The 57,671-nt window shown below is 63.3% G+C and carries 52 protein-coding genes and 2 tRNA genes (1 of these 54 running past the window's edge); 28 read left to right on the top strand and 26 right to left on the bottom strand.

Translation table 11 applies throughout. The features are described 5' to 3' along the window. Nucleotides 1-159, bottom strand: partial view of a DOMON-like domain-containing protein gene (locus tag GGQ88_RS11320; protein ID WP_183613304.1) — the beginning only. Its footprint begins 384 nt before the window's first position; only the first 159 of its 543 coding nucleotides appear in the window; it begins with the start codon at nt 157-159; its stop codon lies beyond the left edge, outside the window. 71 nt (nt 160-230) lie between these two features. On the opposite strand from GGQ88_RS11320, the gene tyrS reads away from it, so the two are divergent. From tyrS to GGQ88_RS11295, 5 genes are all read left to right on the top strand, one after another. Next, the gene (gene tyrS, locus GGQ88_RS11315) at nt 231-1,460 is read left to right on the top strand and encodes a tyrosine--tRNA ligase (RefSeq protein ID WP_183613302.1); all 1,230 of its coding nucleotides are present in this window, start codon (nt 231-233) and stop codon (nt 1,458-1,460) included. Nucleotides 1,461-1,588: 128 nt separating this feature from the next. Then, nucleotides 1,589-1,918 carry a PilZ domain-containing protein gene (locus GGQ88_RS11310; protein ID WP_183613300.1) on the top strand — a complete coding sequence of 110 codons (330 nt, stop codon included), beginning with the start codon at nt 1,589-1,591 and terminating at the stop codon, nt 1,916-1,918. A gap of 151 nt (nt 1,919-2,069) precedes the next feature. After that, on the top strand, nt 2,070-3,314 hold the full coding sequence (locus GGQ88_RS11305; protein WP_343057197.1) for an MFS transporter: 1,245 nt from the start codon (nt 2,070-2,072) through the stop codon (nt 3,312-3,314). 32 nt (nt 3,315-3,346) lie between these two features. Then, entirely contained in the window at nt 3,347-4,264 is a 918-nt protein-coding gene (gene cysK, locus GGQ88_RS11300; RefSeq protein ID WP_183613298.1) for a cysteine synthase A, read from the top strand. 5 nt (nt 4,265-4,269) lie between these two features. Continuing rightward, nucleotides 4,270-4,974, top strand: coding sequence for a dienelactone hydrolase family protein (locus GGQ88_RS11295; protein ID WP_183613726.1), 705 nt, complete (start codon nt 4,270-4,272; stop codon nt 4,972-4,974). A 142-nt stretch (nt 4,975-5,116) separates the two neighbouring features. Here GGQ88_RS11295 and GGQ88_RS11290 read toward each other — a convergent pair whose 3' ends face one another. The 4 genes from GGQ88_RS11290 to GGQ88_RS11275 form a co-directional block, all read right to left on the bottom strand. Next, nucleotides 5,117-6,919 carry an acyl-CoA dehydrogenase C-terminal domain-containing protein gene (locus tag GGQ88_RS11290; protein ID WP_183613297.1) on the bottom strand — a complete coding sequence of 601 codons (1,803 nt, stop codon included), beginning with the start codon at nt 6,917-6,919 and terminating at the stop codon, nt 5,117-5,119. A gap of 5 nt (nt 6,920-6,924) precedes the next feature. After that, nucleotides 6,925-7,395 carry a MerR family transcriptional regulator gene (locus tag GGQ88_RS11285; protein WP_183613296.1) on the bottom strand — a complete coding sequence of 157 codons (471 nt, stop codon included), beginning with the start codon at nt 7,393-7,395 and terminating at the stop codon, nt 6,925-6,927. A 31-nt stretch (nt 7,396-7,426) separates the two neighbouring features. After that, on the bottom strand, nt 7,427-7,810 hold the full coding sequence (gene hisI / locus GGQ88_RS11280) for a phosphoribosyl-AMP cyclohydrolase (protein WP_183613295.1): 384 nt from the start codon (nt 7,808-7,810) through the stop codon (nt 7,427-7,429). 294 nt (nt 7,811-8,104) lie between these two features. After that, nucleotides 8,105-8,863 carry a double zinc ribbon domain-containing protein gene (locus GGQ88_RS11275; protein WP_183613293.1) on the bottom strand — a complete coding sequence of 253 codons (759 nt, stop codon included), beginning with the start codon at nt 8,861-8,863 and terminating at the stop codon, nt 8,105-8,107. Between the two features lie 64 nt (nt 8,864-8,927). On the opposite strand from GGQ88_RS11275, the gene GGQ88_RS11270 reads away from it, so the two are divergent. Next, nucleotides 8,928-9,713 carry a methyltransferase domain-containing protein gene (locus GGQ88_RS11270; protein ID WP_183613290.1) on the top strand — a complete coding sequence of 262 codons (786 nt, stop codon included), beginning with the start codon at nt 8,928-8,930 and terminating at the stop codon, nt 9,711-9,713. 155 nt (nt 9,714-9,868) lie between these two features. On the opposite strand, the gene ppdK is transcribed toward GGQ88_RS11270, so the two are convergent. The 3 genes from ppdK to GGQ88_RS11255 form a co-directional block, all read right to left on the bottom strand. Beyond that, on the bottom strand, nt 9,869-12,532 hold the full coding sequence (ppdK, locus tag GGQ88_RS11265; RefSeq protein ID WP_183613288.1) for a pyruvate, phosphate dikinase: 2,664 nt from the start codon (nt 12,530-12,532) through the stop codon (nt 9,869-9,871). 63 nt (nt 12,533-12,595) lie between these two features. Further along, on the bottom strand, nt 12,596-15,187 hold the full coding sequence (gene glyS, locus GGQ88_RS11260) for a glycine--tRNA ligase subunit beta (RefSeq protein WP_183613286.1): 2,592 nt from the start codon (nt 15,185-15,187) through the stop codon (nt 12,596-12,598). Beyond that, nucleotides 15,184-16,089 carry a glycine--tRNA ligase subunit alpha gene (locus GGQ88_RS11255; RefSeq protein ID WP_183613284.1) on the bottom strand — a complete coding sequence of 302 codons (906 nt, stop codon included), beginning with the start codon at nt 16,087-16,089 and terminating at the stop codon, nt 15,184-15,186. The genes glyS and GGQ88_RS11255 overlap by 4 nt, the downstream gene beginning before the upstream one ends. A 126-nt stretch (nt 16,090-16,215) precedes the next feature. Between GGQ88_RS11255 and GGQ88_RS11250 the strand changes: the two genes are divergently transcribed. The 6 genes from GGQ88_RS11250 to GGQ88_RS11225 all read left to right on the top strand — a co-directional run bounded on the left by GGQ88_RS11250 (nt 16,216) and on the right by GGQ88_RS11225 (nt 20,902). Further along, entirely contained in the window at nt 16,216-17,115 is a 900-nt protein-coding gene (locus tag GGQ88_RS11250) for a TraB/GumN family protein (RefSeq protein ID WP_183613282.1), read from the top strand. Further along, the gene (locus GGQ88_RS11245; RefSeq protein WP_343057180.1) at nt 17,112-18,002 is read left to right on the top strand and encodes a TraB/GumN family protein; all 891 of its coding nucleotides are present in this window, start codon (nt 17,112-17,114) and stop codon (nt 18,000-18,002) included. Before GGQ88_RS11250 ends, GGQ88_RS11245 begins: the two co-directional genes overlap by 4 nt. Before the next feature lie 167 nt (nt 18,003-18,169). After that, entirely contained in the window at nt 18,170-18,598 is a 429-nt protein-coding gene (locus tag GGQ88_RS11240; protein ID WP_183613280.1) for a hypothetical protein, read from the top strand. Nucleotides 18,599-18,731: 133 nt separating this feature from the next. Then, nucleotides 18,732-19,346 carry a 50S ribosomal protein L25/general stress protein Ctc gene (locus GGQ88_RS11235; protein WP_183613278.1) on the top strand — a complete coding sequence of 205 codons (615 nt, stop codon included), beginning with the start codon at nt 18,732-18,734 and terminating at the stop codon, nt 19,344-19,346. Between the two features lie 130 nt (nt 19,347-19,476). Beyond that, nucleotides 19,477-20,046, top strand: coding sequence for an aminoacyl-tRNA hydrolase (pth, locus tag GGQ88_RS11230; RefSeq protein WP_183613277.1), 570 nt, complete (start codon nt 19,477-19,479; stop codon nt 20,044-20,046). A gap of 169 nt (nt 20,047-20,215) precedes the next feature. Then, nucleotides 20,216-20,902: a cistern family PEP-CTERM protein gene (locus tag GGQ88_RS11225; RefSeq protein WP_246385903.1), complete on the top strand. Its 687-nt coding sequence runs from the start codon at nt 20,216-20,218 to the stop codon at nt 20,900-20,902. Here the strand turns inward: GGQ88_RS11225 and GGQ88_RS11220 are convergent, their stop codons facing one another. Next, on the bottom strand, nt 20,903-22,432 hold the full coding sequence (locus tag GGQ88_RS11220; protein ID WP_183613273.1) for a tetratricopeptide repeat protein: 1,530 nt from the start codon (nt 22,430-22,432) through the stop codon (nt 20,903-20,905). It abuts the gene before it with no gap. A 265-nt stretch (nt 22,433-22,697) separates the two neighbouring features. Between GGQ88_RS11220 and GGQ88_RS11215 the strand changes: the two genes are divergently transcribed. Continuing rightward, entirely contained in the window at nt 22,698-23,060 is a 363-nt protein-coding gene (locus GGQ88_RS11215; RefSeq protein ID WP_183613271.1) for a PEP-CTERM sorting domain-containing protein, read from the top strand. 16 nt (nt 23,061-23,076) lie between these two features. On the opposite strand, the gene GGQ88_RS11210 is transcribed toward GGQ88_RS11215, so the two are convergent. Continuing rightward, complete coding sequence (locus GGQ88_RS11210; protein WP_183613269.1) at nt 23,077-24,600, bottom strand: tetratricopeptide repeat protein; 1,524 nt, start codon at nt 24,598-24,600, stop codon at nt 23,077-23,079. Nucleotides 24,601-24,735: 135 nt separating this feature from the next. Between GGQ88_RS11210 and ychF the strand changes: the two genes are divergently transcribed. Beyond that, nucleotides 24,736-25,836 (top strand): redox-regulated ATPase YchF, encoded by a 1,101-nt coding sequence (gene ychF / locus GGQ88_RS11205; RefSeq protein ID WP_183613267.1) that lies wholly within the window; start codon nt 24,736-24,738, stop codon nt 25,834-25,836. 82 nt (nt 25,837-25,918) lie between these two features. Further along, nucleotides 25,919-26,728: a DUF1206 domain-containing protein gene (locus GGQ88_RS11200; RefSeq protein ID WP_183613266.1), complete on the top strand. Its 810-nt coding sequence runs from the start codon at nt 25,919-25,921 to the stop codon at nt 26,726-26,728. Between the two features lie 6 nt (nt 26,729-26,734). Here GGQ88_RS11200 and GGQ88_RS11195 read toward each other — a convergent pair whose 3' ends face one another. Then, nucleotides 26,735-27,217 (bottom strand): hypothetical protein, encoded by a 483-nt coding sequence (locus GGQ88_RS11195; RefSeq protein ID WP_183613264.1) that lies wholly within the window; start codon nt 27,215-27,217, stop codon nt 26,735-26,737. Then, entirely contained in the window at nt 27,217-29,004 is a 1,788-nt protein-coding gene (mutL, locus tag GGQ88_RS11190; RefSeq protein ID WP_183613262.1) for a DNA mismatch repair endonuclease MutL, read from the bottom strand. Before mutL ends, GGQ88_RS11195 begins: the two co-directional genes overlap by 1 nt. Nucleotides 29,005-29,195: 191 nt before the next feature. On the opposite strand from mutL, the gene GGQ88_RS11185 reads away from it, so the two are divergent. From GGQ88_RS11185 to GGQ88_RS11155, 7 genes are all read left to right on the top strand, one after another. Continuing rightward, on the top strand, nt 29,196-30,242 hold the full coding sequence (locus GGQ88_RS11185) for a rod shape-determining protein (protein WP_183613260.1): 1,047 nt from the start codon (nt 29,196-29,198) through the stop codon (nt 30,240-30,242). A 63-nt stretch (nt 30,243-30,305) separates the two neighbouring features. Beyond that, nucleotides 30,306-31,211, top strand: a complete 906-nt coding sequence (gene mreC / locus GGQ88_RS11180) for a rod shape-determining protein MreC (RefSeq protein WP_183613259.1) — start codon at nt 30,306-30,308, stop codon at nt 31,209-31,211. Continuing rightward, nucleotides 31,208-31,762, top strand: a complete 555-nt coding sequence (locus GGQ88_RS11175; RefSeq protein ID WP_343057179.1) for a rod shape-determining protein MreD — start codon at nt 31,208-31,210, stop codon at nt 31,760-31,762. The genes mreC and GGQ88_RS11175 overlap by 4 nt, the downstream gene beginning before the upstream one ends. Before the next feature lie 2 nt (nt 31,763-31,764). Continuing rightward, the gene (mrdA, locus tag GGQ88_RS11170; RefSeq protein WP_183613258.1) at nt 31,765-33,846 is read left to right on the top strand and encodes a penicillin-binding protein 2; all 2,082 of its coding nucleotides are present in this window, start codon (nt 31,765-31,767) and stop codon (nt 33,844-33,846) included. Beyond that, nucleotides 33,846-34,961 carry a rod shape-determining protein RodA gene (gene rodA / locus GGQ88_RS11165; protein WP_183613257.1) on the top strand — a complete coding sequence of 372 codons (1,116 nt, stop codon included), beginning with the start codon at nt 33,846-33,848 and terminating at the stop codon, nt 34,959-34,961. The genes mrdA and rodA overlap by 1 nt, the downstream gene beginning before the upstream one ends. 94 nt (nt 34,962-35,055) lie before the next feature. Further along, nucleotides 35,056-35,131 (top strand) — tRNA-Lys (locus GGQ88_RS11160). Nucleotides 35,132-35,597: 466 nt separating this feature from the next. Next, a protein-coding gene (locus GGQ88_RS11155; RefSeq protein WP_183613256.1) for an IS3 family transposase occupies nt 35,598-36,739 on the top strand; the annotation gives its coding sequence in 2 pieces (ribosomal slippage) (nt 35,598-35,841 and nt 35,841-36,739; 1,143 coding nt in all). Between the two features lie 108 nt (nt 36,740-36,847). Here the strand turns inward: GGQ88_RS11155 and rnk are convergent. The 6 genes from rnk to GGQ88_RS11125 form a co-directional block, all read right to left on the bottom strand. Next, nucleotides 36,848-37,279, bottom strand: coding sequence for a nucleoside diphosphate kinase regulator (gene rnk, locus GGQ88_RS11150; protein WP_221214637.1), 432 nt, complete (start codon nt 37,277-37,279; stop codon nt 36,848-36,850). 210 nt (nt 37,280-37,489) lie between these two features. Next, nucleotides 37,490-38,494, bottom strand: coding sequence for a rod shape-determining protein (locus tag GGQ88_RS11145; protein WP_183613255.1), 1,005 nt, complete (start codon nt 38,492-38,494; stop codon nt 37,490-37,492). Nucleotides 38,495-38,995: 501 nt separating this feature from the next. Next, the gene (locus tag GGQ88_RS11140; RefSeq protein ID WP_183613253.1) at nt 38,996-39,823 is read right to left on the bottom strand and encodes a 2OG-Fe(II) oxygenase; all 828 of its coding nucleotides are present in this window, start codon (nt 39,821-39,823) and stop codon (nt 38,996-38,998) included. A gap of 67 nt (nt 39,824-39,890) precedes the next feature. Beyond that, a complete protein-coding gene (locus GGQ88_RS11135; RefSeq protein ID WP_183613251.1) occupies nt 39,891-42,173 on the bottom strand; it encodes an autotransporter domain-containing protein in 2,283 nt (760 codons plus the stop codon). A 186-nt stretch (nt 42,174-42,359) separates the two neighbouring features. Beyond that, nucleotides 42,360-43,013: a response regulator transcription factor gene (locus GGQ88_RS11130; RefSeq protein ID WP_160772061.1), complete on the bottom strand. Its 654-nt coding sequence runs from the start codon at nt 43,011-43,013 to the stop codon at nt 42,360-42,362. Next, nucleotides 43,010-45,157, bottom strand: coding sequence for a sensor histidine kinase (locus tag GGQ88_RS11125; RefSeq protein WP_183613249.1), 2,148 nt, complete (start codon nt 45,155-45,157; stop codon nt 43,010-43,012). The genes GGQ88_RS11130 and GGQ88_RS11125 overlap by 4 nt, the downstream gene beginning before the upstream one ends. A gap of 175 nt (nt 45,158-45,332) precedes the next feature. Here GGQ88_RS11125 and GGQ88_RS11120 point away from each other — a divergent pair, with 175 nt between their 5' ends. The 6 genes from GGQ88_RS11120 (at nt 45,333) to yegS (ending at nt 49,474) form a co-directional block, all read left to right on the top strand. Next, nucleotides 45,333-45,779 carry a hypothetical protein gene (locus GGQ88_RS11120; protein WP_183613248.1) on the top strand — a complete coding sequence of 149 codons (447 nt, stop codon included), beginning with the start codon at nt 45,333-45,335 and terminating at the stop codon, nt 45,777-45,779. 326 nt (nt 45,780-46,105) lie between these two features. After that, nucleotides 46,106-46,173: transfer RNA gene (locus tag GGQ88_RS11115), tRNA-Ser, on the top strand. A 476-nt stretch (nt 46,174-46,649) separates the two neighbouring features. Then, nucleotides 46,650-46,991, top strand: coding sequence for a trimeric intracellular cation channel family protein (locus GGQ88_RS11110; RefSeq protein WP_246385899.1), 342 nt, complete (start codon nt 46,650-46,652; stop codon nt 46,989-46,991). Between the two features lie 526 nt (nt 46,992-47,517). Then, nucleotides 47,518-48,081, top strand: a complete 564-nt coding sequence (locus GGQ88_RS11105; RefSeq protein WP_183613247.1) for an HdeD family acid-resistance protein — start codon at nt 47,518-47,520, stop codon at nt 48,079-48,081. A 2-nt stretch (nt 48,082-48,083) separates the two neighbouring features. Next, a complete protein-coding gene (locus GGQ88_RS11100; RefSeq protein WP_253204242.1) occupies nt 48,084-48,509 on the top strand; it encodes a DUF2147 domain-containing protein in 426 nt (141 codons plus the stop codon). Between the two features lie 8 nt (nt 48,510-48,517). After that, nucleotides 48,518-49,474 carry a lipid kinase YegS gene (gene yegS, locus GGQ88_RS11095; RefSeq protein WP_183613246.1) on the top strand — a complete coding sequence of 319 codons (957 nt, stop codon included), beginning with the start codon at nt 48,518-48,520 and terminating at the stop codon, nt 49,472-49,474. A gap of 149 nt (nt 49,475-49,623) precedes the next feature. Here the strand turns inward: yegS and GGQ88_RS11090 are convergent, their stop codons facing one another. The 8 genes from GGQ88_RS11090 to GGQ88_RS11055 form a co-directional block, all read right to left on the bottom strand. Further along, nucleotides 49,624-50,994 carry an efflux transporter outer membrane subunit gene (locus GGQ88_RS11090; protein ID WP_183613245.1) on the bottom strand — a complete coding sequence of 457 codons (1,371 nt, stop codon included), beginning with the start codon at nt 50,992-50,994 and terminating at the stop codon, nt 49,624-49,626. Beyond that, a complete protein-coding gene (locus GGQ88_RS11085) occupies nt 50,994-52,139 on the bottom strand; it encodes an HlyD family secretion protein (protein ID WP_183613244.1) in 1,146 nt (381 codons plus the stop codon). The genes GGQ88_RS11090 and GGQ88_RS11085 overlap by 1 nt, the downstream gene beginning before the upstream one ends. Then, complete coding sequence (locus GGQ88_RS11080; RefSeq protein ID WP_183613243.1) at nt 52,136-53,821, bottom strand: MFS transporter; 1,686 nt, start codon at nt 53,819-53,821, stop codon at nt 52,136-52,138. Before GGQ88_RS11080 ends, GGQ88_RS11085 begins: the two co-directional genes overlap by 4 nt. Further along, entirely contained in the window at nt 53,814-54,449 is a 636-nt protein-coding gene (locus GGQ88_RS11075; protein ID WP_183613242.1) for a TetR/AcrR family transcriptional regulator, read from the bottom strand. Before GGQ88_RS11075 ends, GGQ88_RS11080 begins: the two co-directional genes overlap by 8 nt. A 171-nt stretch (nt 54,450-54,620) precedes the next feature. Continuing rightward, complete coding sequence (locus GGQ88_RS11070; RefSeq protein ID WP_183613241.1) at nt 54,621-55,253, bottom strand: glutathione S-transferase family protein; 633 nt, start codon at nt 55,251-55,253, stop codon at nt 54,621-54,623. 40 nt (nt 55,254-55,293) lie between these two features. Further along, nucleotides 55,294-55,785 carry a MarR family winged helix-turn-helix transcriptional regulator gene (locus GGQ88_RS11065; RefSeq protein ID WP_183613240.1) on the bottom strand — a complete coding sequence of 164 codons (492 nt, stop codon included), beginning with the start codon at nt 55,783-55,785 and terminating at the stop codon, nt 55,294-55,296. A 10-nt stretch (nt 55,786-55,795) separates the two neighbouring features. After that, nucleotides 55,796-56,221, bottom strand: coding sequence for an organic hydroperoxide resistance protein (locus GGQ88_RS11060; RefSeq protein ID WP_183613239.1), 426 nt, complete (start codon nt 56,219-56,221; stop codon nt 55,796-55,798). A 318-nt stretch (nt 56,222-56,539) separates the two neighbouring features. Further along, nucleotides 56,540-57,556, bottom strand: a complete 1,017-nt coding sequence (locus GGQ88_RS11055) for an IS110 family RNA-guided transposase (RefSeq protein WP_221214645.1) — start codon at nt 57,554-57,556, stop codon at nt 56,540-56,542. Nucleotides 57,557-57,671 lie beyond the last annotated feature (115 nt).

Here is a 57,671-nt window from a genome sequence, read left to right as displayed (position 1 = left end):
CCCCTTGCCCGCAAATGGCGGCACGAAGAGTTGGCCCGCGCCTTCCACCCGCCAGCGCAAGGTCAGCCAGCGCGCGTCGAGCGCCAGCACCCGCGCCTGCACCGAAGTCACCGCCAGCGGAGGGTGGGCGGGGTGCGCCAAAAGCTCATACGTTTCCAAGCGCAAGACTCCGTGCTAGGCGCGCGTTCCCGGTATTGGGGCGCGATCACGTGCCCGACAAAGGTGGCCAGATGACCGCGTACACTTCTTCGCTGCTCCGTTTGCTATCCGAGCGTGGCTATGTCCATCAGATGACGGACGCGAGCGCGCTTGATGCGCTGGCGAGCAAGCAGATCGTGCCCGGCTATATCGGCTTCGATCCCACCGCGCCATCGCTTCACGTCGGCTCGATGGTCCAGATCATGCTCCTGCGCCGTCTCCAGCAGGCGGGCCACAAGCCGATCGTGCTGATGGGCGGCGGCACTGGCAAGATCGGCGATCCCAGCTTTAAGGACGAAGCGCGCAAGCTGCTGACTGATGATGTCATCGCGTCCAACGTCGCCTCGATCAAGACCGTGTTCGAGCGCTTCCTGACCTTCGGCGATGGCCCGACCGACGCGGTCATGCTCGACAATGCCGAATGGCTCGACAAGCTGGAGTACATTCCCTTCCTGCGCGAAGTCGGCCAGCACTTCTCGGTCAACCGCATGCTCAGCTTCGATTCGGTCAAGCAGCGGCTCGATCGCGAACAGTCGCTGTCGTTCCTCGAATTCAACTACATGATCCTCCAGGCTTACGACTTCCGCGAACTGTCGCAGCGCTACGGTTGCCGCTTGCAGATGGGCGGCTCGGACCAGTGGGGCAATATCGTCAACGGCATCGAACTCGCCCGCCGCATGGACGGCGCGGAAGTGTTCGGCGTCACCACTCCGTTGCTCACCACCGCCGACGGCGCGAAGATGGGCAAGACCATGAACGGTGCCGTGTGGCTCAACGAAGACGCCCTGCCCGCGTGGGATTTCTGGCAGTACTGGCGCAACGCCGACGATCGCGACGTGGGCAAGTTCCTGCGCCTGTTCACCGATCTTCCGCTCGAAGAAATCGCCCGCCTCGAATCGCTCGAGGGCAGCGAAATCAATGCCGCCAAGATTGTCCTCGCCAACGAAGTGACCCGGCTGGTCCGTGGTGACGATGCCGCAAAGGCCGCCGAATCGACCGCCTCTGCCACCTTCGCCGGTGCCGGTCTGGGCCAGGATCTGCCGACTTTCGCGACTGCCGATGATTCGATCGGGTTGGTCGATGCGCTGGTCGGCCTCGGGTTTGCGACGAGCCGCGGCGAAGCCAAACGGCTCGTCACCGGAGGCGGCGCGCGCGTCGACGGCGTCGCGATCACCGATGAGGCCCACCGCGTCTCCTTGTCAGAAAGCGAAATTCGCATTTCCGCGGGCAAGAAGAAACACGGCATTCTGCGCCGCGCCTGAACAGGTTTGTGAAAAGCTAACGGCAAACGATTGCCGCCTCCGGCACAGATTTGCCTGCAGTTTACGAAATCTTCGCCAATTCGGACCTATAACCTTTGGTATAGACACTCGCATGCCAAGGACGAACGATGCGCGGCGGAGCACAGCTTTCAGTCACCGACCTCCGTCGTTCGAACCGGCACGCGGTCAGCATGCCCGTCATTGCCGAGCATCGTGCGCGCGGTGATATCCTGCTGCAATTGTCAAACGTATCGACGACCGGCTTCATGGCGCACGGCGTCGATGGGCTCGGGCGCGGCGATCGCGTGACTATCCGCCTGCCGCATGTCGGCCGGATCGAAGCGTTCCTGGTGTGGACGGATGGCGATCGGGCGGGTTTCCAGTTCGAACGCATCGTCCGACTCGACGATTTCACCAAGCTGATCAAGGCGCTCCAACCTACTGGGAAGCCGCGCTGAAGCCTTCGTCACAACCACGCAGGTTCGACAACTGAAAATCGCGAACCCCGCCAACTTTTGCTTTGTTGGCAAATAACGCCGCGGCTGGCATTGCCCTCGCGTGATAACGCCACCACCCCCGTCTGAACCCATCCCCACATCTCCGCTAGGCATCCCCGACTACAGGCGGTTCTGGGTGGCGCGGGTCCTTTCGGTGCTCGCGACATCGGGCATGGTCGTGATCCTGGGCTATCAGCTCTATGATCTGGCGCGCAGCGAATATGGCATGTCCATCGCACAGGCCGCGTTCCAGCTTGGCCTGCTCGGTCTCGCACAGTTTCTGCCGCTGTTCCTGCTGACCCCGGTCGCCGGAGTCGTCGCCGACCGTTTCGATCGCCGCAATGTCGCGGGGCTGTCGATCTGCATCGACCTGACCGTCGCTCTGGCACTAGCCATCACCACGCAGGCAGGAGCGCTGACCCTGCCGCTGCTGTTCGGACTTGCCGCCCTGCACGGCACTGCGCGCGTGTTCATCGGCCCGGCGCTTTCCTCGATCGCTCCCAACATCGTGCCGGCCGCACTGATGCCGAAAGCCATCGCGATCAACTCGATGGCTTGGCAGATCGGATCGGTCGGTGGTCCCGCCATGGCGGGCCTGCTGTTCTCGGGGCACCCAGCGCTGCCCTACTGGACAGCGACCGTTCTCCTCGCGCTGGCCGCGGTCGGTATATTCGGTATCCGCCGCCTCCCGCCTCCCGCAGGCAATCGCGACACCCATCCGCTCCGCCAGATCACCCAAGGCCTGTCGTTTGTGTGGAACGACCGCTTCCTGCTCGGCTGCGTTTCGCTCGATCTGTTCGCCGTCCTGCTCGGCGGTGCGACGGCGCTGTTGCCGGTCTTCGCGCGCGACATCCTGCAGGTCAATGGCCATCCCGTCGGCGCGGACGGCCTCGGCATCATGCGCGCCATGCCCGGTCTTGGTGCGGCACTGGTGGCATTGACGCTCTCGCGCCGACCGATCGTCGACAACGTCGGCAACAAGATGCTGCTCAGTGTCGCGGTCTACGGCGCGTTCACGGTCGCATTCGGTCTGTCGGCCAACTACTTCCTCTCGCTCCTGATGCTCGTCGGCATCGGCGCGAGCGATATGGTCTCGGTCTTCATCCGCAACACGCTGGTCCAGTTGCACACGCCCGACAACGTGCGCGGCCGCGTCTCCTCGATCTCGGGACTTGCCATATCGGCCTCGAACGAACTGGGCGAAATGCAGTCCGGCGTGGCCGCAGCCCTGCTCGGAGCGGTCGGCGCCGTGATCGTCGGGGGCGTCGGCGCGATCGCGATTACCGCCGCCTGGTTCGTCCTTTTCCCGGAACTTAAGAACGCGCGAACCTTTGCAGCGCGGTACAGATCGTCCTAACGTCTCCCCACTCACCTAAGGAGCCAAGCGAAATGAGAGCGGATTCCATCCTCGCCACGATCGGCAACACCCCGCACGTTCGCCTGTCCCGCCTGTTTCCCGACCACGAGGTATGGGTGAAGTGCGAGCGCGCCAATCCGGGCGGCTCGATCAAGGACAGGATCGGCCTCGCCATGATCGAGGCCGCCGAAGCCGACGGCAGCCTGAAAGCGGGCGGCACGATCATCGAACCGACTTCTGGGAACACCGGCATCGGCCTTGCGATGGCCGCCGCGGTCAAGGGCTACAAGCTCATCCTCGTCATGCCCGAATCGATGTCGCTCGAACGCCGCCGCCTGATGCTAGCCTATGGCGCGACGTTCGATCTCACCCCCCGTGAAAAGGGCATGAAGGGTGCGATCGAGCGCGCCAAGGAACTGATCGAGCAGACCGAGAACTCGTGGATGCCGCAGCAGTTCGACAATCCCGCCAACGTCGATATCCACGTCCGCACCACCTCGCACGAAATCCTCAAGGACTTCGCCAGCGAGCCGATCGACGTGCTTATCACCGGAGTCGGCACCGGCGGGCACCTTACCGGGTGCGCCGAGGAACTGAAGCGCCACTGGCCCGCGATGAAGGCCTTTGCTGTCGAACCGACGCTGTCTCCGGTCATCTCCGGCGGCCAGCCCGCGCCGCACCCGATCCAGGGTATCGGCGCAGGCTTCATCCCCGGCAACCTCCACACCCAGTCGATCGACGGCGCGATCCAGGTCGATCCCGCCGACGCCAAGGAATGGGCGCGGCAGTGCGCGTCGAAGGAAGGCATGCTCGTCGGCATCTCATCGGGCGCAACGCTCGCCGCCATTGCGCAGAAATTGCCGAGCCTGCCCGCCGGCAGCCGCGTGCTCGGCTTCAACTACGATACCGGCGAACGCTACCTGTCGGTGCCGGACTTCCTGCCCGAGTGACCGCCATGGAAGTCGAGCAGATCGATTATGCGGACGGCGAAGTCGGCCTGACCGGCTTCCTCGTCCGCCCCCAGAGCATTCCGCGCGCCGCCGTCCTCATCCTGCCGACAATCGCCAACGGTAACGCGGCGATGATCCGGCGCGCACAGATGCTGGCCGCCGAAGGCTACGTTGCGATGGTCGCGGACTTCTATGGCGTCCAGGTCCGCGATTTCGACCACGCCCGCGAATTGGCAGGACCACTGCGGTCCACGCCTGAAACCTATCGCCAGCGCCTGCGCTCAGGCCTCGCCGCGCTCACCGCTCACGAATCCACCCAAGGCCTGTCCGTCGCCGCCATCGGCTACTGCATGGGAGGGCAAGCGGCGATCGAACTCGCACGCGACGGCGCAGACATCGTACTTGCGGCCAGCTTCCACGGCCTGCTCGATACGTCGGCACCGGCAACCCCCGGCACGGTCAAGGCGCGCATCCTCGTCTGCCACGGCGACGCCGACCCGATGGTGTCGCGCAAGCAAGTTCTCGCGTTCTGGGAGGAAATGGACGCCGCCGCCGCCAACTGGCATTTCCACAGTTACAGCGGTGTCAAACACGGCTTTACCGATCCCGCCAGCGATGCCCGCGGCATGCCCGCCATCGGCTACAACGCCAGTGCCGACCGGCAAAGCTGGGCCGCGCTCATGGAACTGCTGGACGAAGTACTCGGCTGACGGACCGGAAGAGCGTTAAATCCCACCCTCTCGGCGTCCCCGCAAAGGCGGGGACCTCAGGCCTCTACTCTCAACAGCGCATCTAACCTCCTGAGGCCCCCGCCTTCGCGGGGGCGCAGCAAGAAACTACCCGCTCGCCAGATCAGTTGATCGCCAGTTGCTCGGCCGAAAGCGCCATGATCGTCTCCGATCCCGCCTCGACCTGACGGCGCAGAGCGCCCGCTTCGGTCGTGTAGCGCGTCGCCCAATGCCGCGCGCAGGCCAGCTTGGCCTCATAGAACGGCTTGTCCTCCGCTCCGCCCGCAATCGCCGCCGCCGATACCTTCGCCATCCGCAGCCACATCAGGCCGAGCGAAACGATACCGGTCAGCGTCATGTAGGCATAAGCGCCCGCACCCAGGTTGTTTGGATTGGCCATCGCGTTCTGCATGAACCACATCGTCGCGGCCTTCATATCTCCGGTAGCGCGCGACAGCCGCTCGGCTACCAGGCTGACCGTCTCGTCCGCAGACTCCTCCGCACACTCGCTATCGACCAGCGCGAACAGCCGTTGCACCGCGCGGCCACCGTTCTGCGCCAGCTTGCGCCCGACAAGATCCATCGCCTGCACACCGTTGGTGCCTTCATAGATCATCGCGATCCGCGCATCGCGCACAAACTGGTCCATCCCATTCTCGGTGATGTAGCCGTGGCCACCCCAGATCTGCTGCATGTCGGTGGCCACCTTGTAGCCCATGTCGGTGCCGTAGCCCTTGATCACCGGCGTCAGCAGGCTGATCAGGTCGTCGGCTTCCTGCCGGTCATCCTCGGTCGCGCCCTTGTGCGTCAGGTCGACCTGTAGCGCGCCCCACAGGCACAGCGCGCGCATGCCCTCGACGAAGGTCTTGCCGTCCATCAGCATCCGCCGAACGTCGGGGTGGACGATGATCGGATCGGCGCGCTCCTGCGGCTCGGCCGGGCCAGTCAGTGCACGGCCTTGGCGGCGATCGAGCGCATAAGCCAACCCGTTCTGATAGGCGACTTCGGCTTGCGCCAGCCCTTGCATGCCCACGCCAAGGCGCGCCGCGTTCATCATGATGAACATCGCGGCCAGCCCCTTGTTCTCCTCGCCGACGATCCAGCCCTTGGCGCCATCGTAGTTCATCACGCAGGTGGCATTGCCGTGGATGCCCATCTTCTCTTCGATCGAGCCGACGGTCACCGCATTGCGCTCGCCCAGCGAGCCGTCCGCATTGACGATGAACTTGGGCACGATGAACAGGGAGATGCCCTTGCTCGATTCGGGCGCACCCGGCGTCTTGGCCAGGACGAGGTGGACGATATTCTCGGTCAGGTCGTGGTCGCCGGCCGAGATGAAGATCTTCGTGCCGGTGATCGCATACGATCCATCGGTTGCCGGCACCGCGCGCGTCCGGATCATGCCCAGATCGGTGCCGCAATGCGGCTCGGTCAGGTTCATCGTACCCAGCCATTGCCCACTCACCATCTTGGGCAGGTACATCGCCCGCTGCTCGGGCGAACCCTTCTCGCGGATCGCCGAGATGGCGCCGTTGGCAAGCCCGGGATACATCGCAAACGCCTGGTTCGCGGTCGCCAGATTGCACTCCATGATGAAGCCCATCACGTGCGGCAGGCCCTGTCCGCCAAACTGCTCGGGCGCAGACAGCGTGCCCCAGCCACCTTCGACATACTGGCGATAGGCATCCTTGAAGCCCGCTGGTGTGGTCACGCTGCCATCGGCGTGGCGCGTGCAGCCTTCCTTGTCACCCGAGAGGTTGAGCGGCGCGACGACTTCGGTCACGAAGCGTCCGGCCTCCTCGATGATCGCGTCGGTCATGTCCTGGCTTGCGCTCTCGAATCCGGGCAGATTGCCGTAGGATTCAAGGCGCAGCAGTTCGTTGACGACAAAGCGCGTGTCACGCGTCGGTGCGGTGTAGACGGGCATCGTGGTTATCCCTTGCTGTGCGCGTCAGGATCGCGGCCCTCGGACCGCTCCTGCTTGATGACGAGATCGACGAAGCTGGTCAGTTCGTCGATGGTTGCGGTGATGTCGGCCTTCTGCCGGCGCAAGTTCTCGATCCGCTCGCGACACTTGGCGATCGTGACGCGGCGTTGCTCGGCGCGTCCGTCGTCAATATCGTACAAGTCGATCATGTCGCGGATTTCGCCAAGGCTGAACCCGACGTTCTTGGCGCGCATGATCCACGCGAGCCGCGCGCGGTCGCGGCGCGAATAGATGCGCGACAGTCCCACGCGGGTCGGCGCGATCAGCCCCTCATCCTCGTAGAACCTTAACGCGCGCGCGGTGACGCCGAACTCGCCCGAAAGATCCGAGATGGTGAACTGCTCGCGGCGCAGCGCATCGGGTTGATCGAGATGGCCGGTATGGTCGCGAGTCGACTGGGCAGCTTGCTGTGACATGCAGACACGCTACCTACCCTTTACGTAAGCGTCAATCGTCTATGCGCTTGAGCGTTCCATCGGATGAAAGCGCCCGGTAAAAGCAGCTCGTCGCCAGCGTATGGCACGCAGGCCCTGCCGGTTCCACGCGCAGCTCCAGCGCGTCCTGATCGCAATCGACCCGGATCTCGACGATCTTGAGCACATGGCCCGAACTCTCGCCCTTCATCCACAGCCGCTTGCGCGAGCGCGAATGAAAATGCGCAAAGCCGGACTCACGCGTCTTTGCGATCGCCTCGGCATCCATGTGCGCCAGCATCAGCAGCGCCCCGGTACGGTGATCGACGGCAACCGCAGTAATCAATCCATTCGCATCGAACTTGGGGAGAAATTCGGTGCCCTGCTCGCGGCGGGCGACATCTTCGACGCTGGACAAGTGGGTTCACCCTGGTTGCCACCACAGCATGTGGCGGTTTGTTGCAAGATAACCACAACAGCGCGCAAAATCCATGAAACAAGCACTACGGCCTTCCGCAAAAGCAATGAATCAACGATTAGGACTTTGCGGTTTGAGGGAATCGCAAACTGAACAGCCGCGCAGGGTGACCATCGGGACATTGAGGGAATAAGGCGGGACGGTCAGGGGGCCGTCGGTATCGCGGAATACGCGAACCCCGCAGACATTCGTCACGAGGACGCCCGGTGCCCATGGCTCCGGGCGTTTCCGTTGTCAGGTGGGATTGCGCACAGTCTCCAGCGCCTCGTCCATCACCCTTGCGAAGCACGCGATCCGCACCTGCGCTGCGCCAGCCTTGCGAAGCGCAACCATACAGGCATCGGTGGTCGCGCCGCTGGTCATCACATCGTCCACCAGCAGCACGTTGGCCTTCGCAAACAGCGCGGCCCGACCCCGGTGCGGTGCAATGGCACCCGCCAGCGCCCGAGCCCGCGCGAGACGGCCCAACCCGCCCAGCGGCGGCGTCGCCTTGTGGCGAACCAGCCCATCAACGATTAGCCGCTGCCCCGTCGCCCGCGCCAGTTCGCCCGCCAGCAGTGCCGACTGGTTGTATCCGCGCGTCATCAATCGCCAACGGTGCAGTGGCACCGGCACCACCAGCCACTCACCCTCGAGCACCGGCAGCCGAGGCACCATCATCCGCGCCATCATCGGCGCCAGCCCGATCTTGCGGCCATGCTTGAATTTCAGCACCAGCGCCCGCGACACATCGTTATACAGCGTTGCTGCCGCAATCCCTGCATGGCGCGGCGGCTGCGCCATGCAGGGCGCGCAGATCAGCTCCGCGCCCTCGCCGAACCCCTCGCCCATCGGCCGCTGACACAGGCTGCAGCATGTCCCCGACGGTACCGCCAGCTTGCCCCAGCATGCGATGCACAAGCCCCCATGTTCCGCAATCGGCGCACCGCACAACGGACAGCGCGGCGGGAACACGAAGTCGATAACCGGGGGCAGGATGTCGAACCGAGCCATCCCCCAGGTTGTTCGCCCCACGCCCGCACTTGGCAAGAGCCGCCCGGAGCGCCATTGGCGGAAAATGGCCAGTGCACCCCCGACTATTTTCGCTCCACATCGGCGCAATGCCCTCCGCCGCCGCGCGGCGCGCTTGCAGCGACTGCCCGACGCGGCAAGCTACATTGCGCAGGACATGGCCGAGGACGTCGCCGACCGCCTCTCGTTCCTGCGCCACGCCCCCAAACGCGCGCTAGTGATCGGCGATCCGACCGGCGCCGTCGCCGTCGCCCAAGGCCTCATCGCGGGCGGAGCCACGGTCGACCACCGCGATCCCGCCGACGCCTTTGACGAGGAAGCGCCGATCGAAGGCCTGCCCTTCGATTTCATCGCCAGCCTGGGCACGCTCGACACCGTCAACGACCTTCCCGGCGCGCTGGTCCACTTGCGCCGTGCGCTCTCCGATGGCGGGCTGATGCTCGCCAGCTTCATGGCCGCAGGCTCGCTGCCAATGCTCCGCGCGATCATGCAGGAAGCCGACGCCGACCGACCCGCGCCGCGCATCCACCCGCAAGTCGATGTGCGCGCGGGCGGCCAGTTGCTCCAGCGCAGTGGCTTTGCCGACCCGGTCGTCGACAGCCACCACCTCGACGTCCGCTTCAGTTCGCTCGACCGTCTGATCGCAGACTTGCGCGCTCAGGGCTTGGGCAACTGCCTCGCCCGCACCGGCCCGCCGCTGAACAAAGCCGCCCTAGCCCGCGCGCACGCCGCCTTCACCGCCCGCGCCGACGCCGACGGCAAAGTCACCGAACGCTTCGAAATCCTCACGCTAAGCGGCTGGGCCAAGCCGCTGCGCCCCCCGAAGTTCTAGCAACCACAATACGCCGCTCCCCCGCGAAGGCGGGGGCCTCAGGCCTTTACGCAATACGCCCGAGATTCCCGCTTGCCTGCGCGGGGAATCAGCGACATTTTGGCGGTAAGCTAACCCGCGCCCCCGCGAAGGCGGGGGCCTCAGGCCTCGGCGTGCTACCCCAATGACGCCTGCGCCGCTGCCAAACGTGCAATCGGCACGCGATAGGGACTGGCCGAAACGTAATCCAACCCAGTCTTCTCGCAGAACGCAATTGACGCCGGATCGCCGCCATGCTCGCCGCAGATGCCCAGCTTCAGGCCCGGACGTGTCTTACGCCCGCGCTCTGCCGCCATCTCCACAAGTTGCCCGACGCCCTCGATATCGAGGCTGACGAACGGGTCGCGTGGATAGATGCCCTGCTCCACATAAGGGTTGAGGAACCGCGCCGCATCGTCCCTCGAAACGCCCAGAGTTGTCTGCGTCAAGTCATTGGTACCGAACGAGAAGAACGTCGCCTCCTCGGCGATCTCGCCCGCCATCAGCGCCGCACGCGGCAGCTCGATCATCGTGCCGACAAGATACTCCAGCGTCCGACCCTTCTCGGCAAACACCTCGAGCGCCACGCGGTCGACCAGCGCGCGCAGGATTTCCAGCTCCTTCCGCGTCGCCACCAGCGGGATCATCACTTCGGGGATCGGCGCATCGCCCGATTTGTCGGCAACATCGCATGCCGCCTCGAAGATCGCGCGTGCCTGCATCTCGTAGATTTCGGGGAAGGTGATCCCCAACCGGCACCCGCGATGGCCCAGCATCGGGTTGAATTCGTGCAATTCGCCCGCGCGCCGCTTGAGATGCTCGACGCCCAGACCAGTCACTTCGGCCAGATCGGCAAACTCCGCATCACCATGCGGCAGGAACTCATGCAACGGCGGGTCGAGCAGGCGAATGGTGACCGGCAGGCCCGCCATCACCTCGAAGATCGACTGGAAGTCGCTGCGCTGTTCGGGCAGCAGCTTGGCCAGCGCCGTGCGGCGTCCGGCCTCGTCGTCGGCAAGGATCATCTGGCGCACCGCGCTGATCCGGCCTGCATCGAAGAACATGTGCTCGGTCCGGCACAGCCCCACGCCCTCCGCCCCGAACTGACGCGCGACCTGACAGTCGAGCGGTGTTTCGGCGTTCGCGCGCACCTTCATCCGGCGGTGCTTGTCCGCCCAGACCATCAGCGTGCCGAAATCGCCGACCAGCTCGGGCTCGACCGTGTCGACCTTGCCCGCCATCACTTCGCCGTTCGAACCGTCGAGGGTGATCACGTCGCCCTCGCGGATTTCGCGGTCACCCATCCGCGCGACCTTGGCCTTCATGTCGATCGACAGGCCCGAAGCGCCCGAGACGCAAGGACGGCCCATGCCACGCGCGACTACCGCCGCGTGGGACGTCATGCCGCCACGCGCGGTCAGGATGCCCTTGGCCGCGTGCATGCCATGAATATCCTCAGGCGATGTTTCCACGCGCACCAGGATCACCGCATCGCCGCGTTCGGCCAGCATCTGCGCGGTATCGGCGTCGAACACCACCGCGCCCGAAGCCGCACCCGGAGACGCGGGCAAGCCCTTGGTCAGCACATCGCGCTTGGCCTTGGGGTCGAGCGTCGGGTGCAGCAACTGGTCCAACGCCATCGGATCGATCCGGCGGATCGCGGTCGCCTCGTCGATCAGGCCCTCAGCCACCATGTCCACTGCCATCTTGAGCGCGGCCTTGGCGGTGCGCTTGCCCGAACGGGTCTGCAGCATCCACAGCTTGCCCTGCTCGACCGTGAACTCGATGTCCTGCATGTCGGCATAGTGCTTTTCGAGCAGTTCGAACACGTGCGCCAGCTCGCCATAGGCACCGGGCATCGATTCTTCCATCGACAGCGGCTTTGCCCCTGCCCGCTCACGCGCGGCCAGCGTCAGGTACTGCGGCGTGCGGATGCCCGCGACCACGTCCTCACCCTGCGCATTGACCAGCCACTCGCCGTAATAGGCCTTCTCGCCCGTCGCCGGATCGCGCGTGAACGCAACGCCGGTGGCCGAGGTATCGCCCATGTTGCCGAAGACCATCGCCTGCACGTTGACCGCGGTGCCCCAGTCGGCAGGAATGTCGTTCAACCGGCGATAGACCTTGGCACGGTCCGATTCCCATGAATCGAACACAGCGCCGATCGCGCCCCACAGCTGTTCGTGCACGTCCTGCGGGAATGGGCGACCAAGCTGCTCCTGAACGATCGCCTTGTATTCACCGACCAGCGCCTGCCAATGTTCAGCACCAAGCTCAACATCGCTGAAGAAGCCGTTGTCTTCCTTGACGATTTCCAGCGCATCTTCGAACCGGTGATGGTCCAGCCCCAGCACCACGTCCGAATACATCTGCACGAACCGGCGATAGCTGTCCCAAGCAAAGCGCGGATCGCCCGAGCCTGCCGCCAGCCCTTCGACCGTCTGGTCGTTGAGCCCAAGGTTGAGCACGGTGTCCATCATCCCGGGCATCGAAACCCGCGCGCCCGAACGCACCGAAACCAGCAGCGGATTGACCGCATCGCCGAACACGCGGCCCGTCGCCGCTTCCACGTGCGCGACGCCAGCGGCAACGCTCGCGCGCAAGGCGTCGTCGAACGTCTTGGCGTTGGCATTGTAATACGTGCACACTTCGGTCGAGATGGTGAAGCCCGGAGGAACCGGCAGACCGATCCCCGCCATCTCGGCAAGGTTCGAGCCCTTGCCGCCCGCGATCGTCTTGTCCTTCGCCCGAGGATCGGAAGACACGGCACCGCCGCCAAAGTGGAATACGTATGCGCTCATGCTCGAACGAAGCTCCCTGACTTTGTAATTTTGCGTGGGTCAGACCCGGATTCGAGCCGCCCTTTAGCCTTCGATGCGCGAAAAGTCCGCAACTTTGTGCACCGCAGCACGGAATCGGTCAAGCAAAGCAAGTCGGCTCGCACGCTTGTTCGCATCTGCATCATTCACCGTAACGGATTCGAAGAAGGCGTCGATAGGAGCGCGCAAGGTCGCGAGGGCTGCCATCGCGGCAGTGAAGTCCTCGGCCTCGACCGCGCGCTCGGCCTGCGGTTCTGCCGCCTTCAACGCGTCGATCAAGGCCTGCTCGGCAGGCTCACGATCATAGTTCTTGTCCGGCCGCGCGAACGCACCGGCGACACCCCGGAATTCAGGATCATCCACCAGCACCAGCGGATCTTCCTCACCCGTCGGAGGCACCACACCCTCGCCCTGCGATCCCGCATTGGCCGACCAGCTCTCCTTCTTGAGGATATTCGCCGCACGCTTGTACCCCGCGAGCAGGTTGGTCCCGTCCTCGGTGGTGACGAAAGCCTGCAGCGCATGAACGCGCGCGAGCAGCCGAACGAGATCGTCCTCACCCCCGAGTGCGAACACGGCGTCTATGAGATCGTGCCGGACACCAGCTTCGCGCTGCTGGACTTTGAGGCGGTCGGCGAAGAAAACCAAGAGAGATGAGAGCGCCGCTTCCGGATTCGAGGTCCTGAATAGCGCAACTGACCTTACACTAAAGTCATACGCGTGTGGCGTTTCATCATCGTCTGTGTTGCCCTCAAATTCTTCTGCGCCCATTACAACCTCCATAGCGTTTGGAGATTGCCTGACTGCGGCGAAGACCTCGTTAGGCCACCACACCTGTTTGTAAAAACTGGCGGACACCATGTCATGTCGATCGACGTGACCCTGAAGCATTCGTTCACCAGCGGGAGACAGGATTAAGAAGTAATAGTATCGGCGGAAAGCCACCTCATAGTATGACTCAATTGCCGTTTCAAATACGGCCCTCAACGCAACTCTCAAGCCATTTGCCTGAATTAACGACACAACACCGAGTGCTGCACGTCGCAAGGCAAAAGGATCGCGCGATCCGCTTGGCGGTTGGTTGATAAGGAAAAATCCGACAAGCGTATCCAGCTTATCCGCCAGCGCCACAGCCACCGTCACCGGCGCAGTCGGCACATCATCGCCCTGTCCGACCGGCTTGTAGTGATCGCGGATCGCGTCAGCCACGGCATCCGGCAGGCCTTCGGCCCGCGCATAATACCCGCCCATAAGGCCTTGAAGTTCAGGGAATTCCCCGACCATCTCGGTCACCAGATCCGCCTTGCACAACCGCGCGGCGAGTTCGGCCTGATCGGCTAACTTCTCCCTCTCCCCTTCAGGGGAGAGGGCCGGGGTGTGGGGCTGACTGGGCGCAGCGCTTGCCGCCCCCACACCCAACCCTCTCCCCTGAAGGGGAGAGGGCTTTATGATCCCCTCCTCAACCAGCCACCGCGCCAGCTTGGCTACGCGCTCGACCTTGTCGGCAACCGAACCCAGCTTCTCGTGGAACGTGATCCGCGCCAGCTTCTCGGCATGAACCGACAGCGGCTTCTTCTTGTCCTGCTCCCAGAAAAACCGCGCATCCGAAAGCCGCGCCGCCAGAACCTTGCGGTTGCCATCGACAATCGCCGCGCCCCCATCAGTCGCCTCGATATTGGCCGTACACACGAACGCATTCGCCAATTCCCCCCTCCCGCTTGCGGGAGGGGTCGGGGGTGGGCTTGCTGGGTCAGAGGCCGATAACAGGCCCTCCCCTAAGCGGGAGGGGTATTCGCACACGAAATACTTCTGGTTCACCCGCGCGGTCAGCTGGATCACCTCGGGCGGCACATCCAGAAACGCCTCATCGAAGCGGCCCAGCAATGGCGCAGGCCATTCGGTCAGACCGGCGTTCTCGATCACCAGCCCCTCGTCCTCGACCAGCACCAGCCCGGCGTCTGCCGCCGCCGCCTTGGCCTTCTCACGGATCATCGCCTCACGCTCGGCATGGTCCACGATCACGTGGCACGCGCGTAGCTTCTCGGCATAATCGTGCGCGCCGCCGATGGTGATTTCACCCGGGCAATGGAAACGGTGTCCGCGCGTGGCATAGCCAGAGGCGACGCCGCCGATCTCGCACGCGACCAGATCCTCGCCCAGAATCGCGACGATGCCCGAAAGCGGCCGCACCCAGCGCAAACTCTCGGTAGAAATAGAGTCCGCGCCCCAACGCTGGCTCTTGGGCCAGGGGAACGCGCGGATGATCGCCGGGATCGCCTCGGCCAAAACGTCGCGCGTCTCGCGACCCGGCTTTTCGGTCACCGCAAACCACACGCCATCGCGCTCGGTCAACTGATCCTTCGAAAGCCCGGTCTTGCGCAGGAAGCCCTCAAGCGCCTGCTCGGGGGCAGAAGTCCGAGGCCCCTTGGTCTCCTCGGACACAGCCTCTGTCGCCAGCGGCAAGTCCCGCGCGATCAGCGCCAACCGCCGCGGCGTCGAGAACACCGTCACCGCGCCCGCCTTCAGGCCCGCAGCGGCCAGTTCCTTGACGAACAGCTTCTCCAGATCGGCCCGCGCGCCAGCCTGCATCCGCGCCGGGATTTCCTCGCAGCGAAGCTCCAGCAGAAAATCGCTCACTTGCTCCACTCCGGATATTTCGCAGCCCAGGCGTCGGCATTTCGCGCCATATACGCCTCGCAACTCCCCCGCGCGAGATCGCGCACCCGGCCCATGTAGCTGGCGCGCTCCTGCACAGAAATCACGCCGCGTGCCTGCAGCAGGTTGAACAGATGGCTCGCCTCGATTGCCTGCTCATAGGCGGCAATCGGCACGTCGGCCTCAAGCGAGCGTTGGCACTCGGCCTCGGCGCGACGGAAACCTTCGAACAGGCTGTCGGTATCGGCCACCTCGAAGTTCCACTTCGACATCTGCTTCTCGTTTTCGAGAAACACATCGCCGTAAGTCACGCCGTGATTGTTGAACGCCAGATCATAGACGTTGTCGACGCCCTGAATATACATCGCCAGACGTTCGAGCCCGTACGTCAGCTCGCCCGCCACAGGCTTGCAATCGAAGCCGCCCATCTGCTGGAAGTAGGTGAACTGGGTCACTTCCATCCCGTCGCACCACACTTCCCAGCCAAGGCCCCACGCGCCCAGCGTCGGCGATTCCCAGTCGTCCTCGACGAAGCGGATGTCATGCACCAGCGGATCGACACCGATCATGCCCAGCGACTGCAGGTACAGCTCCTGCAGGTTCTCCGGGCTAGGCTTCAGGATCACCTGATACTGGTAATAGTGCTGCAGCCGATTGGGGTTCTCGCCATAGCGCCCGTCTGTCGGACGGCGGCACGGCTGGACGAACGCCGCATTCCACGGCTCTGGCCCCAGCGCCCGCAGTGTCGTCGCGGTGTGGAACGTGCCTGCCCCCATGCGCATGTCATAAGGCTGGAGGATCAGGCAGCCCTGCTCTCCCCAGAATGCGTGAAGGCGCAGGATCATGTCCTGCAGGGAAAGCGGCTTGAGTTTTGTATCGGCCATGATCGCGCGGCTTTGGCCGATAGACCGCGCCAAATCAACCTTTACGCTGTGGAGCCGCGCTTCTGCTCAAGCCACATTGCATTCCGAAAACGGTTCGTTCATCCCGGCCGCGTTAAGGACTTGCCGATGACCCTCCGATCGACTTTTGCCGCCGCGATCCTGCTCGCTACCGTCGCTCTGACCGGCGTGGCCCACGCGCAAATAGCGCCAGCCCCCGCTCCTGCGCGCCAGATGAAGCCCGCGCTGTGGAAAGTCTCGGATGCAGACACCACGATCTATCTGTTCGGCACGATCCACGCGCTGCCCAAGAACCTCAAATGGCTGGACGGCCCGGTCGAGGCAGCACTGGCAGGATCGGACGAACTGGTCACCGAAATCGCCGACGCAAGCGCTACACAACAGCAGCAAGCCATTGCCACGCTCGGACTTCTCCAAGGCGAAACGCTGCGCTCGCTGATGAGCGACGACAACCGCGCGGCCTATGAGGCCCTGCTCACCCGGCTCAAAATTCCCCCCGAAGCCTTCGACCGCTTCGAACCATGGCTTGCCGGGCTTACGATCGGCATGACGCCCTACGCGATGGCGGGCTATGGCAAGGACGACGGGGCGGAAAGCGTTTTACGCAAGGCTTCGCTGACCAAGGGTGCGCGGCAAGGTGCGCTCGAAACGCTCGATTACCAACTCGGCCTGTTCGACAGTCTTCCACGCGACGCGCAGCTCGAATTTCTCGACATGGCGGTCCGCGATTTCGACAAGTCGTTCAAGCTGATCGACACGATGACGCAGCTCTGGGGGGCGGGTGATTCCGACGGCCTGGCCAAGCTGCTCAATGACGAGATGGACGATCCAGAACTCGCCGATACGCTGCTCTACAACCGCAATCGCACATGGGCGGGCTGGATCCGCAAGCGGCTCGACCAGCCCGGTCGGGTCTTCATCGCGGTCGGTGCGGGCCATCTGGCAGGCATCAAGAGCGTGCAGGACATGCTCGCCAGACAAGGCGTGACGGCGGTCCGCATCCAGTGAAGCTGCTCCTGCGCCTCCTGCTCGCGGCATCGCTCGGCTTCCTCGTCACCTGCATGGGCAAGAACGAGGCGCCCAAGCCCGAAGCCCGCGTCGCGCTGTGGCAGATCATGGACAAAGGCGGCACGGTTCGCGGCTGGATGTTCGGCACCGTCCACGCGCTGCCCCCGGGCACGCAATGGCAGCGGCCCGCAATCACCGACGCTCTTGCCAAATCCGACCGCCTCGTCCTCGAAATCGCCGAACCGCTCGACCAGACGGTTGCAGGTGAGGCACTTGCAAGGCTCGCCGGAACCGCCGGCCTGCCGCCCCCCTCTCAACGGCTCCCCGCCGCCTATCGCGAGAAACTGGCCGCAGTGTACCGCAAGCTGGGCCTGACCGACGCCGATTTTCAGGATACCGAAAGCTGGGCCGTCGCCCTGCAACTGGCGGCCATTGCCGGGCAAAAAGCCGGGGCTGACCCACGCAGCGGCGTCGAACCCCGCTTGCGCGAACTCGCTGGAACCAAGCCCATTGCAGGCTTCGAGACAATCGACAGCCAGTTCGGCATCTTCGACGCTCTCCCCGAACGCGAACAGCAGGTCCTCCTCAAGGAAGTCACCGCCGAAGCCGCGACCGATACCGACGAGGAAGCCGACATGGTCGCGCTCTGGCTGCGCGGCGACGACCTGGGCATCGCCGCCGAAGCGAGCAGCGGCTTCCTCGCCGACTCCGGCCTCCACGAAGCCCTCCTCACCCAACGCAATCGCGCTTGGGCCGACCAGTTGGACTCAATGCTGAAGTCAGGAGCCAGGCCATTTGTGGCAGTGGGTGCGGCGCATCTTGCCGGTTCCGACAGCCTGCAACGCCTGATGCTGGCGCGTGGGTGGGCGATCAAGCGGGTGCCGTGAGGGCACGAATTCTTTTCACCAGATTTGATAGCGTCGTTGAGCAGGAAATCACCACGATTTTGTGGAATGTATATTTTTTGCAAATTTCATTATTGAAAATATAGAAAACTCCTGTATCCACCTCGCGACGGCATGGCGCTGAGCGCCTAGCAGCAGGAGTAACTGGTATGGGGCGGATCAATCCCGAAGTGGCCTATCGTCCGTCCTCGACGGGCTTTAACGTGGCTGCAATATGTGACTGCCTGTACGCAATCAAAGGGTACGTAGCCACAAAAGAAGCGCAGCAGCTGGCGGAAGTATTGCTGAACCCGGTACCTCCAACGACGTCAATTTCCGCCGGGTGTTCTGACTGGCGGAGACGAACTGGAGTCAAAACAAGCAAGCCGCCCGTTCGTGAGCAAAATGGCATAACAATGCCTCGACCCGGAAAATGCTTGGACGTCTGGTTGGCGGCTGATGAACTGCGCCGCGAGATGGGCAATAATTACAAGGCGATTAGCTCGCGCATCCAATTAGAGTCCGTGCAACGCGGTTTCAACGTGGGCAACGTTCGTACAGAAATGTCCCGGTGGAAACGCTTTCATAGTCTAGCATAGTCACGGTGGTGTGAATGAGCTTCCCCATTGCATTTCGCGCCAAACTCGCTAAGGGCCGCCGCTTCCCTGTCATGGTCATCCCTGGAGGCGTGACGGAGGAAGTGTGTAACACATGCATGTAAGGTACTGACATATGAGCGAAACGCTTAACCTGTCGGCCGAGACGCGCGATCGGGCTGGCAAGGGAGCCTCCCGTGCACTGCGTCGCGAAGGCCGCACTCCCGCCGTGATCTACGGCGGCAACGAAGAACCCATCGCGATCCATCTTGAGGAAAAGGCCCTCGCCAAGGTGCTCGGCACCGGCCACTTCTTCAACTCGATCGTCGAGCTCACCGTGGGCGGCAAGACCGTCCGCACCCTGCCCAAGGACGTCGCTTTCCACCCGGTCAGCGATCGCCCGCTTCACGCCGATTTCCTGCGCGTCACCAAGGGTGACGTCGTCCACGTGAACGTGCCCGTCGTGTTCATCAACGAAGAGAAGTCGCCCGGCCTCAAGAAGGGCGGCGTGCTTAACGTCGTTCGTCACGAGCTGGAACTGATCTGCGCACCGGACGCGATCCCCGAAGACGTGACCGTCGACGTGTCGGGCTTCGAAGTGGGCGATTCGATCCACTTCAGCGTGGTCACCCTGGCCAAGGGCGTGACCCCTGCGATCACCGACCGCGACTTTACCATTGCGACGATCGTGGCTCCTTCGGCGCTCAAGAGCGGCGAAGCCGAGGCCGAAGCCGAAGCCGGCGAAGCCTGATCCAAATCCCGCCGCCTGCTCACGCGGGTGGCAGCAACAAGAGCACCCCTTCCGCACCAAGCGGGAGGGGTTCTTTTTTTGTCGCACGCGATCTGCCATTGGCACAGCAACACTTTATCAGGAGCCCGTGATGCAACTCTGGGTTGGCCTGGGCAATCCCGGCCCGCAATACGCGCTGCACCGCCACAACGTCGGCTTCATGGCGCTCGACACCATTGCCGAGGTCCACAACTTCGGCCCTGTGCAGAAGAAGTTCCAGGGCTGGCTGCAGGAAGGGCGCATCGGTCCTGAAAAGGTCCTGCTGCTCAAGCCCGCCACCTTCATGAACGAGAGCGGCCGCGCCGTGGGCGATGCCATGCGCTTCTACAAGCTCGGAATGGAGGACCTCACCGTGTTCCACGACGAACTCGATCTGGCCCCGTTCAAGGTCAAGGTGAAGCAGGGCGGCGGCACGGCAGGTCACAACGGCTTGCGTTCGATCGACCAGCACTTGGGCGCAGAGTTCCGCCGCGTCCGCCTTGGCATTGGCCACCCCGGCCACAAGGACCGCGTGACCGGTTACGTCTTGGGCAACTTCGCCAAGGCCGAACAGGATGACCTGATCGAAATGCTCGGCGCCATCGCTGCGGAGGCCGATTGGCTGGCACGCGGAGATGGCGTGCGATTCATGAACGACATCGCCGTTCGCCAGCAGCCTTGATAAAACGCACAACGATCAACATTAAAATTGTCGGAATGCTTTACGAACAAATGTTCGTTAATCATATGAAGTGGCGGTAATCCGCCATTGGCACAGGTTTTGCTCTGTATCGCGTCAACCATTTGCATACAGGGGACCACGTATGAAAACGCCGAAATTCTTGGCTGGTATGACAGCTTGTGCCGCCCTCGCCTTCGCTTCGCCTGCATGGGCTGAACCCATCACGCTGGGATCGGGCGACATCGGCTCCAGCTTTTCGCTGAACTATAACGGCTTTTCTGACGGCACCACGATCGACGGTTTGACCGGGTCGAGCACGTTCACCCTGACGGGCGTGTCGGGCAACAATTATTCCTTCGATTACAGCGTTTCGAACACCAGCTCTGCGCCGGTTACCGGTTCGCGCATCTCGAGCTTCGCGTTCAACACCGACCCGAACATCACCGCTGCCAGCAGCACGGGCGCGTTTGCCTACACCACGCTGTCGTCGAACTATCCCAACGGGATCGGAACCGTCGACGTCTGCTTCAAGGATGCATCGACCGGAAGCTGCGCCGGCGGCGGCAGCGGCGGACTGGACCTTGGCCAGACCGGCACGGGTTCGTTCACCCTCAGCTTCGCATCGCCCGTCAGCGCGTTGACCTTGAGCGATTTCTACGTTCGCTACCAGTCGATCGCCGGCGTACCGGGCATCAGTTCGGCTAGCGGGTCGGGTACGATGACCTCGACCGGCGGCGGCTCCACCGGTGGCACGCCTGTGCCGGAACCCGGCATGCTCGGCCTGTTGGGCGCCGGCCTGCTCGGCTTGGCGATGGCACGTCGTCGCAGCGCACCAATTCGCGAGCTCGCCGCCTGATTAGCCATTGGAACGGGGGGGCGCCTGCGCCCCCTCGGCGGCCTTGAGGTGCCCGGCAATCGCCTGGTTGTCGGGCGCTTTTTTTGCGGCGTCGCGCAACAGCGTCAAACCGCGTGGACGGTCCTGTCCGCTTTGAACGAGCAACCATCCCAGCGTGTCCATGACCGATGGATTGCCGGGAGCCTCGCGCAGCGCGCGCGTGGCGTAATCCACTGCCGCCGCGGTGTTCCCGACCTTGCCTTGCGCGAATGCCATGTTGTTAAGCACCAGCGGATTGCGCCCGTCCGTCACCGCAATGATCCGCTCATAGCCCGCGATGGCCGCGCCCCAGTTGCTTGATCGCATGGCGGTGTCGGCCTGCGCCAGCGTGGCGGCCAGCGCCTGGGGCGTGGGATACTTCGCTTTCTCGGCCAGTCGCGCAGCCTCAGGATCGCCCGCCAATTCCGCCGCTCGGGCCAGCAGGCGCAGATCGTCGGGATCGGCGGTGAGCACGCTCGCGAAGGGTCGCAGGGTTGCCAACGCACCCGCCGCATCTTTTGCTGCCAGTTGCGCCTTGCCCAGTTCGCGGCGAAGCACGGCGCTTTGCGGGTTTCGCGTCAGCATCGGCTGCAGCCGCGCACGTGCCTGTTCGGGTTGACCCAGTGCGACAAGAGACTGTGCATAAAGGACGCTGGCTTCGTCGTTTCCATCCAGAGACTTTTCGTTGGCCTGGAGGATGCTGCGCGCGGTCACCCAATCCTTGCGCGCAACTGCCGACCGCGCCTGCAGGTAGGCAACCTGCCCGCCCCCCCGCACGTCGCCAAGGCTCGCAAGAACCGCGTCCATGTCCTTGGTTCGGCCCAGTTCACCCAATACCGCCGCCTTGCCCGACAGCGCGGCGAGGTTGCCGGGATAGGACTTCGCTGCTGAATCGTAGGCCGCCAGCGCTTCTGCCAATCGCCCTTCGGCAGTCGCCACCGCACCATCGGCAAGGATCGCATCTATCGAGCCTTTGTCCGCCCGCTTTGCGCGATCGACGAGGTCGCGTGCTTGCCGGACATTGCCCGCCATCAAAGAGAAACGCGCATAGTCAGCCAGAAGCCGCGCGTCCGCCCCTCCCGCAACTCCGGCCGCGAACGCCTGCGCCGCACCTTCACGGTCGTCCTTTGCCAACAGCGCCAATGCCCGTATCCGCAGCGCACCCGGTGAGCGATCACTCCCCAAGCTTGCCAGCGCTTCATCGGGCAGGTCACGCAATAACGCGGCTTCTGCGGCCAAAGGGCCATAGTCATCAGGACGCCGCTGTTCTGGCAACTTTTCGAGCGACGCCGCAGCCGCCACCCCATCGCCCATGGCCAAGGCATTGCGCGCGTGAAGTTCCAGCAGGGCCGGATCACCGGGCTTCTCGGATAGCGCGGCAGCGAGATCCACCTGGGCGGCACGATATTCGTGGCGATCGAATGCCTGCTGTGCACGGTCTGCGCGCTCTTCGGGGCTATCGCTGCATCCCGCGAGGGCAAGCATCGTCGCCACATGCCAAAGCTTCTTCATCGCGATGCTCTCCGATCCATTGCGGACCAAACTGCCGGGAAGGTTTGAATCTTCGGTGAACTTTCTCCTGACCTGCCGCCAAAGACCGTCAAATGCAGCCGCCTGCGCCGAAGTCAGCAACACGAGGGACATCGAAAATCGTCGGGTCGATTTACAGTTCCGGTCAGCCAATGGACCTATTAACCAGTTAAGCTGCTGAATATTCTCGTTTGGCATCACCCTTGCTTATTCGGTGGCAGTTATGTCTTAACCAAATGGGGGTTCCATGAAGATTCGCACTCTCGCCATCGCGGCAACCGTAGCTCTCGGTGCAGCGGCAGCCACGCCGGCACAGGCCGGCTGGTTCACGCACAAGCACTACTGCAACTGCGGCCACAGCGGTGGCTCGACCATGTGCGGAGGCACCACCTCGGGCGGCACGACCACCTCGGGCGGCACCACCACGTCGGGTGGCACGACGACCACGTCGGGCGGTACCACCACCACTGGTGGCACGACGACTTCGGGCGGCACCACCACTTCAACGGGCGGCACTGCGGTTCCCGAACCCGGCATGCTCGGCATGATGGCGATGGGTCTGGTCGGCGTCGGCTATGCCCGCTCGCGCAAGCGCAAGCCGCGCGCCTGAACGGCCTTGCCGGTACTCAGGCTCCGCCGGGGTCGGAGTACCGCGCCAGACTGCGTTTGAACTGCGCGTTGCCAGGGTCTGCCTGACTTGCCTGCCGAAGCAGGGATAGCGCCATCGCGCGATCCCTGCCCGCGGCGGCGCGGACATAGCCTGCCATATAGACGGTATCAGGGTCCTCGGGCCGCAGCGTGCGCGCCCGGTCGGCGGCGGCAATGGCCTCGTCGGTGCGCCCGGCGTGGCTCAATGCCAGCGCCAGGCGCTTGAGCACTTCGGCGTCCTCGCCCATCTGCGCCAGTTGCGCATAGGCTGCGACGGCCGAATTCCAGTCTTCCTTGTCGAACGCGGCCTGCCCCTTGCGGGAAAGGTCCTGCGCGGCACTTTGCTTTGCGGATGCCAGCCGCTCGCGTAGCGTCGCGGCATCCGCGCTATCGATCGCACGCGCAGCCTTCTCGGCAAGTTCAAGCTCGCGCGGGCCTGCCAGGACGCTGTCCGAGAGCGGCCGCACGGTGGCGTAGGCCGCCGCTGCATCGCCCGTCGCCAGCTGCGCCTGCGCCAGCATCAGCCGCGAATAGGGGTTGTTCGGCGATCGGGTCAGCGCGCGCTGGAACATCGCGCGGGCCTGCTCGGGATGTCCCAACTGCAGCATCGCCTCGGCATAGGACAGCGCATTGGCGGATGTCGGCTCAAGCTTGGCTTCATCCTTTGACAGGATCGTGCGGACTTTTTCCCACTCGCCCTTCATGCTCGCGAACTGGACCTTGAGGTCGATCACCCGCGGGTCGTCGGGCGCAATCGCAGCCGCGCGAGCGGTCATCGCCACCGCCTCGTCAAGCTTGCCCTGCATGTCATAGACCGTCGCTCGCGCGATCCACGGGTCGGGCACGCGCGGATAGCGCTTGGCAGCGCGCTCCAGCACCGTGTGCGCATCGGCCATCCGGCCCCGTCGAGACGCGATGTCCGCGCTCAGCATCAGTGCATCGAAGCCGTCCGGCTGGATGCGGGCAAGCGCGGCAACCTGCTGGTCCGCGCCATCGAGATCCCGCGCATCGATCAGGAAGCGCGCATAGTCGCGCAGCAGCAAGGCATCGCCCCCCGCCGCAGCACCACGCCGCAGCGCGTCGAGCGCGCCATTGGAATCGCCAAGCGCGGACTTTGCCGCAGCTCTTATGCGCCACGCGCCCGGCGTGTTGTCGTTGCCCAGTAGCGCGAGCGCATCTTCAGGACGGCCACGCAGCAACGTCGCTTCTGCCTTGATCCGCGCAAGTTCGGGACCGCCGCGACCTAGCTGTTCGAGCCGCCGCGCGGTCGCATCGGCACCGTCGCCATCGCCCAGACGCAACTGCACCCCGGCCAGCAACGTCAGCAGTTCGGCGTCGTCGCCCTTTTCGTCGAGCGCCGCTGCCAGATCGACGCGGGCTGCGCCGAGTTCCATGGCGGCAATCTCGGCACGCGCGCGCTCGACGCGGTCAACAGAACCCTCACCGCACGCAGCAAGGCACAGTGCAAGTGACACGACGGGGAGCAGCATCGTCCTTTTCATGATGATACCTTGCCGCAAAGCCCTGAAGCATTCGTAAAATCACCCCTTTGAAAGTCGCTCGCGGCCAAATCGGCCGTGAAGGTTTCCAAAACCTCGAACCATCGCTAAGGGCGCGAGCGAACAAGGAGTTTGGTAATGGGTTTTCGTTGCGGGATCGTCGGGCTTCCCAATGTCGGCAAGTCGACATTGTTCAATGCGCTGACCGAAACGCAGGCGGCGCAGGCCGCGAACTATCCGTTCTGCACGATCGAGCCCAACGTCGGCAACGTCGGCGTGCCCGACCCGCGCCTCGATGAACTGGCGCGCATCGCCGGCAGCCAGAAGATCATCCCGACCCAGTTGGGCTTCGTCGATATCGCCGGCCTCGTGCGCGGCGCATCCAAGGGCGAAGGCCTCGGCAACCAGTTCCTCGGCAACATCCGCGAGGTCGACGCGATCGTCCACGTGCTGCGCTGCTTCGAGAACGTCGACATCCAGCACGTCGACAACCGGATCGATCCAATTTCCGATGCCGAAACGGTTGAGACCGAGTTGATGCTGTCGGATCTCGAAAGCCTCGAAAAACGGGTGCCCGCCGCGATCAAGAAATCGGCGCAGGGCGATAAGGAATCGAAGATCATCGCTTCGGTGCTGGGTCAGGCGCTCGAACTGCTGCGCGAAGGCAAGCCCGCCCGCCTGACCGTGCCCAAGGACGAGGATGAGGCCCGCGTGTTTGCGCAGGCGCAACTCCTTACGGCCAAGCCGGTGCTCTACGTTTGCAACGTAGAGGAAGAAAGCGCTTCCACCGGCAACGCGTTTTCAGCGCGTGTATTCGAAAAGGCCAAGGCCGAAGGTGCGAACGCGGTCGTGGTGTCAGCCGCGATCGAAGCGGAAATCGTGACGATGCCGCTGGAAGACCGCGCCGAGTTTCTGACCGAACTGGGCCTGACCGAAGCCGGGCTCGCGCGGATCATCCGCTCGGGCTACGAATTGCTGCATCTGCTCACGTTCTTCACCGTCGGCCCCAAGGAAGCCCGCGCCTGGACGGTTCATCAGGGCGCGAAGGCTCCCGAGGCAGCGGGCGAGATCCACTCCGACATGCAACGCGGCTTCATCCGCGCCGAAACCATCGCCTATGACGATTTCGTCACCCTGGGTGGTGAAAGCGCCGCGCGCGATGCGGGCAAACTGCGCCAGGAGGGCAAGGAATACGTGCTCAAGGACGGCGACGTACTCCACTTCAAGTTCAACGTCTGATTACAATACGATAAGTTGAAGGGCACCATTGTGCTCCCGACACGTTCAGAGGCCGTCCACAAGCGGGAGCCTCGAACGGGTCATGGTCGACAAATCGGAACAGCTTACACTCCTTGCCAGAATAGGCTTTGCCGCACGCGGCGCAGTCTACGTCCTGCTCGGCTATCTCGCGCTCACCACAGCGGCACGCGAAACCGTCGATGATGGCGCGGGCGATGCCTTCGCGTGGATCGCTGACATCCCGGGTGGCGCGCTTGTCCTCTACCTCGCCGCAGCAGGCCTCGTCGGATACGCGCTCTACCGCTTGTCCGGGGCTCTCTTCGATATCGAGCGCAAGGGCACAGACCCCAAGGGCATCGGCCACCGCATCGGCTATTTCGTCAGTGCCATTGTCCATACCGCCATGGCCTGGACCGCCACCAAGGTTGCCAGCGGCGCTCGGAAATCCGGCGATGACCAATCGTCGGAAATGGCGCAAAGCGTGCTCGGCTTCCCCTTGGGCGAGACCGTTCTCGGTATCGCCGGGATCGCCCTGCTGATCGCAGGAGCATTTCAGGCGCGCAACGCGATCACCGCCAGCTTCATGAAGCACGTTTCGCACACCGCCCCTGCCGCAACCTGCTGGATCGGACGCGCCGGACATGCCGCCCGCGGAGTCGTGTTCGCGCTGATCGGCTGGTCCTTGCTCCGTTCGGCGTGGTTGGAGCGCAGCAGCGAAGTGCGCTCGCTCGGCGGCGCCATCAACGATCTGCGTGACATGGGGCCAGCATTCTCGCTGGTCGCGGCGGGCCTGCTCCTGTTCGGCGTGTTCAGCCTGATCCTGTCACGCTACCGCATCATCCCCGATCCGCTACCGGCGCGTGCAGGACTGTTCGGCAAAGCGCTGAGCTGATCTCGCTCAGATCGCGCGGCACTGGAAACTGCCGCGCGCCTGATACACCGGCCGCTCGAACGCATCGGTGATCACCAGCCCGCCGTCGAATCGTGCCGCATCGCTCGCCGGCACCGGACCATCCGCCTTGACCACCAGCGCATATTCCTTGCCCGTATAACGCGACCAGCTCCCCAGCGGCATGTTGGCGCTTCCGGCGTCCGAGGCCAGCGCGACGATCTTGTCTGCCAGCTTGATGTACGCGCGATCGCCCTGCGCCAGCAGCACCGCGCCCATCCCCCCGCCATCGGCCACAAACGCGCAGCCCGTCCCGTGCAGCTTGTTCGTGGTGATATCGGGATACAGGATCACCTGTGGCGTTATAGGCTGCACCGGCGGCCTGACATCCTGCGCGGCATTGACCGCTGCAATGGCCTGCTCGTCGGTCTGCTCGCTGTCCTTGCACCCCGCGAGCAGCGCCACCCCGATCAAGACCACCGCGAACCGCATTACTTTCTCCCGAACAGCTTCTCGATATCGCCATGCGCCAGCTTGACCCACGTCGGCCTGCCATGATTGCACTGGCCCGAGCGCGGCGTCACTTCCATCTCGCGCAGCAAGGCGTTCATTTCCACGACCGACAACGTCCGGCCCGCCCGCACCGACCCATGACACGCCATCGTCGCCAGGATCAGGTCGAGCTTCTCGCCCAGCAACAGCGCATCGCCAGTCTGCGCCAGATCGTCGGCCACGTCGCGCACCAATTGTATCGGATCCCCCTTGCCCAGCGCCGCCGGTATCGCGCGCACCAGCACCGCGCCCGGCCCGAACCGCTCCAGCACCAACCCAAACTCTGCCAGCTTGTCCGCTGCCTCCTGGAGCCGATCGCAGGCGACCTCCTCCAGGTCCACGACTTCGGGCAACAGCAGCGCCTGCGACGCAGACGCGCCCTGCCCCGCGCCCGCCGCCCGCAACCGCTCCAGCACCAACCGCTCATGCGCCGCGTGCTGGTCGACGATCACCAACCCATCCTCGGCCTCGGCGACAATATAGGTGTTCGCCACCTGCCCCCGCGCCACGCCCAGCGGATGCTGCGCCGACGCAGCGACAGGCTCGGACGCAACCTCGGCGCGCCCGGCCAGCGGTGCCATGACGGCCTGCTCATACCCCCGCCAGGCCTGCCCCGCATCACTCACCCGCGCTTCGGGCCGCCACTGCTGCGCGAAGATATTGCCCTGAGGCGAAGGCGCCACCGGCTCAGCCTGCCATGCCGCCATCGCGCTTGCCGAAGGCGCCTGCGCCGAACGCCGGTCCCCGCTCGACAGCGCATGCCGCAGCCCCGACACCACCAACCCGCGCACCAGTTGCGGATCGCGGAAGCGCACCTCGGTCTTGGCCGGATGCACGTTCACATCGACCTCAGACCCCGGCACCTGCAGGAACAACGCCAGCACCGCATGACGGTCGCGCGCCAGCATGTCGGCATAGGCCCCGCGCACCGCGCCGATCAGCAAACGGTCCTTCACCGGCCGCCCGTTGACGAACAGGTACTGGTGATCGGCTACCCCGCGGTTGTAAGTCGGCAAGCCCGCCACCCCGGTCAGGTGGTACTCACCACGCACCAGATCGACCGCGACTGAATTGCCCGCCAGTTCGCGCGCCACAAGCTGCGCCACCCGCGTGGCCAGCGTATCATCCGGCTGCACCTGCAGCGCGCGTCGGCCATCATGCTCGAGCGTGAAGCCGATATCCGGCCGCGCCATCGCCAGCCTGCGCACCACATCCAGCGACGCCGCCCATTCCGACCGCGCACTGCGCAGGAATTTGCGCCGCGCCGGGATCTTCTCGAACAACTGTTCAACCCGCACCCGCGTGCCGGGAGGTAGCGCCGCTGGCCCTTCGGACACGAGCGCCCCGTTGTCGATCACCCGCCGCCAGCCATCCGCGCTGCCTTGCGGGCGGCTCTCGATCGTTACCCGCGCCACCGAAGCGATCGACGGCAAGGCCTCGCCCCGGAACCCGAGCGTTTCCACCTCCTCGATCGCCTCATCCGGCAGCTTGGATGTCGCATGCCGCGCCAGCGCCAGTTCGATCTCGGCAGGGTCCATGCCGCAACCGTCGTCCGACACCTCGATCAGCGCCAGCCCGCCCTCCGACAGCCGCACGTGGATTTGTCCAGACCCCGCATCGATGGCGTTCTCGACCAGTTCCTTGAGCGCGCTGGCAGGGCGTTCGACCACCTCGCCAGCGGCGATCCGGTTGATCAGCGTTTCGGGAAGACGGCGGATGACTCGCATGGCCCGGCCAAGCCTAGCGGCGAACCTGCCGAAATTCGAGACGGGCGGAAAACTTATCCTGTGTTAGAGGAACTAGCCTATGGGTTTTGCGCGATACCCCTGCTAATGAGCCGCCTTCCCGGGCGCTCATACTGGCGGGGGTCTGGCGCGTGCCCGCGTGCCATACCGCAGATAATTTTACGGATTTCCTGATGGCATCGATCTTTTCCCGATTCTTCAAATTTGGCACGCAGAACATCGCGATCGACCTCGGCACGGCCAATACCCTGGTCTACGTGCAGGATCGGGGCATCGTCCTCAACGAACCATCGGTCGTCGCCATCGAAACGATCAACGGGATCAAGCGGGTCAAGGCCGTTGGCGACGACGCCAAGATGATGATGGGCAAGACCCCTGACAACATCGAAGCCATCCGCCCCTTGCGCGACGGTGTGATCGCCGACATCGAAGTCGCCGAGGAAATGATCAAGCATTTCATCCGCAAGGTTCACGGCTCGAAAAGCCTGCTGCGCTATCCCGAAATCGTGATCTGCGTGCCCTCGGGCGCGACTTCGGTCGAAAAGCGCGCCATCCGCGATGCCGCTAGCAACGCGGGCGCCAGCCAGGTCTATCTGATCCTCGAACCGATGGCCGCAGCAATCGGCGCCAACATGCCGGTGACCGAACCGGTCGGCTCGATGGTCGTCGATATCGGCGGCGGCACTACCGAAGTTGCCGTGCTTTCGCTGCGCGGTCTTGCCTATACCACCTCGGTCCGCGTCGGCGGTGACAAGATGGACGAAGCGATCGTTTCGTACGTACGCCGCCATCACAACCTGCTGATCGGCGAAGGCACTGCAGAACGCATCAAGAAGGACTACGGCATCGCCATGGTCCCGGCTGACGGCGTGGGCGAAATGATCGCGATCAAGGGCCGCGACCTCGTCAACGGCGTGCCCAAGGAAATCACGATCACCCAGGCCAACGTGGCAGAGGCTCTTTCCGAACCCATCGGTGCCATCGTCGAAGGCGTGCGCATCGCGCTTGAAAACACTGCCCCTGAACTTGCAGCAGACATCGTCGATCAAGGCATCGTGCTCACCGGCGGCGGCGCGCTGATCCGTGGTCTGGATGAACATTTGCGCGAAGAAACCGGCCTGCCGGTCGTCGTCGCCGAAGATCCGCTGTCGTGTGTCGCGCTGGGCACGGGCCGCGCCATGGAAGATCCGATCTATCGTGGCGTTCTGACCACCGCCTGATCGCATTAGAGCATAATGGTTGCAGAGCGGCTTCTGGACGGGGCTGATTGAAGGGGTGAACGGATGGCGCGGTCGCAGGACCGGCGCCCGGGCAATTCGCGCAGGGCGCAATACGGTGTGTTCACTGGCTACGTGATCGCCATTATCGGCGTCGTGGCCGGGATCGCTGTGGTCGCCGTTTCGCTGATCAACCCGGATGCGTTTTCCTTTGCCCGGTCGTCCGCTTCCGAAGTGGCCCGGCCGATGGGGCAGGCAGGCGCGAAAGGCCGCGCCACCAGCCAAGGCGTCATCGCCGCCGTCGGTGCCTATTTCAACGCAGGCCGCCAGAACGCGGCGCTTACCCGCGAAGTCGAGGCCGCGCGCGCGAACGCCGTGACCATGCAGTCGCTGCAGGACGAAAACCGCCGATTGAAGGCGCTCCTCGGCATCGTCGATACCGCCAACCGCCCGGTCGCGACTGCGCACCTGATCGGCTCGACCGCAGCCAGCACCCGCCGCTTTGCGGTGATCGATGTCGGCAGCCGCCTCGGCGTGCAAGCGGGCCAACCGGTCCGCGCCGCGGCCGGCCTGATCGGTCGCGTGATCGAGGCCGGTCCCAACACCGCGCGTGTCCTGCTGATCACCGATCCCGAAAACGTGGTGCCGGTCCGCCGCGTCCGCGATGGCCTTGCCGCTTTTGTGCAAGGCGCATCGAACGGGCGCATCGACATCCGCCTGATCAACATGGGCGTGAACCCGGTGAAAAAGGGCGATGTCTTCGTCACGTCCGGATCGGGCGGGCTGTACCCTCCCGGCATTCCGGTCGCCGTGGCAACCGAGCCGCACCGTGACGGGGCAATCGGCCATCTCGCCGCCGATCCCGCCGACAACGAATTCGTGGTGGTCCAACCGGCCTATCGCCAGCAAGCGCTGATGCAGCTCGAACAGATCGAGAAGGACGGTGTAAAAAGCACCTCCGAAACACCGTGACGTGGTACGACCTGCGTAAATCGACGAGTGACATCACGCGAAACCGCATCAACCGCGCGCCGCTCCCGTTGCTCGCAACCGGCCTGCCGTGGCTGACGATCATGCTCGCGTCGATGGCGAACTTCTCCCCGATCATCGCCTCTGCGCCGATCCTGCCGCCGATCGCCTACATGATGCTGCTTGCGTGGCGCATGTTGCGGCCCGGCATGCTGCCGGTCTGGGCAGGACTTCCGCTTGGCCTGTTCGACGATCTCTACTCAGGCCAGCCGTTCGGCTCGGGCATCCTGCTATGGTCGGCGACCTTGCTGGCGATGGAAGTCGTCGACGAACAGTTCCGCTGGCGGGGTTTCGTCGGGGACTGGGCGGTCGCGGGTTCGCTTACGACCGCCTACCTGTTCCTGTGCTCGACCCTCGCCACCCTCGCCACCGGCTATCTCCTGCCCTTGGTGATCGCCCCACAGGTGCTGGTATCGCTCGTGCTCTATCCGGTGATGACAGGCATCGTCGCGCTGCTCGATCGCATCCGCCTGATTCCGTTGAAACGGCTGTGAGGATGAACTCCAAGCTGCCGATCACGTCGGCCATCCTGACGCACCGCTTCGAGCGGCGCTCGTTCGTGATGGGCGCGCTGCAAGGCGGCGTCGGCGTGCTGCTGGCCACGCGCCTCGGCTACCTCGCCGTCGCGCAGAACGAGAAGTATCAGGCCGAATCCGAAAGCAACCGCGTCAACCTGACGCTGATCCCCCCGCGCCGGGGCTGGGTCATCGACCGCTTCGGCAAAGCGCTCGCCGCCAACCGCGCCGACTTCCGCGTCGATCTCATCCCCGACCGGGTCGAGGATGCCGACGAGACGATGAAGACGCTGGCGGAGCTGCTCGCGCTGCCGCCAGACCGCGTGCGAGACATCCGCGACAGGCTCGACAAGGCACGCGGTTTCCAGCCCGTTGAGGTCGCGTCGAGCCTCGACTGGGACAAGTTCGCCGCGGTCAGCGTGCGCCTGCCCGAACTGCCCGGGGTCATCCCGCAGCGTGGCTATTCGCGGTTCTATCCTACTGGCGCGGCGGTCGGCCACCTCGTCGGCTATGTCGGCGCAGCCTCGGCTGAGGACTACGAGAAGGAGCGCAACCCGCTGCTGATCACGCCGGGTTTCAAGATCGGCAAGGACGGCCTCGAAAAGCAGTTCGAAGTGCGCCTGCGCGGCGTCCCCGGAGCAAGGCGCGTGGAAGCCACCGCCTCGGGCCGCATCGTTCGCGATCTCGGCACGCGTGAGGACGTGCCGGGCAAGCCGATCCAGCTCACCATCAACGCCGGCCTGCAGGATTACGCCGCGCGCCGCGTCGGTCTCGAATCCGGCTCGGTCGTGGTCATGGACTGCGACACCGGTGACGTTCTCGCGATGGTCTCGATGCCCAGCTTCGATCCCAACAGCTTTTCCGACGGCATCGGGCGCATCGAATGGAAGATGCTGTCCGAAGACGATCACGTGCCCTTGCGCAACAAGGTCCTGCGCGGGCTCTATCCGCCCGGCTCCACGGTCAAGCCGATGGTCGCGATGTCGTTCCTCGAAGCGGGGCTCGATCCCCACGCCACGGTCAACTGCAGCGGCGGTCTGCGCGTCGGCAACCGCGTGTTCCACTGCTGGCAGCGGCGCGGACATGGCACGGTCGATATGGCCAAGGGCATCTACCAGTCCTGCGACGTCTACTTTTATCACTTCGCCCAGCAGCTCGGCATGGACGTCATTGCCAAGATGGCCAGGCGGCTCGGGCTCGGGCAGGAATTCCCGATGCCTTATCCGGGGCAGTCCTACGGCACCGTCCCGGACCCTGCCTGGAAGATGCGCAAGTACAAGAAGGAATGGGCGCTCTACGATACGGTCAACGCCACGATCGGACAGGGCTACATGCTCGTCAATCCGCTCCAGCAAGCCGTGATGGCCTCGCGCATCGCCTCGGGCCGTGAAGTCATGCCGCAGCTGCTGCTCAACCGGAACGCCCCGCCGCCCAAGTCGATGGGCTTCCGTCAGGATCACCTCGATTACATCCACGCTGCGATGAGCGAAGTCGTCAACGGACGCGGCACCGCCGGGCGCGCGCGCATCCCGGTCGATAATGTGCTGATGGCGGGCAAGACCGGTACGGCGCAAGTCGTCGGGCTAAACATCGCCAACGGCAAGAGCGGCGCGTGGAAGTATCGCGACCACGGCCACTTCATCTGCTTTGCCCCGTTCGACAAGCCAAAGTACGCCTGCGCCGTCGCGATCGAGCACGGCGGTGGCTCGGGCGCGGCCTATCCCATCGCCCGCGACGTGATGACCTACCTCTTCGCGCCCGACAAGGCGGTGGCGGTGCTCGACGAGTTCGAAAAGCAGTGGGGCGGAAATGTCCAACAGCGCATGGCGAACAGCTACAATTCCTTCGCTGCCAGGTTTGGTGGCAGCGCGCCGAAGCCGGTGCCCGACGACGAAGACCTGACCGAACGGGTCGAAGCCGGGCGCAAGCCCGACCTCGCGCCGACCGACGCCCAGACCGATGCTGCTGCACCCCGTGCTGAGCCCGATCCGCCCTTCATCTCGGTACCATCTCCCCCCTCTCCCCCCCTTAATCCCCCCCTGTCTCAAGGCGGAGGTCAATAATGCCTCAAGCCTATGTTCCAGCAGCGATTTCTCGCCAGCCGTGGAGCGTTTTGCTGCCACTGATTGCGCTCGTCGCCTTCGGCGCAGCGGTGCTCTATTCGGCCGCAGGCGGCCGCTTCGGGATCTGGTCGGCGACCCATCTGATGCGCTTCGCGGTCTTCCTCGTGATGGCCATGGTGCTCGCCCGCGTCCCGCAGACCTTGTTCCGGCGCATGGCGATTCCGGTCTATGTTGCGTTGTGCCTGCTGCTGGTTCTCGTTGAATTGATTGGCGGAATCGGCGGAGGCAGCCAGCGCTGGCTGAACCTTGGCTTCATGACGCTCCAGCCCTCCGAACTGATGAAGCCCGGCATCGTGCTGGTACTGGCCTGGTTCTACAGCGTGTTACCCGTAGGCGAAGTGCAAGGCTGGCGCTCGGTCGCCCCGGCCGCAATCCTGCTCGGCATCCCCGCCGGCCTCGTCATGCTCCAGCCCGATCTTGGCACCGGACTTGCCATAACCTTCGGAGCAATCGTGGTAATGTTCCTGGCGGGCCTGCCGCTGAAGTGGTTTCTGAGCGCTGGCGCAGCCGCCCTGATCGTCGCCCCCCTTGCCTTCTTCACGCTCCTCCACGACTACCAGCGTAAACGGGTACTCGTTTTCCTCGACCCCGAAAGTGATCCACTGGGGTCGGGATATCACATCACCCAGTCCAAGATCGCGATCGGATCAGGGGGCTTCTTCGGCAAAGGCTTCGGCAACGGATCGCAGAGCCACCTCAATTATCTGCCTGAATCGCATACCGATTTCGTGTTTGCGACGATGGCCGAGGAGTGGGGTATGCTCGGCGGCCTGTTCGTCTTGCTGGTGTTCGGACTGATCTTCCGTTGGGGTCTCAAGGTCGCCAACAACGCACCCGACCGCTTCTCACGCCTGCTCGCCGCCGGCATGACGATGACCATCTTTTTCTACATGTGCATCAACCTGATGATGGTCATGGGCCTGGCGCCGGTCGTCGGCATTCCGCTGCCCTGGATGAGCCACGGCGGCTCCTCGATGATGACCAACATGATCTGCGTGGGCACAATCATGGCCGTCGAACGCTGGAGCCGCGCTGGCCCCCGCGGCCTGTCCTGATCGCCCCCTATCCGAATGGGCAAATTGGGGCTTGGCAGACGTCAGAAAATCGCTATTGGGGCGGCTCCCGGGACGGGAATGCCCTTGTGGCAATGGACGCATAGCTCAGTTGGTAGAGCAGCTGACTCTTAATCAGCGGGTCCTAGGTTCGAGCCCTAGTGCGTCCACCACTTTTTCCCATATTCTCAAATATTTGAACCGCTCGATCAGTCAAGCGGATGCTGACGTCTGCATGCTAGGTAGCTCTCTAGGTAGCAGCACGCGAATTCACCATCGAGCATGGTCAAGCGCTACGATCGAGCCCTCCAAGAGCCGCATTGCGGGCGGGCGTGAGGTATCAGCGCTAGAGCGAGTCCTCGCCACACTCGCCGACCATTGCGACGGCTAATCCCACTCTGCTCTAAATCAGCATGGCACCTTTGAAAGGCCGCCACGAGACTCTGGCTTTGCGGGGATGTAAGGACCGCCAGGGGCAACCTAGCGCCGATCCAGATCACCCGTCCTACGATGTCGACGCCCGCGCGTTGGATGACATGCCAGCCAGGACATGCAAAGTGGACGATGAGAATGGTTAGACTGAGTAGCCCCTAGATTTCTGGACGCCTTCGATCCTAATTTTGAGGACAGGAGGCGACGATGGGGAAGCCCAATTTCAGTGATGAGTTCAAGCGTGACGCGGTGGCCCAGATCGTCGAACGCGGGTATCCAGTGGCGGAGGTTTCGCAGCGGCTCGGCGTCAGCCCGCACTCGCTGTATGCCTGGAAGCGTCAGCTTGCGAAGGTGGTGTCCGGCGATGCCAGCAAGGATGCCGAGATCCGCCAGTTGAAGCGCGAGCTAGCCCGGGTGACCGAGGAGCGCGACATCCTAAAAAAAGCCACTGCGTATTTCGCCAGGGATGCAAAGTGAGATACGCGTTCGTTGCCGAGCATCGTGACCAGTTCAGGGTTCGGTCGATGTGTCGGTGCCTGCGCATCCAGCCCAGTGGCTTCTATGCTTGGCAGAAGAGCCCGCTGAGCCAGCGAGCTCGGGAAGACGCTCGGCAGACGGAGTTGCTGTGGCAAGCCTGGAACGACAGGGGCAAGGTCTATGGCTACCGCAAACTGCACGATGATCTACTCGATCAGGGAGAGACATCCTGCCCGAACCGTATCGCCCGTCTGACCAGACTGGCGGGTATCAAGGCGCAGATCGGCTACAAGCGCCGACCGGGCAGCTATGGCGGCAAGCCATCGCTGGCGGTCGACAACACTCTGGATCGCCAGTTCGACGTGGCTGCGCCCGATCGAGCCTGGGTAACGGACATCACCTACATCCGCACCCTGGAAGGCTTTGCCTATCTGGCTGTCGTGATCGACCTCTATTCCCGCCGGGTGGTGGGTTGGTCGATGCAAAGCAGGCAGATCACCGACGTGGTGCTGCAGGCGTTGCACATGGCGGTATGGCGGCGCAAACCAAAGCAGCGGGTGTTGATCCATTCGGACCAGGGCTCGCAGTTCACCAGCATGGATTGGGCTGCGTTCATCCGGGCGCATAATCTTGAGCACTCAATGAGCCGACGCGGCAACTGCCATGACAATGCCGTGGCCGAGAGCTTCTTCTCCTCGCTCAAGCGCGAGCGCATCCGGCGTCGGACCTACAAAACCCGCGAGGAAGCCCGCCAGGACGTGTTCGATTACGTCGAGATGTTCTACAACCCGGTGCGCAAGCAGGTCAGGAACGAGATGCTGTCACCCGTCGAGTTCGAACGGCAGCAGATTTTGAAAGCGGAAGGCGTCTAGAAAACTAGGGGCTACTCATCTCGCTGGACCGCGCGCAGAACCGGAAATTGCAAGGCGAAGCCTGACATCTGTCCCGCCAATGCTGCGCTAAAGGCGCTTGTCGGGATGCTATACGTGCACCACATCGACGATTCGCAAGAGCCGCTGCTTGCCAGCGCGGTCCGGCCACATGATCGATTGCCCGGTTCGCAAACCGAGCAGACCAGCTCCCACCAGCGACAGGATCGAAATGCGTTCCGCTTCGATGTCGGCAGCTTGAGGATAGACAAGTTGCAGCGTGCGCTCGACGCCACTCGCCTCGTCAACAAATTTTACCGTCGATTGCATGGCCACCACATCCCCCGGTAGACGGGAATCCGGCACAACCTTGGCGCGGTTGATCTCGGCGAGGAGCAGTTCAGTTACCAGGGGCAGCCGTTCTTCGGCCTCGATGGCAAGATTTCCGATCCGTTCAGCATCGGTTTCACGAATCTGGATCGGTGGCCGTGCCCTGGCCTTGCGATGGGTGGTTATGGTGTTTTCTCCGTCAGCGCCAGTCATGCAGGCGCGGTGCGCTGGAAAGGCGCAATGTAAAGGCTGATGGTCGGTTTTGCCCCGGACTGCGCCGGACGTGGCTCTCGCTATCCGGGGCTATTGGCCCACGAGAAGGGAACTCACATGGCAGCGCTGACGCTGACGTGTGGCAATCCGGAACATGGCACGATGATGGCCGCAAGCGATCCTCAAGTCAAACCAGGTGTCACGCCCCGATCAGTGCAGGAGCGCCTTTTGCAGGCCATTTGCCACGCAATACGCGTTGTTCGGAGCAAGGGCGATATGCAGCCCGGTGGCCTGGGCCAATGCCGGCCGGACAAGATTGATGGCTGCACTGCCGCCGGTCAGGACAATGCCGTCATCGTGGATATCACGGCTCAGTTCGGGCGATATCTGGCCCAGCAGGTTCACAACCATCCTGGTGATACCGGCAACATGCTTTTCGACCACGGGGAGCAGATCACCTATTGGCAGTTCCAGGGCTGCGGGTAATCCGTTCACGAGGTCGCGTCCCTTGAACCGGGTCCGGGCGGCGGGGTCCGCCTGATCCTGAAGCATCCTGACGATGTCGCGTTTCGCATTTTCGGCGGTGTTCATGCCGATGAGAAACTTGTGCTGAAAATGGATATGATCGGCAATCGCGGTATCAAGAGCATCGCCTCCGCCGCGAAGGGATGCAGTCGCGCAGATTCCGCCCAGTGACAGGACGGCCGCCTCCGTCGTACCGGCACCGCATTCCACGATCATGGAGCCACGGGGATGATCGACCTGGAGGTCTGCCCCCCACGCGGCCGCCAAGGGTTCCGTCAAAAGTTCGATCGCCCCCAGGCCCGCATCGTTTGCCGCGGTGAGCAACGCGCTGCGCTCTGCGCTGGTTGCATCGGCTGGCACTCCGATGATTGCGCGAAAGGAGCGGAGCCTGCGCTGGCCGACACTCGATCGCACGGCATAGGCCAGATAGTCGCGGGCCGCCGCGATATCGCAAAGCACTCCGCGATGCAGGGGGCGCACGATGCGCAGTTCTCCGGTTGCACGCTCCTGCATGGGGCCGACGGCAACTCCGGCAGTGACCAGTTCACCGGCATCGACGCGCCCCGCGAAGCAGCAGAGCGACGGCTCATCGAACAGGACACCGCCATCAACCGACATCACCCGCGTATTGGCCGTGCCAAAATCAATCGCGAAATCGGCCTTGCCGGCGCCGTGAAACAGTCTTCTCATCTCGGCGCGATAGCAGTTGTTCAAGGGGAAGTCTTCCGAGAGCTTACAACTCCCGTTGCGGTCTCAGTGAACTGATGGGGTGGATGCCCCCTTCGACGGCATCGTAAGATGTCAGACCAGCGCGATGTTGCGCTGTAGAGGGAGGAGCACATGACCGACGTCCACATTGTCGCGATCGAACTTGCGAAGCGCAGCTTCCAATCGCGTTAAAACGCTGCTGAGAGTGTTTACCCCCCGTTCCGGGGGTAGGCAGCGATCAACGGATGGCGGACTACACAGGAGCGACCCAGCCTCCAAGATGCTTCAGTACTGGAGTCTCTTGAAGGTAACTTCGGCGGTGTGACTCTGTCACACCGCCAATTTTTCGATCTTGGCTGATGCGCAAATCGGGGGCAGCGGGACTTCCTTTTCTAAACTCGTCGCTCGAACCGCCGTTGAGTCCAGCAAGGATCATGACGTGATGGCGTGGACGGCATGCCCGACGCGATCGACTGTTACCGGTCAAGCATAAGGTCCGGCGCGCTGCCAATAGGTCATGACCACCTTTTCGCCATGAACAACGGGCAGTCCGGCATGAAGGCTGGCCGGATCTCGTCGGCCCGTACCATCGACGTTGCGAAAAATCACGGCGGATCCCGGCTGTGGGCACACGGTAAGCCCGCAAGCGGGAAAAGCGGTGCCTCCGCCCGCTTCGGGACTTTGCAGATAGACGAGAACCGTATTCACTCGCTGCCCGCCACGCGCCGTATGAACTGCACCTCCTGCGCCATCAGGAAAGGAATCGAAATGCGGCCGGTATTCCTGTCCCTTGCGATAACGCAGGATCTGCAGGCCCTCTCCATTGGCGATCGGCCAGTCGGTAAGCGCGGCCAGGCGGCGCTCCAGCCGGTCGATTAGCCCGGTTTCGGCGCGGGCCAACATCACACCGGCACTCGACCTCTCGGGATGCGGCACATTCTGCCCGCTCAGTTCGTCCACCACGGTGGAGGGGTGCAAACCCCGATCGTGGGCATAAGCGAGCAATTCGGCGCACTCGGCAGGTGACAGGACGCTTTCGCACATGGCCACGGCAGGGCTGGCCAAGCGCATGATCACCTTGATGTCTCGTCCGTCACACGTCGCCATTCCCATGTCAGGAACAACCGGAAGGGCGATGGCCTGCGCGGTCAGGCCCGGAAACACCTGCCCGATTCCCGATGCAAGGGCCGCCCGTGCATCCGCCTCGTTCCACCCGGCGGCGATCATGCGGCCTTGCATGTCCGCCGGGTCACAGCCTGCGGAAAGATTGCTGGCGATCCATTCCTGCCAGCTCGGCTCTGCTCCTTGCATCCCGTCCCTTTCGACCCAACTGGTTCCTGCGCACCGAGCCTTGGGCTCCCGCGCAGGAACCCCTGGTTCAGAACCCGAAATGGAGCGAGGCGCTAACCGAGAACGGGTTACCTCCCGCGTTGCCCACGGCCTTGTGCGCCGAGAGGGAGAGCACGCCGTTGCGCCCTATCCGCTGATCGATGTCCGCCCCCAGGCGGGCATGGTCGCGGTCTACCGCATAGAGACCGCCCGCACCGCCCATGCCGGTGCCGATGATCTGGAACGAGGGACCAGCATCGAACCGGTCGAAGCGGTGGATGTACTCCCCGCGCAAGCGCAGCGTGGTCGGCTCGGCCAGGGCGAAGCGACCGGTCAGGCCCAGGCGCCCTTCCGAAGCCTCGTCAACCGAGCGGCTGACAGTGACCGGGAAGCCCCCGCCAGTCTCGGTATAGCCATCGACCGTTACCCGGCTCCAGGTATAGCTGATGGTTGGGGTCAGCCCGAAGCGCTCGCTTCCGATCGCGTCAAACCAGTCCAGCCGGGCGCGCAGCGCGACCCCCTGGGCATCGGTCGAACCGGTGCTGGTGTCGGTGCTGGCACCATTGAGGTAGTTGCGGCGCAGCTTGACGTTCCAGTCACCATAGATCGCCGTTGCGCTCAGCACCGCCCCGCTCTGGCCCAGGCGCAGGTCAGCCTCGGCCACGCCGTGCCAGCCTTCCAGCTTCTGCTTGCCGCCAAGGGTGAGGTCAGCATCCGAGCGATCATAGCCGATGCCTGCCCCCAGCCGCAGCGGGCCCGCATCGACGCAGGCACCGGCTTCGGCCAGCACGGAATCCCCGTCGCTGCGGCCATCGCGGCGATAGTCCAGCACGGTCCACGCACAGCCGCGGCCCGGCTGCACATAGTCGGTGAGGACGCGGTGATGTGCACCCCACATCATCAGCCCCAGGCCGCCTTGCAAGGTCCGGCCTGGTGCGGCCTGCAGAACCGTGGGGCTGAAGTCGTCGAGGCCGATAATGCCGGTACCGGGTGTGGGAGTAGGGGCAGGTGCTGGCGCCGGAGTGGGTGTCGGCGTCGGAGTAGGTGTCGGCGCCGGAGTGGGTGTCGGCGTCGGCGTCGGCGTCGGCGTCGGAGTAGGTGCGGCCCCAGCTACACGGGCAATATAACCCTGCTTGTGGCCGTTAATGATGCCATAGCCTACGACGACATTGCCATCGTCGCTAACGCCCAGGGCGTTCTGGTACTGGTTCGTGCCGTTGGTCACGCCGTTGGCGGCCAGCCATGCCGCAACCGTTTGCACGTTGGCGCCAGTCCAGCGCACGGCGTGGGATTCGTTGATCACCATCGTGCCGATAGGCTGTCCGGGAACAAGGGCTTCACCGACGATGACGCTGCCGTCGGCATTCACTGCGGAGGCAACGGATGCGACCTGATTGGTTAGCTTTGGCAAGGCGACCATGCCGCCCGCCTGGGTCCACTTGATGGCGATCTGGTTGTCGTTCTTGAACAGGTCGTTGCCCATGACGCCGCCCTGCTGCGAATAGCCGACGATTGTTCCGCCATCGGCCGAAATGTCGTTCGCCCAACTGCTCGCGCCGGCGGCGGAATGGCTGGCAAGAACGCCCAGTTCGACAAAGCCGGTGGCGCGGGTCCACCGCAGCGCCTGGACGTTTGGCCCGACGATGGTTCCATTTGCGCCCCACTGCTGGCCGCGCCCGCCGATAGCGGCGATGACCGAGCCATCCCGTGAGATGCCGGTAATTTCGGCGTTGAAGGTCACGCCATTCTGCACTGGACTGGTCGTGCCGACCTGAAGCAGCTGCTCTGGAGCGGCGGTGCCCGTCCACAGGATCGGGATGTTGAAGCCCGATATACTGGCCAGACCGCCGATCATATTGCCGTCACCGCTGACGGCGACTGCCTTGTAATTTCCAGCGCCGGTAGGTTGTGCCAGGATCGTGGGCGTGCCGTTCAGCCATTTTACGCCCACCATGCCGGTGAAATCCGTGCGTGCGGTCGGCTTGGCCTCGCCGACGATCACTGAGGCATCATCGGATATGCCATAGCCAACGTAGTGAAGGTAGCCGGTCGGCGCTGCGAGTTTCGTCGCGCCGGTCGGGGTGAATACCCAGGCTTCGAGAACAGACTTGTTGCCGACCACCTTGTTGTGAAAGCCGATGACCGACGTACCGTCGCCGGAGATGTCCACGAAATCGACGGAATTGCCGTCGGAGTTCGACCCGTTCTCGGCTCCGTCTGGGCTTCCGGGGATCTGCTCCGAGCCGGTGACTTGTCCGAACGCAGGTGCAGGCAATCCCGCCAGCAGGGCAACAGAACCTAGCGCGCCCACAATGGCGGTCGTGGTCTTCAATACAGCGTTGGTCGCAAACGTGCCGGTCATCTCTGAAACTGTCCCCGTTAAACGCCCGCGCGCGCAGTACCGCGAGCCGATCCCCGCCTAACTGGTCTTCGGGACATCATGCACCCCCTGTTCAGGGGGCTAACGCGGCGGAGACAATTCCTTGAAAATACATGACGCCTGCGATCTTCGAGGCAGTCACTTCCCTTCTTTTCCGCCATAGGACAAACCAAGCTGCGCGGCATGCCACGACGCTTCGGCCCGGCTGGAAATCCCCAGTTTGCGGTAGATCGCCTTGATATAGCCCGAGACCGTATTCTCACTGAGCATGAGCTGCGCGGCGACTTCGGCATTGCGCATGCCGCGTCCGATCAGGGTGAGCACTTCCAGCTCGCGCGCTGTCAGGTTGCCGGTTTCGCCTGCTGCCGGCCCGGTCCGCCGGAAATGCTCCATGATCCGCCGGGCAATCGAGGGCGACAGCGCCGGCACCCCTTCCTTGATCTGCTGCAACTGGCGGATGATCCCTTCGCGCATCTGCTCCTTCAACAGGTAGCCCGAGGCGCCAGCCGAAAGCGCGCCGACGATCGAGCTGTCATCGGCCATCGCGGTGGTGACGACGCAGATCGTATCGGGAGAATTTACTCGTAACTGGCGCAGCACATCCAGCCCCGATCCGTCGGGCAGGCGCAGGTCGATCAAGGCAAGGTCAAACACGTGCCGGTCCATTGCGGCCAGCGCATCGCGCACGGTGGAGGCACCCGTCACCCCGCAACCCGGAAACGCCTCGGCCGCGATCTCGCCCAGCCACTGCAGCGTTTCCGATACATCTTCGAGGATCAGCACGGATTTCACGCCGCGACGCCTTCGCGCGGAAAGCGAACCTCGATCACCGTTCCGCGCATCCCCATGGCAGCGCCCCGCGAAACCGTCATCGTGCCGTGGAGCGCCGTGGCCCGTGAGCGCATGTTGCGCAGGCCGTTGCCCGCTGGCGCGGTTTCGGGATCGAAGCCGTTGCCGTCATCGGCAACCATCAGGACAAGGCCGCTCGCCACGTCACCCAGCCGTATGCCGACCGTGGTGGCCTCCGCATGGCGCAGGGCATTGCCCACGGCCTCGCGCAGGATCGAGCGCATGGCGGCTACCGCTTGCGGCGGAAGTTCGGCCTGGGTGTCCACCTGCCAGACCAGCCCAATACCGACCGATGACAGCAGGTCGGCGATCTCCACCCTGAGATCAGCCATCAGTTCGGCCAGGGTCAGCCGCTCGCCAGCGCTGTTGTTGATGATCTCGCGCAAGTCGGCGAGCGTGTCGCGGATCAGCTCGTCCTTGCGGACCGGGTCGCGGCTGTGCAGCGCGCCGAGCAGTTGCACCCCGATATTGTCGTGCATGTCGCTGGTGATGCGCTGGCGCTCTTCGGCCGCGCCTTGTTCGTGGGCGAAGCGGCTGGCGATGGCTTGGGACAGCATCGCACACAACTCGCTCGCCCTGGCCTGTTCGCGCGAACCGAACAGGCGCCGGCCGTGCATGGCATGTTCCAGGCGCAGCGGTGGCAGCGGTCCGGTAGCGGGGATCGCCAGGGCTGCGCCGTCTTCAATCACCGTAGATGCTTCAACCGCTTGACCGGCTACGATCTTCAGCGGCTGGAACACCCGATCGAGCAAGCCGCGCCAGCGGTCCATGCGCTCGACCTCGCCCTCTGCAAGCGCAATGGCGAGTATGTCCTGAAAACTTGCCTCGATCTCTCCGTCACGCCGGAACAGCTTGCGCGCGATGATGTCGCGCAGCGGCAGGTAAAGGAAGCCGACCATTACAAGCGCCAGCCCGAAAGCCGGCGCACGCTCAAGCGCGATCCACGAAATCAGCGCCGCGTCCACCGCGATCAGCAGTGCGGCGCCGGTCATGTAGAACAGGATGCGGAAGGCCCAGCGATCGAGATCGAACAGCCGGTAACGCGCGACCCCGATGGCCATGCCGATGTGGATCAGGAGGAAGAAGGCAAAGGCATAACCCTGCGGCAAGCCCGGCGTCAGCCCGACCAGGCTGGGCGCAATGACCGTGAAGACGAATGCCCCTGCCCCGACCGCAACCGACAGGCCAAACCAGCGCACTACCGCCCGCGCCGCCGGATCACCGCGCGAGCGCCAATATTGTCCCGCCGCTGCAAAAAAGATGCCGAGCATCTCCAGCATCGTTGGCAGGTGCGAACCGGCAGGGGGGCCATCGAACACCTGCAGGCTGTCACCCAGCCACCATGCCCCGAACAACGCGAACGGCGCCCATAGCCAACGGGCCGGAACCAGAGGCCTTGGATAACGCAGCAGCAGGGCAATCATCGCCGCGCCGAACAGCAGCGCGCCGCCGTGGTTCATCACCGAAAGGGCGCGGAACAGGTCGCCGTCGATGGCGAGTTCGCGGGTGCTGTAAAGCGCGGCAGGAAAGGTGAAAACAAGAATGCCAAGGCTCGCCAGGGCGAAAAGGCGGGCAGCCGTATCGCTGCGCCGCAGCGCCCAGACCCAGCCGCCGATGAGGAAACTTGCCAGTCCAACCAGCATCTGCACCCAGAAGGCGGCAGGAAGATCGCTGATGGGCCGCATTCGCGCCGGTGCAAGGGTCGTCTGCTGCGCGGGCCTGGCACCTGCCGTTTCGATCGAAACACTCCGGCCGCTCACCACCCCCTCAAGCATCGACTGTCGCGCAAAGAAGCGCCGCATTTCGGCATAGGTCGCCAGCGTGTCCGGCTCTTCGATCAGATCGCCAGCCTCGATCGCAACTCTTCTGCCGTCGCTCCCGCGGATGGCAGCGATCGGCCCGGAAACGATCGCAGAGCCATCAACGCCGGACGCAGGCGTCACATGGATGATACCGGAATCATCTGCGGTAAACGCGAGGGCCAGCCATGGCCGACTGATCGCCATTTGTATCAGGACAGCCCCGGCCAGAAGTCCGGCCAGAACCAGCCCGATCATTACAGTCGCCGGCGACAATCGCGATCTCATGAAACTTACCCGGCCCCGTATTACTGCCTAGCAAACAAGACTTAGCGATGCCGTGGATTCGCGCCACCCCCTGAACAGGGCATTCTCACAAGTCACAATCCCCTGAACCGGGGGATGACTGCCGCATCCACGAATGCGATGTTTCCGGCAGTCCCTGCGCAGGAGAGCAAAATAAATGAAGCCCATCGCTGCAAGCCTTGCCGCAGCCCTGTTACTGGCACCAGCAACTGCGCGGGCTGATGAAGCCTCGGCCTGGAGCAAGTACGAACGACGCGTCGATGGTATTCTGGACGCACTCCATGCCGCCTGGCGTACGGGAGAATCCTCCGAAGGTAGCCGCCAGCGGGTCAAGGGCCTGTGTCAGGGCGTGACCCGAGACAGCACTGGCGGCGAAGGTATAATGCTTCCAAGCTGGGCCCGCAGTCTGATCACAGCGTGCAGCTATGTTGATGAGCTTGCCGGGATGAATGCCGATACGATCTGGTCGGCCAACGACCTCAGGGCCAACTGCAATCAGATGAAGAAGGATGCCGGCGACATGCTGAAAGCCCGGCTGGTCACTGTGGCACCGCAAGCACATGAAAAAGCCTTGCATCTCGGCGCCGATCTCATGTTTTTCTAAGAAGGCGGGTGCAAACGGCGGCGGGACGCCCGCTCCGTCTATCACCTTTGATGACGGCCAAGATACCGTAGCCTGAGATCACGTGGATGGCAGCCAGGCTTGTCGATCCGCTGGCTTTGCCTCCGCGGGATCTGCATCGGATACTCAGTGAGTTACGGCCGGTATCTTCTTTGGTCAGATCGTTGGTGACGCCATTATAAATCAGCAAGGTGTGGGCTTTACCTCGGATCGGATGTTAGGCAGCAGGCATCTGCCATCACCATCAATTGCTCGGCGCAGTTCACCTTGAAAAATTTGCGGGTGCACCAAATTCGGCGGACACTAGCGAACGCATGTGGACGCAAAGCCGCTCTTAATCAGCGGGTCCTTGGTTCGAGCCCAAGTGCGTCCACCAATTTATCCATATATTTCAACGTATTAAATGGCCGTTGGGCCAACTGGATTTCCGCTCGCAGATCGCTAGGTAGCTCTCTAGGTAGCAGCGGATCCGGCGACGGTTGATCAAGGTATTGCGACGAAAAGCTGGCTCCAGCGTGTGCTCGAGCCTGTCTTGCTCTATCAACACTTGGGGTTCAGTAACCCGGATTGAGAATCGCGGCGTTTTCCGCAGTGCTTCGACAACTGTATCGGTCACTGCCCGCACTCTCGGCATGTGGCGCATGTCCACATGCACACCTATCCAGATGTCTCGAACAAGGTCAGGTCTGTCGGGGTACAGGCGAATTAGCCCGAGCTCCCCATCGGCACGATAGCGGGCGAGCGCCGCAACCCCGGCCCCTGCAAGAGTCGCGTGAACCTGCACTTCGCGGCTGTTGGAGCGAAAACCGATAAGCGCATCGGGAAAGGCATCCCGCAGCAGTCGGGTTAGCCCTGTTTGCCGCGAGAGGCGCCGAACGGGCGATCGGTGCCGGCGCAGGTCCGGTCGCTTCTGTCATCATGGGCATGATAACGGCATGCTTTGGCGGCATCGTCCGTGACACGCTGAGCCAGGAGCGGTCCATCATCTTTTCCTACGAGATCTACGTGACCGCCGCATTGGCCGCTGCAATCACTTTCGTTTGCACCAACGCGCTGGGCATTGACCGGGAAGTCGGCGTGTCCGCGGCATTCATGGTAGGCTTCGCACTGCGCGGAGGCGCAATCAGGTACGGCTGGTCATTGCCACGCTATCGGCCACGCCAAGGCCGCCTCCGCGCGAATGACGGTGCCTGACTGCGGTGTTCGACTGGTCTGGCGATCCAGCCCGGCCGAACAACAACTGAGATTTTCATGATTAATGGACGGAGGAGAGATCCACGGACAGCATATATCGTGTGGTTATAATGTGATAAGTTTTCCGAAACCCCCACCACTATCCCCAATATGGGTCTTGCGACCAGTCGATTGTAGCTCGCGACAAGCCCATTCTGGTAGCCGGTCTGGGCCTTCATCGGCACCCGTTTTTGCGATTTTTGCCGATTCACTGCCCTTGCCCACTGGCTCACAGCAGCAGGTGACAACTCGCTTAAGCAGCGATATGCGAGCACACGACGACCATCCCGAATTCCGCCGCACGTGCTTGGTGTTTCAGTTCTATTGTCGCTCCGTGGCAGTATATCAGGCACTTCAGTCGCGAACGACGCTGGCGCGAAGTCGGAATTTACAGACGGATTTTGACCGATGGTAATTCCAGGTAAGTGTCAAAGATTTATCGTAATGAGGCATCTTGGCCTAATTTTTGCGCAATGTGGAGGAAGTCATGCCGCAGAACGACCCATTGACGTCATCGGTGGAAACTGAACCCGGACCAGCTTGGGGATGGATCCTGGCTTATGGCGTGCTTGTTGTCCTGATCGGATCGCTGGCGTTGGGCAACCCGCTGGCGACGGGATTGGCCACGGGTTTTTTGCTTGGTGTGATGTTGCTGACCTATGGTCTCGTTGCCCTGATTTCTGGCCTGTCTTCGCTTTCGAAGCGGGGGCGCTGGATTGAGGCGCTGCTGGGCCTGCTCGGGGTCGCGGCAGGGGGTTTCGTCCTCTTCGCGCCCTTTGCCGGTGCCTTGTCGCTGGTCTGGGCGATCGGATTCTGGCTGTTCGTTGCCGGGATTCTCGAATTGGTGAGCGCGATCAAGGGATCCCATGATCGGGGATGGCGCTTTGCGCTCGGCCTGCTCGACATCGTGCTTGGCGGATTCCTCCTGTTTTCAGGCCCGGCGAGCAGCCTTGTGTTCCTGGCGGGAATCGTTGGGATCAGCTTTCTCTTCCGCGGTGTCTTCCTTATCATCCTGGCGCTCGGCTTGCGCCGCCTGTCCCGGAGTCTTTAAGCGTGCGGCGGCTGGCGTTGATCCTTCTGGCGGTGGCGGTGGCGGTGATGGCGCCGCAATCTGTCGCGTATGCGAGCGATCAGTCTTTCGGGACGTGGAAAAACCCGCAGAACAGCGTTCATGTCCGGGTTGAGCGCTGCGGCGAGCGCATGTGCGGTGTCGTGATTTGGGCCAACGAAAAGGCACAGGCAGATGCGCGCAGAGGTGGCACCGATCCTCTTATCGGGTCGCGGCTTTTTCAGGATTTTGCGCTGGAGAGGCCCGGCGTCTGGCGCGGCAGGGTTTTTGTGCCCGATATCGGCAGGACGTTTGCGGGAACCATCAGCGTGATCGATGATGACACGATAGTCGGCAGAGGGTGCCTGGTTGGACGGGTCGGTTGCAGGTCGCAACAGTGGACGCGGCTGAGGACTGATAATTGGCCATAAGCAAGAATGTGAACACCGCATCCCCGAGGGTGAGCGTGTTCCTCATACTTCACGGGAAGTCAGCGCAGGACCCGCGGGTACGAGAGGCAGTTCGCTCGGTCCGGGCCGATGGTCATGACGTCGAGGTTCGCGTCACATGGGAAAATGGCGATGCGGGGCGGTTCGCGAACGAAGCTGTTATGAAGGCGCAGCAAGGCCGCGTGGATCGCATCGTCGCCGGTGGCGGAGACGGCACCGTGAACGAGGTCTTTGCTGCCGCCTTTCGGGCAGGCTCGTTCGGGCACTGTTCGTTCGGTATCCTGCCGCTTGGGACGGCCAACGATTTCGCGCGTTCGACGGGAATCCCCATCGACGACATGACTGCGTCGTTGCGCTTGACCCTTGTCGCACCAGTGTGCTGGATCGACATCGGTGTTCTGGACGACAGCCCCTTCGTCAATCTGGTGACGGGCGGATTCGGGTCACAGGTCACGGCAGAAACCGATCCGGCCCTGAAACATACGCTCGGTGGTTTCGCCTATGTCCTGACCGGCCTGCGCCGCGCACGGGAACTTACCGCTTGCAGAGGCCGCTTCACGGCCCGGCACTTTTCCTGGGAGGGATCGTTTCTGGCATTGGCCATCGGCAACGGCAGACAGGCCGGCGGTGGCATCCAGCTATGCGCCGAAGCGTTGCTGGATGATGGCGAACTCGACCTGATGATCCTGCCGGAATTAGACCGGAACGCGGGGCTCGATGCCCTTGGCCGCTTCCTGCACGAGGGTGCGGGCAGCGTGGATGGTCTCAAGATTACCGCGCGGAGCCCGTGGGTCACGTTCGAAGCCGAGGAGGATATTTTTATCAACCTTGATGGTGAAACCCGGTCGGTTAGCCGCTTTCGAGTGGGGTGCCACAGAGGCGCGCTGCCGATACACCTTGGCCATAATCTGCTGCTCGGAACAACAAACCCAACCGATGACGGTTGATGGAATGGGCGCAGCTTCCCCACAAGGAACCTTCGTTCATCCCTTGGTGGTAACCTGCGCTCAAATTGACGATCGTCCGCGCTGCATTGAGTACGGCAGCTTTGCGCCCGGAGCCGGGTGGTTTTCGGACCCGACCATCCCAAACCATGTCAAGCTTCGCTTTCCGGAGCGCCGCCAAGGGCCTGGTATAATGCGACATGGGCCGTCAGGCGATCGCTGCGCACCTGCAGGATCGCGAGCTCCACCGAGAGTAACGCACGCTGTGCGTCGATCTGCTCCAGATAGGGCGAATAGCCCGCGCGATAGCGATTGGTCGCATGGCGAAGTGCATCGGCGACCGCTTCGCGCTGGGCCACAAGCGCGCGTTCCTGTTCCCCAAGGCGGTCGATCAAGACCAGTTGATCCTCTACTTCGCGGAATGCCGTCAGCACCGTTCGCTGATAGGCAAAGGCGGCCTGATCGCGCTGCGCAGTAGCGGCGTCGAACTGTCCTTCCAGCCTTCCGCCGCTAAAGAAGGGCGCAAGAATGCTGCCGCCAAGCGACCATATACCGACCGGATCGTCCAGCTGGGACGACAGCACCGCACCAGCAGAGGCGGCAAGGCGCAGCTGGGGGAGAAATTGGGCCCGCGCGGCGCGCATGCGGGCATCGCTGGCCGCAAGATTGAATTCCGCCTGCGCGATATCGGGCCTGCGCCGGGTCAATTCGCTGGGAAACACGGCAGGGATGGCAGGGGTTTGCAGCCCTGCAAAATTTCCGCCCCGCGCGAGGGCACGCGGGGTTTCGCCGATCAGCTGCGACAAGGCATTTTCCTGCCTTGCGATGGAGGCCTCGACGGCAGGGATCTGTTGCTGCGCCGCGCGATATTCGGCCTGTGCCTGCCGCAGTTCAAGCTGCGAGGTATAGCCGACTTCGGCGCGATCGCGCGCGATCTTAAGCGCCTCGGCCCGCGCCCCCAGCGTTTCGCGCAAGGTTTCGAGCCGGCGGTCCAGCGTCAGCAGGGTGATATAGCCCGAAACGGCGGTCGCCGTCACTGCAAGGGCGGCAGCTTCGCGCGCGGCCTGTGTCGCCGCGGTATTGGCGCTGGCGGCATCGACCTGCGCGCGGTTGCGGCCGAACAGATCCACCTCATACGCGGCCTGGAACACCGGCTGCACGCCAAGCGAACGCGAGGCGGTGCCAAAGGCGTTCAGGCTGCGCGCCTCGCTCACCCCGGTCGAGCCATCGAGCGTGGGCACCAGCAGGCTGCGCGATGCGCGTTCCTGCCCGCGCGCTTCTCGCACCCGCGCGGATGCGATTGCGATGTCGGGATTGTTCGCCCGTGCCGCCGCCACGATCCATGCAAGGGCCGGGTCGCCAAATGCGTTCCACCATTGCGGCTCGATCTCGGCCCGCCCCTCAAGCGAAGTGCGCCATGCCATCGGCGGCGCCACCGTGCTGGCAGCAGGTATCGGCGCAAGGGCCGGTGCGCACCCGACCAACAGGCTCAGGCTCAGCAGGGGGAGACCGATCCGGCGCATCAACGGTCTCCTGTATGAACGGTGGCAATCACCGACATGCCGGGGCCAAGTCTCTGGGCCGCCCTCTGCCCCGGATCGATACGGATGCGGACGGCGATGCGCTGCGGAACCTTCACGAAATTACCGGCGCCCGTATCGGGCTTGATAACGCTGAACTCGCTGCCTGCGGCAGGCGACACGCTCTGCACCTTGCCCGTTAGCTCAAGCCCGCCCAGCGCGTCGATTTCCAGTGTCGCGCTTTGCCCGACGCGGATTTCGGCGGTCTGCGCTTCCTTGAAATTGGCGACCACCCACAGCCGTTCGGGCACAAGATACATCAGCTGCGCACCCGGCGAGACCAATTGCCCTTCGCGCACCGCAACCTCGCTCAGCCTGCCGGCGCGCGGGGCGCGAATGATCGTGTTGTCGAGATCGATCTGTGCGAGATCGCGCGACGCTGTCGCATTCTCGACCTGCGCTTCCAGCCCGCCCTGCCCGACATTCACCGAACGCAATTGTTCGCGCGCGATGTCGCGCTGGGCCATCGCCTGCGTCACGCCCGCCTGCGCCTGGCGCAGCGCGGCCAGCGTCTGGTCGCGTTCGCGCAAGGATACCGAACCTTCGTCGGCCAATTCATCGACCCGGCGCATATCTGCCTGCGCCTTGGCAAGCTGGGCGCGAGCATTGGCCACCGACGCCTCCTGTAACCTGACCTGCGCCTCGCTTGAACGCCGGTTTTGTCCCGCATTGTCCAGGCTGGCCGTTTGGGTGGCGATCCCGGCCTGTCCTTGCGCCACGCGCTGGCGATAAATGCGGTCGTCTATGCGGACCAGCGCCTGCCCGGCGGCCACCTGCGCGAAATCCTGCACCAGCACTTCGGTTACATAGCCTGTAACCTGCGGGCTGATGATCGTGGTCTGGCCGCGCACATAGGCGTTGTCCGTGGTCTGGCTGTCGGACCGGAAGGGCGGCAATTGCCAGGCATAGAGTGCGGCAAGCGCGCCCAGCACGATGGCAACCGCGAAGAAGATTGTCTTTTTGCGCGATCGTTCGGGCGCCCAGCCTTCCGGGTTTTCCTGCGTCGGCGCCGCGTCGGCAGCGCCGGTTTCAGCCGCAGGTCCGGCGGGTGTCGCGGTCGGTTCCCGGTCGGCGTTGTCGTCGTTCATTCTTTTGCTCCGCCCATGATCGATGCCAGCGCCTCAAGCTCTTTGGCCAGCGGGTTGATCCCCCGGCGGCGGTTGTAGATCCATTTTGCAAGGATCGCCGCGAATGCGAGGGAAGCGATGATGCCGATCAGAAAAAACATGTCATTGAAAGCCAGGATCGCCGCATCGCGCCCGGCTTGCTGCACCAGCTGCCCCGCGCCGCTTGCCTGCCGCAGCACCGGATCGGCGATAGTGCCATTATACGCGGCGGCGCGAAGTTGAATCGCCTGGGCTACAGCGGGGTCACTCAGCGTCAGTTCCCGGCCTATGTCCATCAGGTGGACCTTCGCCCGGATCGTCTGGAACGCCGCCAGCCCGGCAACCCCTGCAAGCCCGCCGAGCGTCTGTGACAGGGAGAAGACGGCAATGAAGCTGATGATGTATTGCATGCCCTGCGCCAATGCGCGCAGCAGCCCCTCCATCATTGCCGAGCCGATGAAATAGATCGCCGCAAAGGCCATCATCGCCTGCGTCCAATAAAAGTTTTCGGGCCGCGACAGCAGGCCCGCCTGCGTGTCGACAAACGCGGCCACCGCGATCAGCGCCAGTGCGACGAGCAAGGGCCGTTGCAGATCGCTGGTATCCAGCCGTGCGATCAGCACCACGAGCCCGATAAAGGTCGCGCCGGTGATGATCCAGTAATAGGTGACGAGCTGGTCGTTGATCATTCCGACGGTGGTCAGCAGGCCGCCAGCGCCAAAGCCCTGTTCCGACAGCAACACGCGCATCAGCGCGCCCGTCGACGCAAAGATCACGATGTCCTTGCTGGTCATCCAGCGGGTGTGGAGCATGGGATTGGCGCGATTGTGTTCGATCAGGAAAGCCGCGCCGATCAACAGGATCGCGCCCGCCAGCGCCCAGCCCAGCCATGGCGTTGTCCACCACTGGATCCTGCCCTGCACCAGAAACGCGCATAGCAGGCCCATGCCGATGGCCAGCAGCGGGAACGTCACGAGATCAAGTTTTTCGAATGCCTTTTCGATTTCGCCCGGCGGAAGCGGCAGGATGAAGACCATGCCGAACGCCATCAGCGACAGCGCGAATTGCAGATCGAACAGATGGGTGATGTCACCCCCCGCGATCAGAGCCGGGGAAATGGCACGCGCCAACGGCAAGGCGATCTGCGACAGGCCCAGCCCGATCAGCACGCCCGCGATCCGGGCCTTCGCCGGCAGGCCCTGCATAAGGTAATAGATGCCCAGCGTGGAAAGGCCGCTGGCCGCGATGCCGGAAATCCCGCGCGAGACAAGTTCGATCCGGTAGCCCGCGTCGAACAGCTGAACGAAATTGGCCAGCAGCAGCGTCGCCATCGCGATCCTGACGAAGCGCTGGATGCCGAATTGCTGGCGTAGCTTGAACAGCAAAATGCTCATGCACGCATTGGTCATGTTGTAGGCGACCGTGACCCAGCCCGCCTCGACCGATGTCAGTGCCAGATGGCCCTGAAGCCCCGGTAAATTGGCCAGCAGCAGCCCGTTCTGGAACCCGCCGAGGATGGCCAGATAGATCCCGATGAGCAGATAGCCCAGCTTGCGCCGCGCCGGATGATCCGGCGTTGCGGGGGACCCGGCCAGAAAAGGGCGCTCGTGCGGCTTGAACACATAGTCCCCGCCCTGGTGCGCTGGTCGCACTGCGTCAGCCACGGCGGAACAACGGTTCGACAAGCGTTTCCTGCAATGCGGCGCGAAAGCTGTCGTCGTCGAGGAATTCGGGCGACCTCTGGGCAAGCCGGTCACGCCGCAGGATGCCGACAGCCGTGCCGAACGCAAATTGCAGGAGGGCCAGTTCGGGGTGCGGGACGTGGGTGTAGCCGTCCGTCCGGGCCCTTTCAATGAGAGGCAGGAAATGGTCGAGCAGGCGGCGCGTCACGTTCTGGTAGAGCCACTGCGCCCGTTCAGGATCGTGGTCCATGTCGCGCATCATGAAGCGCGCCACCTCGGGCCGGGCGTCCATGAAGCCGATAAATGCACTCATCGATGCACGAAGGGCCGCACCTGAATCGCCAAAGCCGGTGGCCTGGGCGAGCGAAGCCTGTCGCTCTTCTATCCTGTGGCCGACGGCCTCGATGATCCGCTTCCACAATCCCAGCTTCGAACCGAAATTATAGGACACGAGTGCCATGTTGACGCCGGCCGCCTCCGCAATCTCGCGCAGATTGGCCGCATCGAAGCCCTTGTCGGCGAATATCGCAACCGCGCTGGTCATGATCGCCTTCGCCGCATCGATTTCGTTCGTTTGGGGCCGGCCACGTCCGCGTGCGGTTTGTGTCATGATCGATCCTTCTGCGCGCCATGGAGGAACCCGCCAAGTAGCCGCGCGGACTAATTAATCAAGTGATTAATTATTGTTTCGGATGCAAGGCCGGGTACGCCTCGCCTCGAGTGCGCGACCATTCTATCCCTCGGATCACGCTTGAACCCGGTGGCGCGGCTTGCCGGGCATTCAAAGGCGCGCCCAGCTAGACGGAACGAGCGGACCGCCGACCTCGATCGCCTTTTTCAGCCCGGCTTGCCGGTGCAGCCGGTCCCGATAGGACTGCAGCGCCGGATAGCTATCGAGCGCCCCGCCCATATTGGCCATTTCAAGCGTATAGACCATCTGCATGTCGGCCAGGGTCAGCTGCTCGCCCATCAGGAATGAGCCTTTGCCCACGCCCTCGGCGATATAGGTAAGCACGTCTTTGCCCCGCGCCGCAGCGAATTGCGCCATCGCATCGGGCAGCCCGCCCATCATCCGGCCCAGCAATGGCAGCAGCAGCGGGAAGCTGGCGGACCCTTCGGCCAGATCGAGCCACTGGTCATGCATCGCACCTTCGGCAGTGCCTGCCTGGGGGGAATGCCGCCCATTACCATAGCGCGCGTCGACATAGCGCAGGATCGCACTCGATTCCGCTAGCACCAGATCGCCATCGACGATGAAGGGTGCCTTGCCGAGCGGATGGATATGCTTGAGATTTTCAGGCGCTCGCCCATTGACCCGCGCATGGCGGTGCAGCTCGTATTCGATCCCCAGCTCTTCAAGCAGCCAGAGAATGCGCGTGGAACGCGATGTTTCAAGATGATGGACGATGATCATGCGGAAACCCTCTTCAAAATTGCAGGCGCGCGCGAAATGATCAGGCGGCGGGATGGCTGTCCCGTTCCGCCGCTTCGCCCAGCTGGCCGACAAGTGCGTGGGTCAGTTCGTGCAGGGCGACGATCCGGTCTTCCTCGATCCCGACCTTCTTCGCGAGCGTGCCCGGTATCTCCTGCGCTGCAGACTTCAGCGCCCGGCCCTCGGAAGTCGGGGTGACCAGCACACGGCGTTCGTCCTGCGGATCGCGCATGCGCGCGACCAGCCCGGCACGCTCCATGCGTTTCAGCATTGGGCTGAGCGTGCCGACATCGAGGTGCAGGCACGCCTGCAAGTCGCCCACCGTCACCGGCTCGCGCTCCCAAAGTACCAGCATCACCAGATATTGCGAATAGGTCAGGCCCAACGGTGCCAGCAACGGCCTGTACAGCCGCTGGATCAGATTGGTCGCTGCATATAGGGGGAAGCACAGCTGGCGATCGAGGCGCAGCAATTCGTCCCCCTCCTGCTTCGACGGATGGCGTTCCGTCGTCATGGGCGCGCCCTTAAGCCTCGGCTCGGACCGAGAGTTCGACATCGATATTTCCGCGCACCGCGTTGGAATAGGGGCAGACCTTGTGTGCCTGCGCAACGATCGTTTCCGCCGTATCCTGATCGACACCGGCAATCGCGACATCGAGTGCAACCGACAGGGCAAAACCGCCATCGGCATTCGGGGCCATCGAGACGGTGCCGACTACTGTAACGTCATCATCAGCGATCTTATGGGTAGTGCGGGTGACATGAATCACCGCATTGCCGAAACAGGCGGCATAGCCTGCCGCAAACAGCTGTTCGGGATTGGTCGCGCCGCCCTTGCCACCCAGCGCGGCAGGTACGGCGAGATCGAGTTCCAGCAGTCCGTCGTCGCTGGCGATGCGTCCGCTACGCCCGCCGGTGGCAGTGACCTTGGTAGAATACAGTGCGCTCATGATTGGAGTCCTTTTGCAAGATGAAGCCATCATATAGCTAGCCATCTAGCACTTCTGTGGTTGCCGTCCGTTGCGCAAGAGGCTTTCGGCTTGAATGAGTAAATGATCGAGTGCGGTCTTCTGTCAGGCCTTCGTATGCGGCGTTTCAGAGACCGCTGGCCGGTATGGTGATCCGCGGATCAGGTCCAAAACTACTTTCCGAGCATGGAAGCTCACGTGCTAGGGCTGGTTTTCCTGATCCGATCTGTTCGATCCTTTTCCCATTCAAATCATTGCCTTCCTGCTCCCCTTCACCGACGTCAGCCTATCGCGGTTTGATCAAGCCACGGTTGCTGCCATCGAATCCCGGAAGTTCTCCTGTCTGGTGAGCATGGCCCAGATCGCCCGCGCCATCTTGTTGGCCAAGGCAATCGCGACCAACATCCGCGGTTTGCGTGCACTCAGGTTCGCGAGCCAGGAGCCTGCTATGATAGATTTCCGACCCATCCAGTTCAGTCGGGACATTGCGCCAATTATCAGGAGGCGGCGAATATCAGCCTGCCCTGCTTTCGAAATGCGCCCATGGCGGGCCTTGCCACCGCTTGAATGCTGACGAGGCACCAATCCCAGCCAGGCTGCAAAATCGCGGCCGGACTTGAAGCTTTCCATTGGCGGAGCGAAGGCGTCGACAGCAAAAGCTGTCATAGGGCCGACACCGGGCATCGTCTGCAACCGGCGTGCGGTGTCGGTTTGAGCCGCCAAGGCTCTGATCCGCTCGTCGCTTCGTTTGATCCGCGCCGTCATCCCGGTAATTTGATCGAGGATTTCAAGGCATTCCGAGCGAACGATTTCCGGAAGGTCGCTGTTAACCTCCTCGACGATCGCTTCAATCCGCTGACATTGCTGAACCCCTTGGGGAACTGCATGACCGAATTCGTAAAGGAAGGCGCGGAGCATGTTGATCAACTCAGTACGCTGATGGACGAGCCGGGTTCGGGTACGAAACAGCATTGCCCGGCCTTGTTGGTCTTCTGACTTGGCAGCGACGAAGCGCATTTCCGGCCGCTGCGCGGCGATGACAATGGCCTCGGCATCCGCGGCATCGTTCTTCTGCCTTTTGACGAACGGGCGAACATAATGCGGCGCGATCAGCTTTACAGTATGACCAACGCGACTGAGTTCACGTGCCCAGTAATTTGCGCTGCCGCAAGCTTCCATCACCACCAGTGCGGGTGGTTGCTCGGCCATGAACCGGCGGAACTTTTCGCGCGACAGCTGCTTGCGATACTCGACCTCGCCAGTCATTCTTGCAGCGTGCAGTTGGATGACATTTTTCGCCAAATCCACGCCGATCATGATAGTCTTCGTCACGGTTGCCGTCCTTTCCATCCAGTGGCTGTTGATGCTGCCATCTTGGCACATTGCGATGCCGTTCGGGGCGGACGGCAACCACCCCATCTACTTTGGCAGA

Source organism: Novosphingobium hassiacum, from assembly GCF_014196055.1.
Lineage (GTDB): Bacteria > Pseudomonadota > Alphaproteobacteria > Sphingomonadales > Sphingomonadaceae > Novosphingobium > Novosphingobium hassiacum.
Note: the sequence above shows the minus strand (reverse complement) of the source record. Positions and strands in the feature narration are given on the sequence as shown.

Coding starts and splice junctions, on each gene's coding strand:
- GGQ88_RS11295 (WP_183613726.1), top strand. CDS start 4,270: ATGGAAGTCGAGCAGATCGATTATGCGGACGGCGAAGTCGGCCTGACC.
- GGQ88_RS11125 (WP_183613249.1), bottom strand. CDS start 45,157: ATGAGATCGCGATTGTCGCCGGCGACTGTAATGATCGGGCTGGTTCTG.
- GGQ88_RS11235 (WP_183613278.1), top strand. CDS start 18,732: ATGAGCGAAACGCTTAACCTGTCGGCCGAGACGCGCGATCGGGCTGGC.
- GGQ88_RS11270 (WP_183613290.1), top strand. CDS start 8,928: ATGGCCAGTGCACCCCCGACTATTTTCGCTCCACATCGGCGCAATGCC.
- GGQ88_RS11065 (WP_183613240.1), bottom strand. CDS start 55,785: ATGACGACGGAACGCCATCCGTCGAAGCAGGAGGGGGACGAATTGCTG.
- ychF (WP_183613267.1), top strand. CDS start 24,736: ATGGGTTTTCGTTGCGGGATCGTCGGGCTTCCCAATGTCGGCAAGTCG.
- GGQ88_RS11225 (WP_246385903.1), top strand. CDS start 20,216: ATGACAGCTTGTGCCGCCCTCGCCTTCGCTTCGCCTGCATGGGCTGAA.
- GGQ88_RS11200 (WP_183613266.1), top strand. CDS start 25,919: ATGGTCGACAAATCGGAACAGCTTACACTCCTTGCCAGAATAGGCTTT.
- GGQ88_RS11215 (WP_183613271.1), top strand. CDS start 22,698: ATGAAGATTCGCACTCTCGCCATCGCGGCAACCGTAGCTCTCGGTGCA.
- mrdA (WP_183613258.1), top strand. CDS start 31,765: ATGAACTCCAAGCTGCCGATCACGTCGGCCATCCTGACGCACCGCTTC.
- GGQ88_RS11240 (WP_183613280.1), top strand. CDS start 18,170: ATGGGGCGGATCAATCCCGAAGTGGCCTATCGTCCGTCCTCGACGGGC.
- GGQ88_RS11220 (WP_183613273.1), bottom strand. CDS start 22,432: ATGAAGAAGCTTTGGCATGTGGCGACGATGCTTGCCCTCGCGGGATGC.
- rodA (WP_183613257.1), top strand. CDS start 33,846: ATGCCTCAAGCCTATGTTCCAGCAGCGATTTCTCGCCAGCCGTGGAGC.
- GGQ88_RS11075 (WP_183613242.1), bottom strand. CDS start 54,449: ATGACACAAACCGCACGCGGACGTGGCCGGCCCCAAACGAACGAAATC.
- GGQ88_RS11185 (WP_183613260.1), top strand. CDS start 29,196: ATGGCATCGATCTTTTCCCGATTCTTCAAATTTGGCACGCAGAACATC.
- GGQ88_RS11290 (WP_183613297.1), bottom strand. CDS start 6,919: ATGCCCGTCTACACCGCACCGACGCGTGACACGCGCTTTGTCGTCAAC.
- GGQ88_RS11195 (WP_183613264.1), bottom strand. CDS start 27,217: ATGCGGTTCGCGGTGGTCTTGATCGGGGTGGCGCTGCTCGCGGGGTGC.
- GGQ88_RS11275 (WP_183613293.1), bottom strand. CDS start 8,863: ATGGCTCGGTTCGACATCCTGCCCCCGGTTATCGACTTCGTGTTCCCG.
- GGQ88_RS11085 (WP_183613244.1), bottom strand. CDS start 52,139: ATGAACGACGACAACGCCGACCGGGAACCGACCGCGACACCCGCCGGA.
- GGQ88_RS11255 (WP_183613284.1), bottom strand. CDS start 16,089: ATGGCCGATACAAAACTCAAGCCGCTTTCCCTGCAGGACATGATCCTG.
- cysK (WP_183613298.1), top strand. CDS start 3,347: ATGAGAGCGGATTCCATCCTCGCCACGATCGGCAACACCCCGCACGTT.
- GGQ88_RS11120 (WP_183613248.1), top strand. CDS start 45,333: ATGAAGCCCATCGCTGCAAGCCTTGCCGCAGCCCTGTTACTGGCACCA.
- mutL (WP_183613262.1), bottom strand. CDS start 29,004: ATGCGAGTCATCCGCCGTCTTCCCGAAACGCTGATCAACCGGATCGCC.
- rnk (WP_221214637.1), bottom strand. CDS start 37,279: ATGACTGGCGCTGACGGAGAAAACACCATAACCACCCATCGCAAGGCC.
- tyrS (WP_183613302.1), top strand. CDS start 231: ATGACCGCGTACACTTCTTCGCTGCTCCGTTTGCTATCCGAGCGTGGC.
- GGQ88_RS11285 (WP_183613296.1), bottom strand. CDS start 7,395: ATGTCACAGCAAGCTGCCCAGTCGACTCGCGACCATACCGGCCATCTC.
- ppdK (WP_183613288.1), bottom strand. CDS start 12,532: ATGAGCGCATACGTATTCCACTTTGGCGGCGGTGCCGTGTCTTCCGAT.
- GGQ88_RS11060 (WP_183613239.1), bottom strand. CDS start 56,221: ATGAGCGCACTGTATTCTACCAAGGTCACTGCCACCGGCGGGCGTAGC.
- GGQ88_RS11055 (WP_221214645.1), bottom strand. CDS start 57,556: ATGATCGGCGTGGATTTGGCGAAAAATGTCATCCAACTGCACGCTGCA.
- GGQ88_RS11090 (WP_183613245.1), bottom strand. CDS start 50,994: ATGCGCCGGATCGGTCTCCCCCTGCTGAGCCTGAGCCTGTTGGTCGGG.
- mreC (WP_183613259.1), top strand. CDS start 30,306: ATGGCGCGGTCGCAGGACCGGCGCCCGGGCAATTCGCGCAGGGCGCAA.
- GGQ88_RS11105 (WP_183613247.1), top strand. CDS start 47,518: ATGCCGCAGAACGACCCATTGACGTCATCGGTGGAAACTGAACCCGGA.
- GGQ88_RS11310 (WP_183613300.1), top strand. CDS start 1,589: ATGCGCGGCGGAGCACAGCTTTCAGTCACCGACCTCCGTCGTTCGAAC.
- GGQ88_RS11210 (WP_183613269.1), bottom strand. CDS start 24,600: ATGAAAAGGACGATGCTGCTCCCCGTCGTGTCACTTGCACTGTGCCTT.
- GGQ88_RS11140 (WP_183613253.1), bottom strand. CDS start 39,823: ATGCAAGGAGCAGAGCCGAGCTGGCAGGAATGGATCGCCAGCAATCTT.
- GGQ88_RS11250 (WP_183613282.1), top strand. CDS start 16,216: ATGACCCTCCGATCGACTTTTGCCGCCGCGATCCTGCTCGCTACCGTC.
- GGQ88_RS11145 (WP_183613255.1), bottom strand. CDS start 38,494: ATGAGAAGACTGTTTCACGGCGCCGGCAAGGCCGATTTCGCGATTGAT.
- pth (WP_183613277.1), top strand. CDS start 19,477: ATGCAACTCTGGGTTGGCCTGGGCAATCCCGGCCCGCAATACGCGCTG.
- GGQ88_RS11070 (WP_183613241.1), bottom strand. CDS start 55,253: ATGATCATCGTCCATCATCTTGAAACATCGCGTTCCACGCGCATTCTC.